Source organism: Blautia sp. DFI.1.216 (assembly GCF_020594215.1).
Classification (GTDB): domain Bacteria; phylum Bacillota; class Clostridia; order Lachnospirales; family Lachnospiraceae; genus Blautia_A; species Blautia_A wexlerae.
Map to the genome: position 1 here is coordinate 1 of NZ_JAJDML010000021.1, position 55,935 is coordinate 55,935.

Genomic DNA, 55,935 nt, shown 5'->3' on the forward strand with positions numbered 1-55,935 from the left:
CAGGCAATCTGGAATGAATTTTGGCTACGTTACTGAGAACGGAGTGAACAGTAACGAAAAAGCTGAAGAGCGGATTGTTGCGCGGATGCGTTTTGTGGTGTATAATTAAACGCAATAGGCTTGTGAACAGTAGCTCTGTAATTTAAGCAAGGATATAAGGTGAACAATTTTGAAAAAGACGATAGAAGAACTATTAAGTGGAAATTTCAGACATGAACATCCGCAGCTCCTTTTTTCGCAGGACAAAATAGAAGTGACTCTGAAAGCAGGTGATGTGTACAAAGGGGAACTGTATTTTGGAACAGAGGATAATCAGAAAATACGTGGATATATTACATCTTCCAACAGGCGCGTGGTACCGGGAACCGAGAAATTTTCGGGAACTACGGTGAGACTGCAGTATGGAATTGACGGTGCGGGGATGCACCCGGGTGAGAGACATGAGGGATGGCTTTGTTTCACCACAGACATTGGAGAATATAAGCTGCCATTTCTCATTCAGACAGAGAAAGCAGAACTGAAAAGTGCAGCCGGAGATGTGCCGGATATGGATACCTTTGTGAATATTGCAAAGGACGATTTTAAAGAAGCATATCGTGTTTTTACAGACCGCAGATTTGAACTTCTGTTAAGAAATGCCGGACAGAAAGAGAAAGCTCTTTATAAGGGACTCTCAAAACAGCCCGTGACATTTCAGCATGTAGAAGAGTTTCTGATCGGAACGGGAAAAAAGGATCCTGTAAAAATTGAACTGAAGGCAGATCAGAACAGCTTTTATGATATCAGTGAATCTGTCCGCGAAACTTTTGCAGTTCAGAGGAGCGGATGGGGACATCTCAGGCTGGAGGTAGAGGCGAAAGGCGATTTTCTGGAAGTTTCCAGGCATGTGGTCACAGATGAGGATTTTATAGGAAGCTATTATCAGGTGGAATATGTAATCCGTAAAGAAAAGCTGAAAAAAGGACGTCAGTTTGGTGAGATCACTGTGAAGAGTCCCTATCAGCAGCTGACTTATCAGATCACTGCATCCATGGAATCGAAAGTGCAGCTCAAAACAGAAATTCATGTGAAACGGCATAAGCTGGAACTGTTACGTGACCTTGCAGAATACTCCTGCAAAAGAATGGACAGTAAGACATGGATCGGCAGCAGCAGATTTGTCCTTAATCAGTTAAGGGAAGAAGGCTGTGATTATCCGGAATATCAGATGTATGAAGCATACATTCTTCATATGGAAGAAAAGGATGAGCAGGCAAGAGAAATTCTGAAGAAATTTAAACATCAGAACTTTGTCAGAGAGAATCTGGAACTGGCAGGTGCTTACCTTTATCTCTGCGTTCTTACAGGATTGCACAAAGACAGAGAACAGGCGATAAGACGTCTGTACAATTTCTTTCTGCAGAAGGAAGATAGTTTTCTGTTGTTTAAACTCTGGCTGGAGATGAATCCGGAGGATAAGGGTTCCCCTTCAAGGCTGGTATTTATGATGGAGGAACTTTTTGAGAAAGGCTGCAGGAGTCCGTTTCTGTATCTGGAAGCATGGAATTATATAAGCAGTGATACAACACTTCTTCACAGAATGAGCAGTTTCTGGACACAGGTATTTTTATTTGCGGGAGAGAAAGGTCTTCTGACAGAAGAGCTGGTGATGAGATTTGCCTATCTTACAGGGTATGAGAGAGAATTTTGTACCAGTATGTACAGAGCACTGGCAATGGGATACGATGCTTTTGAATCCGATGATACGCTGGAAGCAATCTGCAGATATATCATGCTTGGAAATCCGAGAAAACCGGAATATTTCAGATGGTTTTCCCTGGCAGTGGAGAAAGGAATCCGTCTGACAAGGATATATGAATATTATGTGGAAACAATGGATACATCTTATCAGAGAGAACTTCCAAAGCCCCTTCTGATGTATTTTACCTATAATAATACTTCTCTTGCAGATGATAAAAAGGCATTTATTTATGCAAGTATTGTGGGAAACAGAGGCCGTCAGCCACAGACATATGCGGATTACAGGGATCATATGAAGATTTTTGCCATGCGCAAGGCGAAAGAAGGACGGATGAATGAGAATTATGCGGTCCTTTATCAGGAATTTTTAAGCAATCCCAAAACAGAAGGACAGGCAAAACTGCTCGCGCAGAAGCTGTTTACACACAGACTGTACTGTGATGATAAGAAGATACGCTATGTGATCGTGCGCCATGAACAGCTCAGGGAAGAAGAAATTTACCCATGTATCCAGGGCGTAGCTTATCCAAGAATTTATACAGATGATGCGGTGATCCTGTTTCAGGATGGGAAGCAGAGAAGATATGTATCAACAGTAGATTATAATATCAAGAAATTATTTGATGAGCGTGAACTGACAGATAAGGTTCTTGGTTTTCATATTGAAGAGCCGGGGCTGGTACTTCACTGCAGTGAGCATACAGAACTGAAACCGGAGAATCTTCAGGCATTCCAGAGGATCCCGGAGTCAGAGGAATTTTCAGATGAATATCAGAAATGTATCAGAGAGAAGCTGCTTTCTTATTATTCCGAACACACCAGAGCAGAAGAAGCAGATAATTATCTGAGACAGATGGATTATAAGAAATATGCGGCTGTAGACAGAACAGCTCTTCTGGAAGTACTGATCTCCAGAGGAATGTATCAGCAGGCAATGTCCATTGTTTCCCAATTCGGATATGAAGGAATCCGCATAGAGAGCCAGCTGAAGCTGACCAGCAGAATGCTGACAAGATGTGAGATGGAGGAGGATGACGAATTGCTTGCCCTTGCATCGGATGTATACAGACGCGGAAAATATGATGAAGTGATCCTGAAGTATCTTATGGAATACAGATTTGGTCCTGTAGATGAACTGATATCTGTATGGAAAAGTGCGCAGGGCTTTGAGATGGATACTTATGAACTGGAAGAGAAGCTTCTTGGCCTTCTGATGTTTACTTCTGATTACAGGAAAGAGGGAGAGAAGATCCTGGAGGATTATGTTCATCACAGCGGAAAGGAACGTATTACAGGAGCATATCTTACGCAGACTGCATATGGTGCATTTGTAAAAGAATATCCGATGAGTGTTTTTGTAAGAAGTCTGCTGGAGCGGGCTTATGATGAGAAATGGCCGGTTGATTTTGTATGCAGTCTTGCTCTTCTGGAAGCGTATTCCAAAGAAAAAAAACTGGAGAAAAAACAGCTTTGCAATGCAGAGGAGATTCTTCAGAAATGTGTGAAACAGGGAATGTACTTTGCGTTCTTCGGGAAACTTCCGGTATCTGTCTTAAGTCCTTATCAGTTGGATGATAAAACCTTTGTGGAATACCATGCAGATCCGTCTGCAAAGGTGACACTCTATTATGCACTGGATGCAGGCCTCGGAAATCAGGTGAAATATCAGACAGAGCCTTTGCGTGATTTATATGAAGGTATTTTTGCAAAATCATTTACATTGTTCTACGGGGAGACATTGCGGTATTATTTTGAATCAGTAACAGGAGAGCGGGTAAATCGGACACAGGAGAGGGTACTTACAATGAATAAGATTGAGGGTACACCTGTAAGCAAATATCATATGATCAATCAGATGCTCTCTGCACGCAGACTGGATAAAAAGAAAGAAGTGTTTTCACAGGTGAAGAAGTATCTTCGCCAGGAACAGTATGTGAAGAAGATGTTTGTGATCGAGAAAGAAGAGCAGGAACAGATTGTCCTGAAACCGGGAGGAACAAATGAACGAAATTCGTGATTTGATCGTGGGAATTGATTTTGGCAAAGAGTATTCTCAGATATGTTATTATGACAGAAAAGGAGACGAGGCACGTTCTCTTTCTATGAAAGCGGGTGGAAATCAGTATGAGGCTCCCTGTATTCTGTGCTGGAGACCGGAGCAGAAAGACTATTGTGTAGGACTGGAAGCAGATTACTTTGTCCGGGAAAAGGGCGGAGTCATGATCGATGATGTCTATGGAATCTGTGAAAAAAGTGATTCTGTGCTGGTGGAAGGACAGGAACTTGCACCATGGGAGATCCTGGCTCAGTTTCTGCAGGGAATGCTTAAATTTCTGGGAGTGGCAGAACTGGTCAAAAATACTAAATGTGTGGCGGTGACACTGCCTGGGCTGACGGAAATTCAGGTTGAGAATTTCCAGAAAGCATTTGAGATAATTGGATTTCCACATGAGAAATATATGCTGCTGGATTATGGGGAAAGCTTCTATTATTATGTGCTCTCACAGAAAAGAGAAACCTGGAACCGCAGTGTGGGATGGTATGCCTTTACACCGGAGAACGTGTCTTTTCGCAAGATGACAATGAACGGTGCAACAAAGCCTGTCACTGTAAAACTGGAAGAAGCTGTGGAGACAGAACTTCCTGCTGAGGGACAGGAGAGAGATTCAGAATTCGGTAAGTTTGTCCAGAAAACACTTGGCAGAGATCTGTTTTCCAGCATTCAGATCACAGGAGATGGATTTTCACAGGACTGGGCAGAGCAGTCTGTAAGGTTACTCTGTTATCAGAAAAGAAAGGTTTTCTATGGAAATAATCTTTTTGCAAAGGGTGCCTGCGCTGCAGGAAAAGAGAAAACAGAGAACAAGGCATTAAAGGGATATCGCTTTTTAAGCGATTCTCTGGTTATGGCTGATGTGGGGATGGAAATGAGAGTGATGGGTTCTCCTACCTATTATCCGCTGATCGAGGCAGGAAATAACTGGTATGACAGTAAGGCATCCTGTGAATTTATTCTTGATGATACAGAGGAGCTTGTGTTTATTGTAAGCACGTACCACAGACCGGAGAAAAGAAGGGTAGGAATGATGCTGCCCGGTATTCCGTTGCGTCCGGACAAGACTACCAGATTACGGCTGGAATTACAGTATGTCTCATCTGCAGAATGTAAAGTGACGGTTACAGATCTGGGATTCGGAGAAATGTTCCCTTCCAGTGGGAAAACCTGGACAGAGACAGTAGAATGGTAAAGGAGATGGAGCAATGAGCGGATATATTTTATGTCAGACAAAAAAAGCACAGCGTCCTTATTTTATAGAGAATATCAGTATGAATATTTATTCTATAGAAGAACTCTGTTATTATCTGTACCACAATCTTTACCTTGCTGATCATACTGTTTTTAATGAAGAATTATGCAACTGGCTCAGAGATGAGCTTGAACTTGTGCATCTGGCTGCAAAGCTGAAACAGAATCTGGAGAGAAATGTAAGTGTGGAAGAGATGATCTATCCTGTTTTCAAGGAGATCAATTACCTTACCTATGAGGAGATGAAAGGCTTTAACAGCAGGATTGTGACTTATGGAAAAGAAAAAGCGGCAGTCCGTCAGAAGAGAAAGGGAGATGCACTGACAGAAAACGGAATGTATGTGAACGCCATCCGGGTATACCAGAAACTCCTGGAAAGAGAGGATCTGTCTGAGCAGAGAAAAGGATTCGCAGCTTCAGTGCGCTATAATCTTGGCTGTGCATACAGTTATCTTTTTCAGATGGAAAAAGCACAGGAATGTTTTCTGGAAGCATACAGAGAAGCACATTCAAAAGATGCCTTAAAAGCTTATATCATAGCATACAGCAGTGTTCATGATAAGACAGATTATGATAAGGTTATGGAAGAACTTGAAGTAGATGAAGAACTGAAGAAAGATATAAAAGAAGAAATCAGGCAGTCTCTGAAAGCTTTCGAGTCTGTACCGGAAGAGAAAACAGATGAAAAAAATCTGGATGCCCTTCTGGAGAGACTTATGAAAGATTATCACAGAAGTACAGGTTCATAACTTACTCTTGACAGAGGCGGAGGTGTGTGATAGGATTAACACATACTTTCACATGGTAGAGTGGCTGTGTGATAAATAACAAAACAGATAAAGAGGAGATATTTATCATGAAAAAGAGATCTTTAGCAGTACTCATGGCAGGAGTTATGGCAGCTTCTATGATGACGGGTGTTGTTTCTGTATATGCAGATGCTGACAGTAAGACATTAACTGTAGGATTTGATGCACAGTATCCTCCTTTCGGATATAAAGACGATAATGGAGAGTATGTTGGTTTTGACCTTGACCTTGCACAGGAAGTATGCGACAATCTCGGATGGGAACTTGTAAAGAAACCGATCAACTGGGATTCCAAGGATATGGAACTGAATTCCGGTTCTATTGACTGTATCTGGAACGGATTTACCATTAACGGACGTGAGGATGACTATACATGGTCAGATCCATATCTGAACAATGAGCAGGTGATGGTTGTTGCAGCCGATTCAGGGATTGAGAAGCTGGATGACCTGGCAGGCAAGAATGTAGTAGTTCAGGCCGCTTCCGCAGCACTGGATGCATTAAACAGCGATGATAATAAGGATCTTACAGCAAGCTTTGCATCACTGACAGAGAATCCTGATTACAATACAGCATTCATGAATCTGGATTCCGGCGCTGCAGATGCCATCGCAGTAGATATCGGTGTTGCCAAATATCAGCTTTCCCAGAGAGAAGAAGGCAAATATGTGATCCTCGACGAGCCAATCCAGAGCGAAGAGTATGGAATCGGCTTTAAGAAGGGTAACGATGAGCTGAAAGATACTGTATGGGAAGAAGTTCTGAAACTTTATGATGCAGGTGAAGTTGATAAACTTGCTGAGAAGTATGAAGTAGCAGATATGCTCTGCATTGGAGATGATGAGAAATCTGATGATAAAAAAGATGATGCAGCAGAGGATGATGCTTCCGATGCAGACACAGCAAAAGAAGATACAGCTGATACAGCGAAAGATGCTGAATAGTCAGCCGGAACAAAAACAGTTATGATACAAGAGGACAGATCTGTGCAGGCTGTCCGCATTATAAAGGAATGGAGGGTACATTTTGTGCACCCTCTTTTCTTACTGTACAGGAGAAATTTTTCAGGAGGAAAGCTTATGTCTTTAAGTGTAATGCTGCAGCAGCTTGCCAGTGGTATGGTAGTTTCTGTAGAGATTTTTGTAGTGACATTACTTTTTTCACTTCCGCTGGGACTTCTGATCTGCTTTGGCAGAATGTCCAAGAATCCGGCGATACGTGGAATTGTGTCTGCCTACATATCAGTTATGCGCGGAACCCCGTTAATGCTGCAATTGATGGTTGTGTATTTCGGACCATACTTTATTTTTGGAATCCGTATTTCCATGGGATACAGCCTGATCGCTGTGTTTATTGCATTCAGTATTAACTATGCTGCATATTTTGCGGAGATTTACAGAGGAGGAATCGAATCTATTTCAGCGGGACAGTATGAGGCTGCAAAGATTCTGGGATATAGCAAGGCCCAGACATTTTTCAGGATCATCCTGCCGCAGGTGATCAAGAGAATCCTTCCATCTGTGACAAATGAGGTTATCACACTGGTAAAGGATACGTCACTGGCATTTGTTGTTGCTGTTTCGGAGATGTTTACAATTGCAAAACAGATTGCAAGTGCACAGACGACTATGATGCCTTTTGTGATCGCTGCTGTTTTCTATTTTGTGTTCAATCTTCTTGTTGCGATTGTAATGGATAAGATTGAGAAAAAACTGAATTATTATCGCTGACAGGCGGCTGGGGTTATAAAATATTTTTTGACTCTGACATCATTTAATTTAAGAGGAATATTTGCTATGGTATTATTTGAAATGAAAAACATAAAGAAGAGCTTCGGCAGCCTTGAAGTATTAAAAGACATTTCACTTCAGGTAGAGGAGGGTGAGGTTCTTAGTATTATCGGACCTTCCGGTTCCGGTAAATCCACACTTCTCCGCTGTGCCACCGGTCTTGAGACACCGGACAGCGGTGAGATCATCAAGCAGGGGGATGTGGGACTGGTATTTCAGAACTTTAATCTTTTCCCCCATTTTTCCGTACTGAAAAATATCACAGATGCTCCGATCAGAGTGCAGAAGAGAAAGAAAGAGGAGGTTTATGCACAGGCAAGAACTCTGTTAAAGCAGATGGGACTTGCAGACAGAGAGAATGCATATCCGTTTCAGCTTTCCGGCGGTCAACAGCAGCGTGTCTCTATTGCCAGAGCATTATGTATGAATCCGAAGATCCTGTTTTTTGATGAGCCTACTTCCGCCCTTGATCCGGAGCTTACGAGTGAAATTCTTAAGGTAATCAAAGATCTGGCAGCAGAACACATCACTATGGTGATCGTTACTCATGAGATGACATTTGCAAGAGATATCTCTGATCATATTATTTTTATGGATAAGGGACTGATCGCAGTTGAGGGGAGTCCAAAAGAGGTATTTGAATCAGAACATGCGAGAATGAAAGAATTTCTTGGTAAATTCCATCAGGGATAAGGTTTTTGTGGTTGCTTTTAGAGGAATGATGTTATATAATTTCAACGTACGTGGTTGAGAAAAACGTACGTACAGAAGTGAAATAAAAGGATTAAAAATAATATCCTATAAAAAACAGGAGAGTGAAGATGAGTACAGACAGATATGTAAGTCCTTTATCAGAACGTTATGCCAGCAAAGAAATGCAGTATATTTTTTCCCCGGATATGAAATTCCGCACATGGAGAAGACTCTGGATCGCACTTGCTGAGACAGAGAAAGAGCTTGGCCTTAACATTACACAGGAGCAGATTGATGAACTGAAGGCACATGCAGAGGATATCAATTATGACGTTGCAAAGGAACGTGAACGTCAGGTGCGTCATGATGTTATGTCTCACGTATATGCGTATGGCGTACAGTGCCCGAAAGCAAAAGGAATCATCCATCTGGGAGCAACCTCCTGTTATGTAGGTGATAATACAGACATTATTGTAATGACAGAAGCATTAAAGCTTGTGAAGAAGAAACTGGTCAATGTTATTGCCGAGCTTTCTGCTTTCGCAGATAAATATAAAGATCAGCCTACTCTGGCATTTACACATTTTCAGCCTGCACAGCCTACTACAGTAGGTAAGCGTGCAACACTCTGGACACAGGAATTCCTGCTTGATCTGGAGGATCTGGAGTATGTTCTGGGAACAATGAAGCTTCTGGGATCCAAAGGTACAACCGGAACACAGGCAAGCTTTCTGGAACTGTTTGATGGAGATCAGGAGACTATCGACAAGATTGATCCGATGATTGCAGAGAAGATGGGATTTAAGGAATGCTATCCGGTATCCGGACAGACCTATTCCCGCAAGGTAGATACACGTGTTGCCAATATTCTTGCAGGAATTGCAGCAAGTGCACACAAGATGTCCAATGATATCCGCCTTCTTCAGCATCTGAAGGAAGTAGAAGAACCATTTGAGAAATCTCAGATCGGCTCTTCCGCAATGGCGTATAAGAGAAATCCTATGAGAAGTGAGCGTATTGCTTCCCTTTCCAGATATGTAATGGTAGATGCCCTTAACCCGGCGATCACATCTGCAACTCAGTGGTTTGAGAGAACTCTGGATGACTCTGCAAATAAGCGTCTGAGTATTCCGGAAGGTTTCCTTGCTATTGACGGAATCCTTGACCTCTGTCTTAATGTTGTAGATGGATTGGTTGTTTATCCGAAGGTTATCGAGAAACATATGATGGCAGAGCTTCCGTTCATGGCTACAGAGAATATCATGATGGATGCTGTAAAAGCAGGCGGTGACCGTCAGGAACTTCATGAGCGTATCCGTGAGCTTTCCATGGAAGCCGGAAAGACTGTCAAGGTAGAAGGCAAAGATAATAATCTGCTGGAACTGATCGCAGCAGATCCTGCATTCAACCTTTCTCTGGAAGATCTGCAGAGATCCATGGATCCGAAGAAATATATCGGACGTGCCAAAGAGCAGACAGAGAGATTTGTAAATACAGTAGTTCAGCCGATCCTCGATTCCCATAAGGAACTTCTGGGAGTGAAAGCTGAGATCAATGTCTGATCAGTAAATACTTAACATAACGGTTTGGAATATTACAGAATCTGATATAAAGATAATAAGCGTTGCTGTTTCCTGATGATATCCGGCAGGTCATTCTGCAAGGTCGGGTAAACAGTAATCGGTAAATACAGGAGGAATTATATAATGGTAAAAGCAGTTGTTGGTGCTAACTGGGGAGATGAAGGTAAAGGTAAGATTACCGATATGCTCGCTGAGAAGGCTGATATTATCGTAAGATTTCAGGGTGGTGCAAATGCAGGTCATACAATCGTAAATAACTATGGTAAATTTGCCCTTCATACTCTGCCGTCAGGTGTGTTTTATGATCATACTACAAGTGTGATCGGCAACGGTGTTGCACTGAATATCCCGGTATTTTTCAAAGAGTACAATGAAGTGGTAAGCAGAGGTGTTCCGGCTCCGAAGATCCTTATCTCCGAGAGAGCACAGATGGTTATGCCATACCATATTCTTTTTGACCAGTATGAGGAAGAACGTCTGGGCGGCAAATCTTTCGGATCTACCAAGTCAGGTATTGCTCCGTTCTACTCAGACAAATATGCAAAGATTGGTTTCCAGGTAAGTGAACTTTTTGATGAAGAACATCTGAAAGAAAAACTTGCAAGTGTATGTGCGACAAAGAATGTTCTTCTTGAACATTTATATCACAAACCGCTTCTTAATGTGGATGAATTATTTGCTGAACTTATGGAATATAAGAAAATGGTTGAACCATATGTATGTGACGTATCCCTGTATCTGTGGAACGCATTAAAAGAAGGTAAAGAAGTTCTTCTTGAGGGACAGCTTGGTTCTCTGAAAGACCCGGATCATGGAATTTATCCGATGGTTACATCTTCCTCTACCCTGGCAGGATATGGTGCAGTAGGAGCAGGTCTTCCACCATATGAGATCAAACAGATTGTTACTGTATGCAAGGCATACTCCAGTGCAGTAGGAGCAGGTGCATTTGTTTCTGAAATCTTTGGCGATGAAGCAGATGAACTGAGAAGACGTGGCGGTGACGGCGGTGAATTTGGTGCTACTACAGGCCGTCCAAGACGTATGGGATGGTTTGACTGTGTTGCTTCCAAATACGGATGCCGTCTTCAGGGAACTACAGATGTTGCTTTCACAGTTCTTGATGTTCTTGGATATCTGGATGAAATTCCGGTCTGCACAGGATATGAGATTGATGGAAAAGTAACAACAGAATTTCCGACAACTACACTGCTTGAGAAAGCAAAACCGGTTCTGGAGACTCTGCCGGGATGGAAATGCGACATCCGCGGAATCAAAAAATATGAAGATCTGCCGGAAAACTGCAGAAAGTATGTTGAGTTCGTTGAGAAACATATCGGATTCCCGATCACTATGATTTCCAATGGCCCGGGACGTGACGATATCATCTACAGAAATAAATAATAAGGATAAATTTACCTGTCTGATCGGCAGACGGTAAATAAGACTATACGCCGGGGAATTTCTCCGGCGTGTCTTTTATATAACTGGAGGCTTATGAAAAAAGATAATAATAAGATAAAAAAAATCGGGGCATGGATCGCAATCATAATCCTGCTTCTTGCATGTTGTATGCCGATGATTTTTGCATTCGGGAATGGAGAAGATTCGCAGGTCTATTTTAAAGCCTCGCTTGCAGTGGCGATCATGGTTCCCATCATGGCTTATGCAATATGGATTGTTTATAAATTACTGAACAGGAATAAAAAGGTGGTGGATTCGGATATGGAGAATATTATTTTTGACGTTGGACAGGTTCTTGTAAAATATGACTGGGAGACCTATCTGGACAGTTTTGGTTTTCCGAAGGAAGAGCGTGATAAAATTGCGGAAGTGGTATTTCAGAGCAATACCTGGAATGAGAGAGACAGAAGCAGCGAGACTGAGCAATATTATGTAGATCAGATGGTAAAAGCTGCACCGGAGTACGAAAAGGATATCCGGGAGGTAATGCGCCGTTCTGACGAGACAATTGAGAAAACAGATTATGCGGAAACCTGGGTGAGATATCTGAAAGATAAAGGATATCATGTTTATATTCTTTCCAATTATGCAACTGACACACTGGAGAGAACGGAGGATAAACTTACGTTTCTTAAATATGTAGACGGAGCAGTGTTCTCCTGTCAGGTGAAGCAGATCAAACCGGAACCGGAAATTTACAAAACCCTGCTCGGACGCTACCATCTTGACCCGGAGAAATCCGTATTTCTGGATGACAGAGCGGAGAACTGTGAGGCAGCCAGAAAACAGGGAATCCATGCAATTCAGTTTAAATCTTTTAAACAGGCAGCAGCAGAACTGGAGAAACTGGGCGTCAATTAAAATTGTGACTGTTCACTCCGTTCTCAGTAACATAGCCAAAATTCATTCTAGTACATCGTTTCGTAAATAACTATACCAATCGCGTAGGATGCGGATTCGAGTGTGCTGGTATAAAAACGCAGGCGTAGCGGGCTACGCTGAGGCTTTTAGACCTGTGCAATCGGATTCGCAGACAAGTGAGTGGTATAGTTATTTCGAAAACGATGTACTAGATTGCCTGCGGCAATGGAATTTTGGCTTGTATGTCTCGGGATTTTGGCATATTCATGCCAAAACACCTCGCGGGATAGTGGTGTGTGAACAGTAACTTAAAATTCACTAAAAATACAAAGAATATCATTTGTATTTTTAACTGAAAGATGATATAATAATAAAGCTTGTGGAAGGAATATTTTCCATATGTTTCCGCACAGGCATAATACCTATGAAATATTGGAAAAGAGGATTAAAGGAAATGAGCGATAAAACAATCTTAGAGCAGTGGCGTGCCATCGCCTATGACCAGCAGGCAGACCGTAATAAACTTCAGAGATTTTGGGCAAATTATTTTAATATTGAAAAAGGAATTTATGAGCAGCTTCTTAGCAACCCGGATGAGGTAGTAACCGGTACAGTTAAGGAACTGGCTGAGAAATACGGACAGGAAGTTCTGACAATGGTTGGTTTTCTTGATGGAATCAATGACAGTCTGAAGATTCCGAACCCGATTGAGACAATGGATGAGAACACAAAGGTTTCTCTGTGCTTCGATAAAGAACTTCTTTATAAGAACATGGTAGATGCAAGAGCTGACTGGCTGTATGAACTGCCACAGTGGGATGCGATCTTCACACCGGAGAAGAGAAAAGAACTTTATCTTGAGCAGAAGAAATCAGGAACAGTTGTCAAAGCAAAGAAAATCGGACGTAATGATCCTTGTCCTTGCGGAAGCGGCAAGAAATATAAATATTGCTGCGGTAAGAATGCGTAAGCATCCAAATCTGGAATATATTATCGTGCTTGGTGCCCATGTAGAAGGCACCCGGCTTACAAAAGCCCTTCTGGAACGTACCAGGAGGGCTTTACAGTATATGGAAGAGAATCCTGAGACTAAGGCTGTTCTGTCCGGAGGAAAAGGGGACGGAGAATCTATCACAGAAGCTCAGGCAATGTGCAATTATCTTGTGGAACATGGAATTGACAGAGAACGACTGATCCTGGAAGAGAAATCTACCAGCACAACAGAGAATCTGAAGTTCAGTCTGGGAATGATCGGACTGAATCATTCGGTGGGCATTGTCACCAATAATTTTCATGTTTTCCGGGGAACGGCCATAGGAAAGAAATGTGGATGCAGAGAAATTTATCCCATTCCTTCCAGATACCGTTCATGGAGACTTCTGATATATATTCCAAGAGAAATCCTGGCAATCATCAAAGATAAGCTGATGGGAAATATGTGACTGTTATGCGAATCACTATTTGACAGAGAAATATTTTTCCTTAATAACAGAAACCGGCATTTCCTGTCCGGTCCAGATCTGGAAAGCTTTAGCCCCCTGATGAAGAAGCATATACATGCCATTAAAGGTCTGGCATCCGGTTGCTTTAGCCTCTCTGAGCAGTCGGGTTTCCTGTGGCTCATAGACAACATCTGCCACTACAAGCTCAGGATGGAACAGAGATGTATCTTTGATGATGGTATCGTCGATATCCGGAACCATGCCTACAGAGGTTGCATTGATCAGCAGATAACTCTGTGCAATGGAATCTCGCAATGCAGTATGATCATCATTGTCGAAGAGGCAGACCTGACAACCTGTTTTAGCAGAGAGATTCTCAGCGAATTTCTGTGTGCGATTCCAGTATCTGCTGGTGCGGCGGGCAAAAATATGTACGGAAGCCGCACCGTCCAGGGCAGACTGTGCACAGATGGCCATCGAAGCTCCTCCTACTCCCATGACAGTTATATTTTTACCGGTAATATCATGTCCCGCATCACGTACAGATTGCATAAAACCGTACCCGTCTGTATTGTATCCGATTAACTTTCCGTTATCGTTCAGTACAGTATTGACAGCACCGATCAGTTGGGCTTCAGGGGAAAGCTCATCCAATAATTCTACAATTTTATTCTTATTCGGCATGGTAAGGTTGAAACCGCGAATGCCGCAAGTCTTTAATCCTGCAACTGCTGCAGGAAGAGTTTCTTCATTTACATCAAAACATAAATATACATAGTCAAGCCCGAGAAGGCGAAATGATTCATTATGCATCAAAGGGGAAATGCTGTGTGCCACCGGGCTTCCTAAAAGCGCGGTAAGACCTGTGTGTCCGGTAATATTATTCATGTTAAAATCCTCCAGTCTGTTTTGTAGCAGAGACATAAAATACTGTCTGAATTGTGACAGTATAGAAGATGCCCTTCTAAAACATAGAAATTATCTATCATTTTATTCTAACTTCAATTATATGTCAATACATGTTCATTTTGGTTTGTATGATAGTTACTGTCGATTTAGTGCGACAAATAATAAGACATAATTCCTCCGTTTTGACAAAATCCGCATACTTTATCACGTATAATGAATCTCACTTACCGAAGTGAAGGAGAAGTCAGAGGCAGTATCAGACGGAGGGAAGGAAATGCATTACGAAATATACATAGATGTAGTTTTTTTCACAAATCTCCTGATAGATTACATATTGATCAGATTTACAGGAATATTATTCCGATGTGGAAGAAGCAGAAAAAGAGCTCTTCTGGGAGCTGCTGCAGGTGCGGTGTTTTCCTGCTGGATCATTTATCTGCAATCTTTTCTGGAGTCTGGGATTTTTCTTCCGGCACTTGTCCTGCTGCATGGTGGCTGTGCTGCAGGAATGCTTGTGATCGGATGTAATCTGAAAAGGGGAAGTCTGCTGCTTAAAGCAATACTTACACTGTATTTTGCCGCATTTCTGTGTGGAGGGTTCTGGGAAGTGATCGTCAGTGATAAGTTGACAGTCAAAATGTTTCTGATCCTTGCAGCAGCAACGTGGTCCGGCATTACAGCGTTGTCATATCTGATGGATTCCATGAGAATACGGACAAAGAATATCTATCCGATAACCATATACTATAAAGGATGTGGATATCCTTTTCAAGGATTTTATGATTCCGGAAATCTGCTTATGGATTCTGTAAACGGAAAACCTGTATCTGTAGGGACAGAAAAAGTTTTATCTGAAATATGTTCAGAAGAAACCGTAAGCTGTTTAAAACACCTGAAAGAAAATCCCGGAGAGTCTGGGAAACCGGGAACTGCCGGGCTTCATCCACATTTTACTTTTTTTCACAGTATAGGAAAAGAACAGGGGATGATGCTGGCTGTTACTTTTGAGAGACTCTGCATTCAGACTCCAGCAGAGGTTGTCTGCATAGACAATCCGGTATTTGCATTTTCATTTGAAACATCCGCTTTTGGTAAGGAATACGAGGTACTTTTGAATTCCAGATTACTTTAACGGGAGGGGTTGTGACTATGAGCTGTTATCCATTACAGGTAGTGTCAAGAATGGTGATGAACCGTTCAGGAGAAGTTTTTTATATTGGTGGAAATGATGTGCTGCCGGCACCACTGGAGCCGAAGCGTGAGGCGTTTATACTGCAGAAGCTTGGAACAGGGCAGGAAGAAGAAGCGAAGTCTGTTCTGATCGAACATAATTTAAGGCTTGTGGTGTATATTGCAAAGAAGTTTGATAACACAGGAGTCGGGGTGGAGGATCTGATCTCAATCGGAACGATTGGGCTGATCAAGGCGATCAATACCTTTAATCCTGTAAAAAACATCAAGCTTGCCACTTATGCATCCAGATGTATAGAGAATGAGATCCTGATGTATCTTCGCCGAAACAGTAAGACAAAGATGGAAGTGTCCATAGACGAACCGCTGAACGTAGACTGGGATGGAAATGAACTCCTGCTTTCTGATATTCTGGGAACTGATGAGGATGTGATTTCAAGACGTCTGGAAGATGAAGTGGAGATTTCGTTGTTATCAAAGGCAATTAGAAAGCTTTCACCGCGTGAGCAGACGATCATCCGCCTTAGATTTGGTCTGGGAAAGGAGAATGCTGCAGAGAAAACACAGAAAGAGGTTGCAGACCTTCTGGGAATTTCTCAATCATATATTTCCAGGTTGGAAAAAAGGATCATGAAGAGATTGAAAAAGGAAATTGTGAAATATGAATAGACGTAATTGGGGAATGTAGTATAATGATATAAAGGATAGTAACTATTCAGCAATCCGCCTGTAACTGTGAAAGCACTGAACGGTTATGATATAAGCAAACTGTGGGAAATGTTTGCAGTGGGTGATTCACAGATATCAAGTCGGGGAAAGAAAAAAGGACAGAAGAGAAAAGTGAAGGTAAATAAAATACAGACAGAAGAAAACAAAGATAAAACTCTGAGGCATGATACAGAAAGCTGCATACTGGCAGATTGCAGTTTATGTCCGAGAAATTGCCATGTAGACAGAACAGCCGGAAAAACCGGATACTGTGGAATGGATCAGAAGGTTAAGATTGCAAGGGCAGCTTTGCATATGTGGGAAGAACCATGTATTTCGGGAACCAGAGGTTCCGGGGCAGTCTTTTTTACAGGATGCAATCTGAGATGCTGTTTCTGCCAGAACCGGGAAATTGCCATTGGTGACAGTGGCCTTGAGATCACTGAGGAAAGACTGGCAGAAATATTCCTGGAACTGCAGGAAAAGGATGCTGCAAATATCAATCTGGTAACCGGAACACATTATATTCCACAGATCATCGCAGCTTTGGACTGTGCAAAGAAGCATGGGCTTAATATTCCGGTTGTCTATAACTGTGGTGGATATGAGAACACAGAGACATTGAAACTTCTGGACGGATATGTGGACATTTATCTTCCGGATTACAAATATGCGGAGAGCGAATTGGCGGTGAAATTTTCACATGCAAATGATTATCCTGAAAGGGCTATGGAAGCAGTTAATGAGATGGTACGCCAGACAGGAATGCCACAGTTTGATGCAGAGGGATATATGAAACGTGGGACTATTGTGAGACATCTTATATTGCCGGGGCATACAAGAAATTCAAAGAAGGTTCTGAAACTTTTACATAAGACTTTTGGAAAGCAGATTTATATCAGTATCATGAATCAGTACACACCGGTTTTTGAGCAGAAAGAATATACAGAACTGAATCGTTGTGTAACCAGAAGAGAATATGAAAAAGTTCTGGACTATGCATTTGAGCTTGGGATTGAAAATGGATTTTTTCAAGATGGTGAAACTGCCAGAGAGAGTTTTATTCCTGCGTTTGATTATGAAGGCGTGAGAAAAATGCCATAAAATAAAAAACTCCCATAAATGGAAGGAGGCCGGTACTTTCGTACCGGCGCGTATGAAAAAGAAAAATATTTATAAGAAAGATTCATCATCTTTCTACAATTCATTATATCCAATAAATATGAATAAAATATGAATACAGTGTAAAAAAATAAAATTTGTTTTACCAAAATATTTTTAGAATTTTTTCCATGTATCCCTTACAAACAATATCAGTAACGGGAAAATCTCAAGACGTCCTGCCAGCATATCAAAAGTAAGGATAAGCTTTGAAAACCAGGAGAACATGCCGAAGTTTCCGGTAGGTCCTACCAGTTCCAGACCAGGTCCGATATTATTAAAGGTTGCCGCAACCGCCGTAAAATTCGTGATCAGATTGAAATCGTCAAAGGCAATCAGGAATATGGAGGATGCAAAAATCAGCATATATACAATGAAGAAAATATTTGTGGAACGAACAACTTCATGTGGGATGGCTTTGCCGTCCATTTTTATTTTCTTTACCGCATTTGGATGCAGAAAAATATGAAGCTCCTTGCGGACTGTTTTGCAGAGAATCAGGATCCTGGATACTTTAATGCCGCCGCCTGTACTTCCGGCACATGCACCGATAAACATCAGCAGCACCAGGATTGTCCGCGAAATTTCCGGCCAGGTATTAAAATCTGTTGTTGCATATCCGGTTGTTGTGATAATGGAACCAACTTGGAAAGCCGCCTGCTGAAAAGCTTTGGCTGCACTTCCGAAAATATGGTAAATATTGCAGGTGATGATAAGAATTGCAATACCGATGATTCCGAAATAATACCGCACTTCTTCCATCTTAAAAGCCTGAGCAAATTTTTTTGTGATAATGAAAAAGTAAGCATTAAAGTTAACGCCAAATAAAATCATAAATACAGTAATGACTACCTGCAGATATGTACTGTAACTGGCCATGCTGTCATTTTTAATACCAAATCCTCCGGTACCTGCAGTACCGAAAGCTGTACATATGGAGTCAAACAGCGGCATACCACCGACCAGAAGAAGCAGGATCTGGATCACTGTCATTACGAAATAAATAGAATACAGAATTTTGGCAGTTGACTGTACTTTTGGTGCAAGCTTGCTTACAGATGGTCCGGGACTCTCCGCTTTCATAAGATTCATATGATAACCGCCGGTAAGTGGCAGAAGGGAGAGGATGAAAACCAGAACACCCATTCCGCCGATCCAGTGCGTGAAGCTTCTCCACATCAGCATACAATGAGGAAGTGCCTCCACATCGCTGAGAATACTGGCTCCTGTTGTAGTAAAACCCGAAACTGTTTCAAATAATGCATCTACAGGATTTGGAATGCTTCGGCTGATCACAAAGGGGATTGCTCCTATGATACTCAGAACGATCCAGCTTAATGCTACAGTCACGAAACCTTCTTTTGTGTAGAAAGCCTTTCTTGTCGGCTTTTTCCTGGTGAGAGGAAGCCCGATGACCAGGCATAAAGCAATCGTGATCAGAAAAGCTACACCGGAAGTTTCCTGATAGATCAGTGCCGTAATTGCGGGCAGAGCCATAAATACAGCTTCAATTTCCAGAATCATTCCGATGATATAGATAATAATGGAATAGTTCATAATTCGGCTCCTTTATTTTTCCAGAATATCTGTGATATCGCGAAGGCCCTTCTGAGAAGTTACTATGATAACGGTATCTCCGACCTGAATGGTATCCTGGCCTCGGGGAATCTTGACCTGACCATTTCGGTTCAGGTAACCTACAAGAAGGTTTTTCTTCAGGTTCAGTTTAGATAATGGAATGCCTGTTACCGGTGAATTTTCGCGGATGGCAAATTCCAGAGCTTCTGCCTGATTATCCAGGATATGATAAAGGGTTTCAATATTGCTGCCGATGCTGTTCTGCATGGCACGTACATACTGCAGGATATAGTCGGCTGTGATATATTTCGGATAAATGACGCTTCCGATATCAAGGTTATCAATGACATCATCAAAGGCAAGGCGGTTTACCTTGGCAACCAGTTTGGCATTGGAAACTGTTTTGGCAAAGAGTGAAAGGAAAACATTTTCCTCATCCATGTTTGTGAGTGATACAAAAGCCTCTGTGCGTGAGAGTCCCTCTTCCATAAGGAGAGAACGATTGGTTCCGTCTCCGTTAATGATAGTTGCCTCCGGAAGCAGATCACTTAAGGTTTCACAGCGGGACTCATTCTGTTCAATGATCTTAACGGAGATGTTCATATCAAGCAGGGCTTTTGTAAGGTAATAGGAAATGGTTCCTCCGCCGACAATAATGGCGTTTTTTACCTGATTGGTTTTCAGGCCGATCTTTTTGAAAAAGGCTGCTGCATTCACCGGGGAAGCAAGAATGGAAACCATATCTCCGTCGTGGATCACCTGATTACCGCCGGGAATAGATACATGATCCCGACTTTCTACTGCGCAGAACAAGACATCGCATTTCAGGGCTTCCGTAATGCGTGAGATTGTCATGCCATCCAGATTAAATTCAGGAAGCACTTTAAATTTCAGCATTTCTACACGACCACGTGCGAAAGTATCGATCTTGATAGCTGAAGGGAAGCGTAAGAGACGGGAAATTTCCTGTGCAGCTGCAAGCTCCGGGTTAATGATCATAGTAACACCCAGACGCTTCTTGATGAAGCTGATCTCTTTGGCATAGATAGGATTGCGGACACGGGCAATCGTCTGGCAATGGCCGGTTTTCTGTGCGATCAGGCAGCAGAGAAGATTCATTTCATCAGAACCGGTTACGGCAATCAGGATATCTGCATTCTCAATACCTGCTTCCACCAGCGTGTTGATACTTGCACCGTTTCCCACGATACCCATGGCATCAATGTCATTCTGAAGGGAAGTGATCACATTAGAAGAAACGTCTATAAGAGTAATGTCGGATTCTTCTTCCTGAAGCTGTTCTGCCAGGGTACGTCCAACTTTACCGCACCCAACAATAATTATCTGCATAATTCCTCCAATAAGGGGGCTGTCACATAATATCTATGTGAGACAGCCCCTTTTATATCATATTTTTGTTTGTAATTGCTCAATATTTTTGGCAATTACTTTTGTGGCTATTAAGCTAAGAATACTATAGCACCACCAGATATATTTGTAAAGCAAATATGAAATTTCTGTGATTTTTAAGATGGAGCGTATTACTGTTCATTCCGTTCTCAGTAACACGCTTCGCGATGCTAATCGCATAAATTCGCGCAGTATGTCGCAGGTTTTGGCTGCGTACTTTATTTATTGCTGTTGCATGATGCAGTGCAGGGATTATCAAATCCCGGGGTAAAAGCATAGAAGTTTTTGGCATCAAGTTCTTCCTGAATGGACTGAAGAGCTTCCCCAAATCTCTGGAAATGAACAACTTCTCTGGCACGCAGGAATTTGATGGGATCCGCAATCTCAGGTATATTGCGGACTACTCTGAGAATATTGTCATAAGTAGAACGGGCTTTTTGCTCTGCAGCAAGATCCTCGAACAGATCAGTGATCGGATCACCTTTACTCTGAAATTCACATGCATTAAATGGTACGCCACCTGCTGCCTGTGGCCAGACTCCCACTGTGTGATCGATATAATACGGTCCGAATCCGGATTTCTCAATTTCCTCCATGGAAAGGTCCCGGGTAAGCTGATGTACAATAGTGGATACCATTTCCAGATGACTGAGTTCTTCTGTTCCTATGTCGTTGAGCAAAGCTGAAGTCGTTCGGTTCGGCATGGTAAAACGCTGGGAAAGATAACGCAGGGAAGCGCCGATCTCACCGTCCGGGCCACCGGAGTGCAGTACCCTATAATAGTCCCGCAACCACAGTGTTTATGCGGGTTTGCGGGATTTTCAATTCAGGAAATAATGATGTCAAAAGACATTTTTCCGGATTCCTTATCATATATGATCTGCTCTACAACACTTCTGATCAGATTTCCTTTTTCTTCGTAACCTACGTCTGGATTCTTCAGGACATCCGCAACAGAACGGATCTCTTTCAGGACTTCTTCTGTATTAGGTTGCTCTGACTGTTCTTCCTGTAATAGCTGTGAAAGGGCAGCAGTCAATTCTAATCGGTCTGATACCAGACGGTCCTTATTATTCTTGTATTCCGCCAGAGTATCTACTCCTGCCTCATAAGCCTCTTTGATTCTGCCTTCTCTCATGGCGAGCTTACTGATCTCTCTTTGCAACTGATCAATCTGCAGTGAATGATCAGTCTTTTTCTTTTTACATACATATGTAAATTCTGCTCCATCTAAGATCTGATCAAAATAACTTATCACAGCTTCTTCGGCCTTTTTGACTGATAAAGCAACAGAAGTCTTATGAAATCCCTTTGCGTACTTCCAGCACTGGAAATAAGGACACTTATTATTACCGGTGTAAGAAAGTGTGGCTCCGCAGACAGAGCACTTCAAAAGACCGGATAGCCAGTGCTTGCAGGCAGAGACATTCCGCGCCTTGACCGGACGTTTCCGGGAAGTGATCAGCTTCTGACGTTTTTCGTACCGTTCCCTGGAAAGACGTACCTCATGGTTTCCTTCAAATTCCACTCCGTTCCAGACAACAGTTCCGCAATAGAAGGGATTTCCAAGAATCCGGTCAACGCTACGCCGCTCGAAGAGTTTTCCACGTTTCGTCCGGTACCCGAGATCATTGCAACGCCTGGCAATAGCTGTCTCATCTAAGTTCTGATTATCATACAGGTCCATGATATAAGAGACAATGGCATATTCAGCCTCATTGATAACATAAGGCTTTCCATGTCCAACTGCAGTATAGCCAAGACAGGGAGATGTCTGATAGCCTTTTTGCAGGGCTTTTTCTTTCATGCCACGCAAGACCTCACCCGACAATCGAATGGAATAGTATTCATCCATCCATTCGATGATGCGCTCGATCAGGCTGCCAAAAGGTCCCTCGATCAATGGCTCAGACACACTGATCACATCTACATTGTCTTTTTTGAGCATACTCTTGTAAACAATGGACTCTTCCTGATTGCGGGCGAAACGACTGAATTTCCATACCAGGATCACATCAATAGGGTGAGAAGGCTGCTTCGCCAGGGCGATCATCTTCTGAAACTCCGGACGCTTCTGTGCGTGCCGGCCGGAAACACTCTCAGTAAAGATAAAGTCCCCGGAAACAATCATGTCATTCTTCTGGGCGTAATCCAGCAGAAGGCGTTTCTGTGCATCAGGAGATAACTCTGTTTGGTCCTCTGTCGAGACACGGATATAGAGAGCTGCTACTTTACTACTCATAAATATCACCTCGGTTTTATAAAATATGTAATTTTAAGTATAAAAATAACAGCCACACAAACGTTCTGATTGTGTAACTGCTCCGAAGATGATACAATATCTTTGCCAAAAGAAAGGGATCTCTTCGGAGATTCTTGAGCCGTCCCTGCTACCAACAGGGGCGGTTTTTATTATAATAATTCAGAGATCACAATTGATAAATCGGGATATATACATACTGGAATTTCATCGTCGAAAGAATACAATCCGGTACCCGATTCATTTTCAAAATCGTAGACATTTACGATACCTTTCAGGGGATTTATAATCCAATATTCTCTGACTCCGGCCATCCGGTATTTAAATAATTTTATTCCGTAATCTTTACTCTGGGTAACAGGAGAAACAACCTCAATTACCCAGTCAGGTGCACCATGACAACCTTTTTCATCTACTTTGTCCGGTGAGCAGACAATTGTTAAGTCTGGTTCGACATAGTTCTTGTTATCTTCATTCAGGAACACTGCAAATGGAGAAACATATGGTTTACAGAATCTGCCTTTACTTTTAATGTAATTGCGGATAGTAGCATACAGTTCACCGACGATTACCTGATGCCTGGTATTAGGTGGTGCCATCATATAGATCTGTCCATCAATCAGCTCTGCACGTTCGCCATCAGGAAGAGCGTAGATGTCATCTATTGTATAAATCCGTTCTTTGGGTAATGGCATAATGAAAACTCCTTTCGTTAATCCATTGATGTGATCACATATACACAAACGTTCTGATTGTGTAACTGCTCCGAAGATGATACAATATCTTTGCTAAAGCACAGAATCTCTTCGGAGATTCTTGAACCGTCCCTGTTACCAGCGGGGCGGTTTTATTTTATTTAATTGCTATTTCCTGCACCTGGTATGGTGAATTAGACATAAATCCATCATAAGCATACACAGTGATTGGACTTTCTGCATCCTGAAGCATAAAAGCAAATCCTGTTTCTATAGATGTATCTTTAAGTACAGTCTTATAAATGTTATCACATGCGGCATTTCCATTTCCCATATACCATGTTAACTCAACACCATTTTGATAGGCTTTAATATTGTAAAAGCTGGTTGCGGAATTGGGAGAATCTGTTTTATTAGTGAAATTAAATTTCACAATACCTAAAATATCTGATGATCCATCTTCATAAGGCATAGTCTCAAAGCCGGAGTATTCAAGACTGGAAGAATCGGAAGTTAATGAAATTTTGTCAACTTTTGTTTCGGAAGAGGATGTATTATTCACATCATCTGAGGAAGTACCGCCCATTGAGGCTTCGAAAGATTCCCAGTCGGACTTATTTTCTTCGTAAGTCTGAGTTGTTTCGGAACCATCTGAAGAATCCTTAACTGCAAGAGTATAGTCGACATCCTTTTCTGCAATTCCATTAACCTGCTGGTAAACTGGCGCTATAAACAACGGAAGAAATCCGATAAAATATTCTGACGGAGCCAGATCAGAAGATGCGAAACTGATTTCAAACTCAGTCATATCATCGTTATAGGTAATATCTTCAACATTTGGATAGTTCTCATCATCATCTAAAATTTCTTTGATAGAATCATCAAAACTACTTTTTAAGTATTTCTTCCATTTCTTTTGCTGCTTTTTATCAAGAGTGTAAGAAGTTGAACCATCAGAATTAGTAACAGTTTCTGCTGCTTCTGGTAAATTAGAGTTACCTTCATCGGAAGCATAGTTTGGAATAGTGACAGTAATATCTTTGGCGAATACTGTTGTTGTGGATGAGGTAACGAGTGTTGCTGATAATAATACAGCAAGTGTTTTCTTTTTCATATAGGTATCCTCCTATGTTTTATTAAAACGCCGAAGCGAATTAATTCGAAATGCGTAATTCAATCAGTTCCTGATGATACCCCGTCATTCGAGATATCTGTCCAATAGTAAAATCCTTATATTCTTCCAAAAGCGAATCTGGTAATAATAGCTCCATTCTTTAATCTGTTGATGAAATCATATGTATCACCGCAAATGGTTCGAAATAAATGACATAATTATCGACAACAGCGTATACACCGTATTTAGAATGGTAACACTGTATAGCCTCTTTTAAATATTCTTCCGTAGCGTTCAGATATTCAGCCATCTCATAAAGATTTCTGCATCCTGCTTCATAAGCACTGATCAGGCCGGCAAGCCCAATCTTTAGATTGTACCCATAAAGTCGAGCTCGATACTCCTGTTTTCGGCTTTCTACCTTATTCTGGTCTAAAATGTTTCCGGAGCTGGTGCGATAATGCCCGATTTCTTCGGCAAGCACACAAGATTTTTCTGCTTGTGTTTCTATATCCTTTCGGATTGCTATCCGACTGCCGCGGATCAGGCCGTCATGCCCAGTAAGTGGCTGCTCTTTGACAAGCAATCCTTCCTGATCGGCAGCAGTCAGTAATTGTTCGTAATTCAACTGGGATCACCCCTTTAGCAATTAAAATAAAACGGTTTTCTTTAAGCTGTTTGTTTGTAGTCAACAACTGCAATTTCAGTCAGCATACCTTTAACTTTTTGAATAATTTCTTCGATTCGTTCAAGTGTTTCACCATTTAAGTATTCTTCCCCACATTGAGAACACTTTTCGCAAGGAACGTTCTTGATAATGATATAGCATCCCTGATAATCAGTCATGTAAGTTGTTGTAGAAGATTCAATATTACCTTTGCAGTAAAAACAAGTCATTATGCGTTCTCCTTTCTGGTCTTGAAATCAGATTCCCATTTATCAAAACTTGGGAAATAAGCTGTTATAAGGAACAAATCCGATTCGTGATTTCCGATGACTACATGAAGATATTTATCTTCGATGCTCATCCCCAGAATTAAACAACTGGGATAAGGATAATCATCTGGATATTGTTCGATGATTTCTCCATTCATAATACAGGATATTACATCTTTTAAGAATATCCCGCGCTGTTCCAGCCTTTTAGCTGCATGGAGTGTAATACGAATGTTTTTAGGTATACATAGTTTACGCAATTCCAATATATCTAATGCCATATCATTCCTCCCATTTTGAATCATCATTCATAATATCCAGATCATGCTGAACGCCTTCAGGTGTCTGTTCTACATCCGTCCGGGCATGAGCTGCAAGAAGATCTTCTTCCATCTGCTGGGTGGAGAGAAGGTTCTTCGTATAAATAAACACCTTATCTTTATTAGATGAAGATAATTGAGTATATAAACTATAAAGCTTAGCATAACGAGAGAAGCGTTGGATTTGACTTTTAGAACTAGGTTCTTCACATTTTTCAATAATTACGTCAAGCGTTTTGGGTTTGTTTAAGTCAGGTACTGAGTTATGTTCGCAAGTAAGATCTACAGTTTGTTCATTTCCCATCATTTTCAAAAGTGTATCGAGTTCAATTCCCATTCCAGAAGCAACCTTGGATATTGATGGAAGAGTAGGAGAAATTGGTTTGTTATTTCTAGGGTTTATATTATTTTCTAACATAGAAATATAACCTTTGCTGAGTGAACAGTTGCTTGCAAATTCGCTCATGCTAATATTATTTTCTTTGCGATATTTTTTTATGATATCTCCCAGGGTCATTTATGCACCACCTTTTATTGTTTAGTATATTGTACAATAGCAAAAAATAAAAGTCAACAAAAATGTTCAACATACTTGACAAACAGTTCGACAAATGATACTATACAGCTAGTTCAACATGATGAACAGAAAGGGGGATAGTATAATGGGATTCAAAATAAGAGAATGTAGAAATGAAATAAATATGTCTCAAGAAGAGTTATCTAAAAAATCTGGTGTATCCAGAACAATCATTTCAGGTTTAGAGAACGGTACAATTACAGTAACAACTACAGAAACATTACTTAGAATTGCGCGTGCTATGAACAAAAGAGTTGTGGATATTTTTTTTGAGACATAGTTCAACATGTTGAAAAAAGACGTTAAGAAAGAGGTGGGATAAATGAAAAACAAAACAACTGTATTAGCTCAGGAAGAAAAAGTGGCAATTGACTGCGCAGTTCGCCATATCAGTGAATTATTCCATCAATGCGCAGAACACAGAGAAGCAGACTTTGGAGAAGCGTGCAGTCAATGTCAGTATATGCCGGAATGCAATTGCGATTTTCTTAATACATTAGAACCTTTGCTTCGACATACAACAGAAGATTTCATTCTTGCAGCGAAGAAAGAGCTAAACGATAAAACAGGGAGGTGAGAAAACAATGAAGCTATTCAAGAACGAAAAAGAGAAAACAACAGAGGAAAGAATCAGAAAAGCAAGAAGAGATACTCACCAGGCAATTTACATAGCACTGGCAAGTATCGGTATCTCACTTGCTCAGATTATTTCAGCATTTGTGAAAGCATATTTACAATTGAAGTAGCATACGCGGAAAGAAAAGGGGCGGCAAGAGCGACGATGATCGCAAGGATAGCTAAAATTTTTGAGAAAAGAGCATCTCGTCGTGCAATCTTTGCTTCAGCTTCTGCGTGTTCAGCAGCCGCTTGAGCCAGATCTGCCTGCTTTTTAGATGCGTCAGCTTGCTTTTCGACAGATGCAACCATGGACTTGAACATACTGATATTTTCTTCTTGAGTCTGCCTTACAGAGAGATAGCCGATTCCTTTTTCTGTAACGGAATACTCTGAAAAGACAGGGGTTGCTACATCGGTGGTTAAGTCATAGTCAATTACGTGGTTTTCTATTAAACCGTACTCAAGTAATTGATTGATACATGAATCAGAGAAAGCAGTGCTTGATGTATTTACTGAAGAATTGGCGAGTTTTTGTAAAGTTTCATAAGATTCATTGCTTAGAAAAATGTTATCCATAAAGACTCCTTTCAATTTTATTAACACGAGTTATACGACTACAGAATAGGAGAAAAACAAATGAAAGTCAATGATTGGATATCCAGAAAGAGGTGAGAGAAGGACACCAACCATTAATACAGTTATAAAAAAAAGAAGCATCGAAGACTTTGAAATATTTCCTTCAAAGTACATTGAAAAGGTGATGGCAGAAAATGCTCTTTTGGAAAGAGCTGTCAATTTGATTCTTCAGAATGAAAAGACAGAAAAAACTCTTGTTGAAAAAATTCTGGAGAGTGCTGGAACTGAATGCTTCACAAAATTTGACGATGGTACATATGCATGGAAAGGATTATGAAAGCGAGTGTGCCGCAAACACACTCGCCCCAAATCAAAGCGTTGCTTCCTGATATAAAGAACAACCACGCTTGCCATCGCAATACGGACAATCGTTCTTAAAAGAACAGTCAAAATTTTTTCGTTTGTATCCAGAAGCCAAAGATTTTGAAACTGGTACTTTGAAAAACTCTATCAAAATAGTTCTGTTCTCGCAGGAATACGGACAATATCCGGTATGTGACGCGATAATAGTATTAAACCTTTCACGTTCCTCCTTTCTGTAAAGTCAGGCACTACAATGGCTGTAATATCAGAATAGGAGAAAAACAAACAAAAGTCAATGATTGGATATCTAGAAAGAAAAGAGGTGAGAGAAGTGTCAAGTAATCCAGTTATGGAAGCAGCATGGTTTCCAAAATGGGAAAAACAAACCGAACCAGAATATAAAGATACATTATCGGACGCAATGTTCTTTGAACCTGAGTGGACAAAGAAAATAAAACAATGCGAAGCATTTCTTGATTTTATTAAAGAAATGGAAGGGAAGGACCTGGCTCCTTATCTTTCAGGCGTCTCTATATCGGTAGGAGATGCAGAGACACCTGCTTTGACTGTTAAGTTAGAGATTCCGCTGCAGACTCGCCTTTTGAAGTCAGATCATACTCATACTTCAAAGAAAGCGTAGAATCGAAAAAGTTATCAGAAATAGGCTTAATATAACCTTCGCCGGCTAATGAACGGAGAGCATTGATATACACGGCTAATTCAGAACTTTTCATCAAAAATGCGTTTCTGTGCGTGCCGTTTTCGGCGAGGTTTTTATAAGCCGATTTCAAGATATCTTTTTCATTTTTGGAAAAACGATACATGATACGATTTTCCTCCTTTCTGTATGTACTCGGGTATGCCAGTACCCTGTAATACAAGAATAGGAGAGAAACAAAGAGAAGTCAACAAAGGCCGTTCGACAAACTGCTTAAATTTTTATAAACAGTAACCCATACATATCATTTCCCATACCATAAAGAAGAGGTGAGGAAGATGTCAGAATTAAAACTGGTAACAAGAAATATCCGTATTAATGGAATTCAGCACAAAGCCAGTGATATGTCAGAAGAAGAAATCAAATGCCTGCTCATCCAGAGACAGGATGAACTTCTTCTGAGCATGAACTATGAAAGAAAAGCCGCCGGTTAAGGCGGAGAAAGAAGGACAAGCATGCATAAATGAAGGGAGGCGAGAAAATTGGAGCGCAAGATGATCATATCTCTGCTGATCGGATACATAACCGCCCTGCTCCCGATCTGGGACTGGAACACAAGATTGGAACTCTTTGCCGGAACAATAGTGCTAAGTATCACGTGTCTGGCGATCCTGATCTGGCTGCAGGAGAAGAGAAAAGTAATTAAAAAAGCCCTCACGTCTGCAAACATGAGAGGCTTATAAAAAAGAAAATAATTTGATTTACGAAAAGTATAAAACAAAACCAACGAAAAAGCAAGGAGAAAATGAAGATGCTGAGAAAAGATTTTGGAGACTATCTGGAATTTGTGCAGAAAATTCAGACAGCCGACGCAGAAGAAATGAAAAAACTCTGCGAAGAACGCACGCAGATGTATGCGGATAAGATTCAGGATGCCGTAGCGGTTATGCCGGGTGGAGATCTGATCTTTGCCATTGCAGCACTGAAGATGTTTACGGAAGCTATACAGAAAATTGATCCAAAAGCAACACATATGGCACAGAGACTGTTTGACGGAATGAGTTACTCAAGTAAATCAGGCACGTTCAACGCGAATATGACCGAGGCGGCTGCCAGAGCATACGCAGACACGCTGAAAAGAAAATAAAAAGCTCATGTACGGGAATACATGAGCCGGGCTTTCGCCACCTGAGACAATTGCAATACAACAAGTATAACACTCAGGCGGCGGAATGTCAATTCCGGCAGGAGTGAACCTGCCATATTTTTAACCTTTTTTCGAGACAATACGTCTCTTAAAAGCTCGATTAGGGGTATTAGACTTACGACAGGAGTACTTATATGAGGTGGGCATACATAAGGGAGATATGGGACTTTGGGAGTACCATGGAGATAGAGGAAAAGCATACCGGAAGGTATGGAGCCAGGGGACAGGAAAGAGAAGAGAAAAAGAAAGCCACCCCGGAAGAGATTGCCAAACAGAATCAGTGGAGACGAGAGAGGGATGTAAGAAGACTGATTAAGTGGAACTTCTCTTCGGGCGATTACTGGATGACTCTCACATACAAGAAGGGGGAACGCCCCGCGTGGGAACAGATGAAGAAAGATCTTGCGAAGCTGATCAGAAAAGTCCGACTGAAATATAAGAAAAAGGGATGGGAACTGAAATATATTTACCGCCTGGCAATTGGAAAGAAAGGCGGTCCCCATGTGCACCTTCTGGTAAACCGAGAAGCAGATCAGGAGACAGGAACAGACAGGATCATATCAGAACTGTGGGAGAACGGGCATGTATATTTCGCATCTCTCTATGATGCCGGAGGATATGTGAAACTTTCAGAGTATATCACAAAGCCTCTGGAAGAACATGAACCGGACGAAATTAAGAGATATAGTTGCTCCCGTAACCTGATCCGGAAAGAACCTAAGCAAAAAGAGATAAAAAGAAGAAATCTGGTGGACCGGCACAAACAGCCAATCTACCCGAAAGCTCCGAAAGGATATTACGTGGATCCGGAGTCTGTGAAAATGGGGATTAACCCCTACACAGGATATGCATACCGGCACTATACCCTTATAAGGATAGACGAGGGGGGGATGAAATGACACATGTAGATATATATCTTGAAACCAGCAGTATTTTCCAGGGAATTACAGACAGAAAATGTGGATATGTCCTCTCAGTACTGGTGCACAATGAGGAAAAGACCAGAGAGGGCTTCGGACATTACAAGGGAACCTATCACCAGACAGTTCTGCTCACACTGGCAGAAGCCCTGGAACGCATGACAGTACCTTCGGAGATCTGCGTACATACCCGGGATGTATATGTAAGCAGTAGGATCCCGAAGTTGGAAGAACTGGCCGGATCCGGATGGAAAGACACCAAAGGAGAACCGATCAGGAATGCAGAAGAATGGCAGCGGGTATATGCGGCCGTCCATGCCCTTCCTGATGCACACCAATTGTCAGAAAAGACTGAGAAACACAGTTACTCCGGGTGGCTGCAGGAGGAGATGGAAAAGAGAAAAGATGAATGCAGAAGAACTATGGGGCAAAGGCTGGAGCCTAAGACTGGAACAGGATCAAAGAACAATGGAATGCCTGGGTACCATTATTAGATCAGGTACCCGGTTTACATACTATAAAGACGAACAGGGAGGGATATGGTTTGAAGATGAACCAGTCAAAGGAAAACCGGAATGGATGCAAAGAGCAGACAGAGAAAGAAAAAAACGTCATGGAATCTATCATGAATGAATTTTCAGAGTATATCTGCGATCACCTCTGTAAATATCCGGAACAGATCAAGGACCAGGAAGAACTGGAAGAACACTGTGCAGAGCATTGCGAACACGGGAGATTTCACTGTGCAGTACTGAATGAGTACAACGAAATTAATAATTTTGGCCATAGCCAGGCAGCGAAACTTATAAACAAATATAAAAACATCGTGTTCTGCGAAGAATGCGAGGACAGATGGTACTCACAGTCGGATGAGGCAAGCTATTGTTGCAGCAGCAGGATATGCAGAGCCTTGAAACCCGGAGACGGCTGTAGCTGTGGAATAAGAAAAGAATAACAGGAAAAGGGGAACGATTATGAGAACAATTGCAATCATCAATTTAAAAGGCGGGGTGGCAAAGACCACCTCAAGCATCAATATTGCTTACATTCTTTCTGCAAAGGGCAAGAGAGTCCTTCTTGTAGATAACGACAAACAGGGAGACTGCTCGAGGGGGATGAACCGACGTACTCAGGAAGGAGCAGGAATAGACAAGATAATGGTTGACAAGAAACCGGATATGGCAAGCCTGATCCAGAAAACAGATTACGAGAATTTAGATGTGATCACTGCGAATCTGAACCTTCTGACAGCAAATATGGAAGTGACGATGGACCGTGTAAGACCTCAGCAGACCAGACTAAAAAATGCCCTGCAGCAGGTGAAAGATAATTACGATTTCTGTGTGATCGATAATGCTCCGGATATCAATGTATCCGTTATCAATGCGCTGACGGCAGCAGATGACGTCCTGATTCCGGTGGAAGTTGACGATAACACGACAGAAGGCATGGATGAGCTTCTGGATCAGATCGATGAGATTAAATGCGAATTAAATCCTGATCTGGAGAATGTAAAGTGCTTTATCAGCAAGTATAACAAATACAACGAAGCGCATAGCCAGGGAGCGGAGATTATAAGGGAATGGTATCCGACGATGGAGACGGTGATCAGAAATTCTCTGGCAGTTGCAAAGAGTACATATGCCAGAACGCCGGTTGTGTTATATAGCAAGCGATCGGCGGCAGCAGAAGACTATCAGACACTTGTAGAGGAATATCTGCAGATGATAGGGAGGTAACAATGGGAAGAGAGAAATTTAGTGCGCTGGACATGCTGTCAAAGCGGTCCTTGCCGGAAAGAAAAGAGAAGCAGGCAATCATATACAAGGATCCTAGAGAACTGGTGCCGACTCAGGAGAATTTCTACACGACAAAAAATATCAGCAAACTCAAGGCGTCGATAAAGATCACAGGGTACCTGATGCAGCCAATTCTGATAGAGAATGTAGATGGAGAAGATAAAGTACTTGCCGGACATCGTAGAAGATTATGTTGCATAGAACTGATCGAAGAAGGGGACACCAGATTCGAGAAGGTTCCGTGCATGTATGCTGCGGAAATCAATGTTTCAGAGGACAAAGAACTGACACCAGAGCAGAGAGAAGCAATCACGCCATTCTTGAGACAATTTAAGGTAATTCAGGCAAACAATTACAGAGATAAAAACGACTGGGAAAGAATGCAGGAAGCTCTGGAGATGGAGAAGATTGTTAAGGGGCTGAAAGAGAAGGTTGGAATCACTGGAACAGTCAGAGAGAATTTAAAAGAACTTCTTGGAGTGTCAAACGCTCAGTTCGGTCGTTACAAGAACATTAGCAATCATCTGTCAGAGGAACTGATGGAAGAGTTTCAGGATGGAGAGATTAACATTTCTGTGGCAGATGCTGCAGCGTCTCTGGAACCGGAACTGCAGAAGATAGCATACGAGATGTACATGAAGAACAAAATCCTGACCCTTCCAGATATTCAACTCCTGAAGGATCAGCAGGCATTAAATGCAGACATTCCGGGACAGATGACAATAGAGCAGGCAACCAGGCAGCAGAAGCCCACAGAAGACGAGACGCCAATTCCCGTAGAACTGCAGATAGAAAGATTCTTTGACAGTCTGAAAAAGAACACAACAGCTCGGATCCGCAATGGAGACAAGCTGATGGGAACAAAGATGATCAGTATGCTCTATTGCTATGTAAAGCACAGAAATGGATATCTAAACTATCAGGGACATCCGGATAGGATCACATTCAACCCAGACAGCCTGGAAGAGAAAGAAATGACCTGGCAGGAGCTGACCGAAGAACTGATCAGACGCTACTCCACAAAGAAACCGGTCAAAATGACCACAATTGATGCACCTGAGAAGCCGGAAAAGAAAGAAACCAATGTAGGAAAGTGTATTCATCGAGAAGGATTCACCTGTACTCTTGAAGAAGCTCAGAAAACGGCGGCAGGGGATGGAGAAAATTGTAATAGAAAATGCTGTTGGAGCTGTGAGAAACATGGAACTTGCGGATACGAATGCAATGCTTCAGTTCATCGACCAGCAGAGAATATTCCGGAAAAGAGCTGCCAGTCGGCAGCAGAAACACCGGACAAAAAGCAACAGGAAGACCATTCCGGCGATTCCACCGAGATGGTAAAACATCTGAGAAATGCAGATAAAATCCCAGATGCATGGCCGGAAGATTTAAAAGACATCCCGGTACCTACAGATGTAGAAATTATCGGATATCTGTACGATGAAGAAAGAAGACTCAAAGAATTTCTTAAAACAGAAAAAGAAGATCCTGGCTTACCGCACATGACAATCCTGAAACAGCAGCTGATTGTTGGAGGATTGAGAATTATTAAAAATCTTGTAGAAGACTGCAAGGAAGAACCAGAAGAATCAGAACAGCCGCCTCTTCCAATCATGAAAAACAATGATCAACGCAAGGAATGGCTAAGGAATTATAAGAGCTGGGGACTCTGGTACGAGGACAAGAACGTAGGAATCAAATACTACAAATACGATTTCGCGAACGGCGCCCGTCTGATCGTAGAAGAATTTGCTCCGGATCCATCAGAAAAAAGCCAGTGGTATACGCCAGGGGAACACCATTACATGCACCTTGTAGGAGGACCAAAGCCGGAATGCAAGAACGACAAAGGATGGAGCTACCATTCCAGATACAACAAATATCAAAACAGCGAAACAGAACTTGTGGAATTCTTGAAGGAGATTCAAAAATGAATTACAGAACAGAAAAAATAATAATTGACGACAACGGACAGAAATTCAAAGTGGGAGATACAGTAGGAGTAACTTTTAACAAAGCGTCTGGACATGAAGGCGGTGGATTTGGAAGTGCAACAATTGCAAAGATTACAGATACCGGATTTCAGTATAGCCAGGGAGGGAAAAGACCTAAGACAGTACAGCTCAAAAATATAAAAGAGATTTACAAATACAGATAAATGACCGATTCGGTCACTAAAAAAGGGTGCCCTAAAATTCACATAGATACATCCTTCCTGTGTGAGCCTGTCAGATCACAGGAAGGAGAAAGGAGAAACAAAATGCAGAAGAAGGAAAGGAAATTTAAAAGCATGAGCAGGAAGGAACAGATATGCGAAACCTGTAAAGAGAATGATAATGGTTTCTGCGATCGCATTGGACGCATGGTAGAAGATGACGACTGGTGCGCAAAATGGAAAACCAAAGAAGTTCCGGAATGGAAAGCAAGGATGATGAATACATTTCTGGCCGGACACTGAGAGGAGGGCGGAAATGATCCCATTTTTATACGATGTAACAGATAGATCAGGCAATCTGGTGATAGGCAATGCAACATTTGCAGAAATAGTGGAAGGTTTAAACTGCTCAAAAGCACAGGCGAACAATGCAAGGACCTCCGGAGATTTAATCTTCAGGAAGTACGAAATGCACAGAGTTGATCGGAAATTAAGCAGAGTGAAGGATATCGCATTGCTTCAGGAATTTGATACCGTCCGTCTCCACTTGCTGGGATATAAGAAAGGCGACAGAAAATGAATAAAAGACAGAAAAAGAAACTATTCCGAAAAACCATGGGATGGAATCCTCCGGACTGTTTAATCTACACCAGCCTGGACTACCATGTTTTTATCGGCAAGCCCTGGGGAGGTCTGGCAGCCCTAAAGAAGCAGGAAGCCACCAGAACAGTAGAAGACTTTAACCGGAATATTCAGAACAGGAATTATCTACTCAGAGAAGCAAGGAGGTATACCAGATGAAACAGGGAGAATTATTATTTCCTAAAGAATCCACCAGAAAAAAACGGAAGAAGCACCACAAAAGCATCATAGACAGAGACATGAAGAATCGGTGCTTCATTTGTGGCAAAACAGGCTATACAGAACGCCATCACATCTATGGCAGCGCAAACCGCAAATACTCCGAGCAATATGGCTTAACCGTATATCTTTGCCCGGAATGTCATAGAACTTCAGATATAGCCGTACATAGAAACAAAGAAGTCCGAATTACTTTGCAGCGGATTGGTCAGAGAGCATTTGAAGAGAAATGTGGCAGCAGGGAACAATTCGTAAAGACGTTTGGAAAAAACTATCTGGAGGAAGAATAAATGAACATAGGAAAAGCAAGTGCAATATTTAAAGACATTCATAACGAAGAAACAGAAGTAGAAGACAAGATCACAGCAATTCAGGAAGTGATTGATATGCCTACACATAACAGCATCACAAAGAAGAGTATGCTGGAGGTACTTCACTGGCTGATTGAAGAATATATTTAAGGAGGACATATGAACATAGCACAAAGAGCAGAAATATGTAAACATAGTACAGGACACATCGGAGCTGTAGCAGTATACACCCGTCCCACCTGTCCGAACATGCATATCATCAAAGGTAAATGAACGAACTGCAAGGACTGTAGATTCTATGAGGAGAGGAAATGAACCTATATGAAATAAAAAACATGGAGACAGGACAGATTGTTGCATCTACAGTTTTGCTTAAAGAAGCTGCAAAACTACTGGACTGTCCTGCATATGCAATATCGAATGCGTATCATAGTAATTATGCTATTTACGGCAAATATAAAATAAATCAAGTAGATACAACACTGACCAAAAAAAGTCCGCTATGGGCCGAATGGGATTTGTGGAGAATCTGGTTTTTGAAATTATGCAGAAGGTAATATTTGATAAGGTATTACTAAGAGAATAGGAGATTTACATATAATTAAACAAACAAGTGAAGCTTAAATATGACTGTACTTAGATATTTATCAGGGCATGTAGCATGTACGAAAAAAGACAGGCCTTCAATAAAGAAGGCCTAAAAGAATTATTGAATACATATATTACCGAATAGATTACCAAGGTCAGTAACAAACATCACCTTTTTGTCTTCTTCGTAAGATTCTCCTGATTTGAGATTATTTAAAATTATGTGTTTATTGGTAACGTAGAAAGATGTATTAGTTGCCAATTGATAATTTTCTGAATGCGTATAATATGAATCGGATATATTGATTAAATTTAATCGCTCTAAATTATCGAATGAAACCATGAGCTGTTTATAAGGATAAGTTAATATCCAAGATACATTTCTGAAAATAGTATTAGTACCACCACCTACACTTTTGGGAGATCTAATCTTCATATCAATTAATGGGCGCAAATCAGCATTGAGAATAATCTTAAATGTAGCTGCGTCTAAAGGAGACATTTGCCTGATGATTTCAACAAAAGAAGGATGGACTGAATTTTTAGTATCTATACACATGGATTTTGCAAGTAAATTTGCGTATAGTTCTCTTAATTCATCACTATTCATTGAATACGAAATAGCCTGAAGCGCAGGCACAGCTACATAAGGCTCAGGAGATACAATTTTTTCAGGTTCTATATTCTCTAGTTTTTTAGCCAGCAATTTTTCTGTTTCAGCAACATTGTATTCTCTCTGAGCTATCCATTGGCGTAGAGGGGATAATGCGGCATTTATGGCACGAGGAATTAGCGCTAGAGTTTTTCCTGATTCTTGAGCTGCTGGTTTTAATGCATCATCATAAATATCAGGAACAGTTTCAACAGCTTTTCCAACACCGCCAGCAAGTTTATCAAATCCTTCTGACATAAAATCACAACCTTTCGTTTTTATTATATTTTATCAGAAAATTAAGAAATATCAATAAGGTAGAAAAGGAGTCAAAAATGAAATTTATTTTTAGTGTTATACGTAAAAAAAAGGGAAAAGTATTTACAAACGGAAACATTTTAGAAATGTTGACATTATTAACGATTATCTTTGAGTGGGTTTCTGAAAAAATAGCTGAGGATAAGGATATAACATTGAACGAGGCAATGGATATCGTATTGAAAGGTATAAAAGACGGGAGTAAAAAGCTTTACTGATTAAAATGTGAGTACGGAATTAGAAACATAAAACTTGAAAAGGAATAGATGCTAAGAGATTTAAGGCGTTGCTGTTTACTCTGCCAAAAAGAGCTATAAAAAGAAGGAGGCCGGGAACTATCAAAAGCTCCCGGCTAAAAGTATGAAAAAGAAAAAGTTTTATTTGCAATTACTCTTTGCTCTGTACAAGTAATAATATATCCAGAAAATGTGAGCAATATGTGATACAGATTTGAAGAATTTGTGAAAGGGGAGCGATACCGATGGACAAGAATATCTTAAGTCAGTACATAGATGCCTGTGAGCTGATCAAAGAAACAGAAGAGGAAATCAAGAAGCTAAACAGAAAGAAAAAGACAGTGATACAGACAAATGTGTCCGGGAGCAACCCTGAGTTTCCTTATAACCCACAACATTTTAAAATCCAGGGAACAACATTTAACTATGCAGATGACAGCCAGCTTCGATATCAGAAGAAGATTTTGGAAGAAAGAAAATCCCAGGCAGAGCAGTTAAAGATAAACGTAGAAGGATGGCTAAACACAATCCCTCCCAGAATGCAGAGAATCATAAAGTACAAGGTCTTTGAAGAACTGACCTGGCAGCAGGTAGCTAGAAAGATGGGAAGAAGAGCAACTGAAGAAGGCGTTCGCAAAGAATTTAATAGATTTTTTGAAAAAAAGTAAAATTGTCCGTTTTGTCCGATATGTCCGATTTTAATATGTTATAGTATAAACTGAACTCAGTGGAAGATCATACAGAGTTCTCCTTCCCTTAGATGACTGCCAGTACCCACCTGGCAGATCACCAGAACATCTCACCGAGAGGGAGTGAGCGTGAGCCATGGAGCCGCAGGTTCGAATCCTGATGTTCTGCTCCGGTTTAACACCGGACTCATATGGATTTTCCTTGACATAGGAGCCATCTGTTCTTTATGAGCAGGTGGCTCCTACGCTACGGACATTTAGCTCAGCTGGTCAGAGCATCCGGCTCATAACCGGACGGTCCTGAGTTCAAATCTCAGAATGTCCATAATTACCGCGGGATAAAGTAACGGAAACTTACAGGCCTCCTTAGCCTGGAATGGCGGTTCGAATCCGTCTCCCGCTATCAGAGAACAGGAGGGATGGCATGATATACAAACGATGTAGCAGATGCGGGGGTAGGGTACCAGCAGGGACTACATGCCTATGCAGAAAGAATAACATCAGAGAGTATGCAAAGCCAACCGGAATAAAGAAAGAATACCACACACAACGGTGGAAGAACCTGAGGCAGGTTGTGCTTGACAAATATGACGGGCTGGATATCTACATGATGTACAAGCATAACAGAATAGTGACAGCAGATACGGTACACCATATTGAATTATCGCAAGATAGACCTGACCTGTTCTATTCAGATTCAAACTTGATTCCAGTCTCAAGAGCTGGACACAAAGAGGTACATGCACGGTACGAAAGAGAGGGGAAGACAGTGGTGCAGGAAGAACTGAGAGACTTTCAGATGCGTTTTAAAACCACCGGGGAATAGAAAAAAGTTTTGATTGGATTCTCCACGACCACGTATGCCCCTTTCTTTCTGCAAAATTCTAAAAACGAAAAAAAAGTTGGCAAATGAAAGGAGGGAGGTCAGAGGGCAAGACCGAGAGTGCCGGTAGAATTGCAAACCGGACATTTAAAAGTTATTGACGGACAGAAGAAAAGAGATGCAGAAGACCAGGTAAAAACAGAGAAAAACCAGCTTAAACGACCTCCTTCTTGGCTGATCGATGATGTTGCTAAAAAAGAATGGCGAAGAGTTGTAAAAGAGTTAAGCAAGCTAAATATAGTCGGAAATCTGGACTTAAACAATATAGGAGGTTATTGCAATGCGTTCGCAAACTACGTAAAAGCAACAGAAATATTGAGTCAGCAGACGTATTATGTTGATCGAGAAACCAGAACGGGAGTAATTGTTGTAAAAAATCCTATGGTTGATATTCAGAAAGGGTATGCAGAAGAAATGAGACGCTTCGCCGCCTTATGTGGTCTGACAATTGATTCGAGATTGAAGGCAGGATCGGCGAAAGTAAATAAGCAGCAGGAAGAAATTGAGAACCGGTTCGGTGCTATATGATTCTTGATGAACTTAAACAATACGCTTGTGACTGCATATCTGGAAAGATTATCAGTGGAAGAAAACATATATGGGCATGTGAGAGATTACTGAGAGATATCGACCGAATCGGTCAACCGGATTTTCCATACGTCTGGGATGAAGACCAGGCGGAGAACATTGTAGAATGGTTTGCACTCTTACGACATAGTAAAGGAGTTCTGGCAAAGCAACCGATCATTCTAACACCATGGCAGAGATTTAGAATTTGCCAGCTGTACGGATGGGTTCATAAAAATACCGGATATCGACGTTTCAAGAAATATTTCACAGAAGTGGCCAGAAAGAATGCGAAATCTCAGGAAGAAGCAGGTATTGCACTCTATGAGGCAGCAGTTACATCAACCAAGAACGGAGAAGTATACGAGATTTATACCGCCGGCACAAAACGCGATCAGTCCAAAATTGTATTCGGGGAAGCCGGATTAATGCTTCAAGGATCACCTTTGAGGATGAAATTTAAGGTAACCAGGGACTGTATAAAACATCTGAAAAGCAATAGCACAATCAAACCATTATCAAAAGACGATGGAAAGTCCGGGGATGGTACAAACCCTGCACTTCTGGTTTTAGATGAGTATCATCAGCACAAAACCACGGAGTTCTATGATTTAGGAATAGGATCAAACACAAAAGAGCCACTCTTGATGATTATAACAACAGCTGGAATGGATTTAACTTATCCTTGCTATGTGACTGAGTATCAGTATTGTTCCAAGGTGTTGGATCCAAACACGGACGTGGAGAATGATGAATATCTGATCGACATTTGTGAGATGGATCCGGAAGATTATGAAGACATTTCAAATCTGGATAACGAAGAGACTTGGAAGAAAGCTAATCCGATTAGAATGACATATCCGGAAGGTGTCGATAAGATTCGCGGTGAATATAAGATTGCCAGAGAACAGCCGGAACATATGACGGCCTTCCTCACAAAATGTCTGGATGTCTGGGTGCAGGCGAAAGAGAATGGGTATATGGACATGTCGAAATGGAAAGCCTGCCAGGTGAATGAATTACCATTTGATATAACGGGGCATCCGGTGTATGTAGGTTTCGATATGTCTGCAAAGACAGATCTTACATCAGTGGCGTTTATGATTCCGTTTTTATCCGGGGAATATGATGCGAATAGAAAAGAAATAGTAAAGTATATTCTTTGGTCGCACAGTTTTATCCCGACAAGGGAGAAGCTTCAGGAACATATTATAAAAGACAAGGTTGCCTATGACGCGTGGGAACGTATGGGATTTCTGGAGGTAACAAACACTCCGATCGTAGATCAGGGAGCGGTTATGAGATATGTTCTTGAGACCTGCGAAAAAATGAAATTAAAAATACAATGCCTGTGCTTTGACCCTGCGAATGCGAGTAAATTAATGATGGATCTGTCAGATGAAGGATACGATGTCGAAGAAGTATTTCAGAGCCACAAACACCTAAACGAAGCAACACAGGGATTCAAAGAGCAGGTATTTTGCAGAAATATTATATATACTTACAATCCTCTGCTGAATTATGCGATGAGTAATGCGGTAATCCGGCAGAACAATGGACTGATCAAAATTGATAAAGATGCAACAAAAAAGAGAATCGACCCAGTGGATGCAACACTATGTGCGTATAAGCTGGCAATGTTTCATACATTCGGAGACGATTACGGAGATTACATTAATAATTTTATTGAGGAGATATTGAAGGATTCTACAGAAAATTAAAGAAATGTGGAATTCCCTTGTTGGAGAGCCTGTATCAATAGATGATGAAAGGCTAATGGAGTGGCTTGGAATTGATCCAAAAACCCCACGAAATGCAATTGGAGAAGTAACGTATTTTACATGTTTAAAAATGCTTTCAGAAACAATGGGGAAAATGCCACTGAAATTTTATAAGCAGACCGATAAGGGGAAAATACGGGCAGATCCGACGAGAGCTTCATGGCTCCTTATGAATAGACCAAATCAGATCATGACTCCGGCGACGTTCTGGGGCACGATAGAATATAATTGTGAACATTATGGAAATGCGTATGTATGGATACAGACGAAATTCGAGAAAAAGGGAAGATATGGAGGAGAATACAACATTCTTTCATTCTGGCCTATGCAGAGCAATTATGTGGATGTGCTAATGGATGATGTGGGAGTGTTCGGAGACGCAGGAAGGCTGTATTATCGATACAGCGATCCTAAGACCGGAAAAACATACACTTTTTCACAGGATAATGTTATGCACTTTAAAACATGGTGCACACTTAATGGAATCATGGGAAAACCGGTAAGGCAGATCTTACAGGATTCAATTTCGGGCGCAGTGGAGTCACAGAAATACTTGAATCAGCTGTATGCTAGCGGATTAACCGCAAAGGCAGCGTTGCAGTATACAGGAGACCTTGATAAACCAAAGCGTATGGCCTTGCAAAAGGAATACAACGCATTACTTTCAGGCGCTAAAAACGCAGGTAAAGTGGTGGCGGTACCAGTTGGTATGACACTGCAGCCACTAAACGTAACTCTGGCAGATGCGCAGTATGCAGAGATAAAAAAATATACGGCATTGCAGATTGCAGCAGCATTCGGAATTAAACCAAATCAGCTAAACGATTATGATAAGTCAAGCTATTCAAATTCTGAAAGCCAGCAGTTGGCATTCCTGGTGGACACGATGAGCTATAGATTGTCACAGTACGAGCAGGAGATAAACTATAAATGTCTTTCTGATACTGAGAAAAAAGAAGGATATTATTTTAAATTCAACGAAAAAGCAATATTGAGAACGGATTCAAAGACACAGAAGGAAGTAATAACTGGATACGTGCAGAACGGAATCTATACGATCAATGAGGGGAGAGATCTCCTTGATCTTCCTTTCGTGGACGGAGGAGATGTCAACATGGTAAACGGAACGTATCAGCCGATAACACATATAGGCGCGGCTTACGGAATTAACACACAGGGAGGTGAAGGAGATGGAGATTGATGTAAGAGGGGATATCATCAGCAATGATGATAAATGGATTTACGACTGGCTGGACTGGGATTCCACATGTCCGGATGATATCAGGAATGCAATTGCATCTCTTCAACCAGGAGAAACACTCATGGTAAACATAAACTCAGGCGGCGGCTCTGTGATGGCAGGACAGGAAATCTATTCTATTCTTGCCGGAAGAAGTGACGTGGAAATCAACATTCAATCGCTTGCTGGTAGTGCAGCCAGTGTGATTGCAATGGCAAACACATGCAAAATGAGCCCTGTTGCGACTATAATGATCCACAATGTCTCAATGTCAGGAGCTTCCGGAGATTATCATGATATGCAGAAGAACGCAGAAATCCTGAAAACAATGAACAGTGCGCTTTCGGAAGCGTATGCAAGAAAAACAGGAAGATCAAAAGATGAAATCCTGAAAATGATGGATAAGGAAACATGGATCACAGCAGAGAAGGCTCTTGAACTTGGATTTATTGATAAGATCGAGAATTCAGGGCAGCAGTTCTTTAATTGTGTGTGCGGAGTCAGACTGACGGATGAAATACGCAATAAAGTAAAGCAGGAAAAAGAAGCCCAGGAAGCAGAAAAACAGCAGAAAAAAGAAATATTAGGAGACTTAGACCAGTATGGCGTCTGAGCGGAACGGAGGATATAAGGAATAAAAAATTATTAGAACTTTTAAACTCTATTAATGAGAAAAAAACAATGGTACAGTCCCTGGTAGAACAGGGAAAGCTGGAAGAAGCAAGAACAGCCAAGGAAGAACTTAAAAATATGCAGGAACAGTTTGACCTTCTGAAAGATATCATGGATCCGGACGGAAATGGAACAATTAAACCGCAACAGGATCCGAAACCGTTAGAAAATAACTCTATCAAAGAATTTGCTAATGCTGCAAGAAGAGGATTCCGAAATGCAACCATGGTAGAAGGCACACCTGCAGATGGAGGATATACAGTCCCGGAAGACATTCAGACACAGATTAATACCTACAGAGATGCAAAATTCTCTCTGATCAGCCTGGTTGATGTAGAAAATGTAACAACAAATAAAGGCCAGAGAACCTATAAGAAACGTGCGCAGCAGACTGGATTTGCGAAAGTGGGAGAAGGTGGAAAGATAACAGCTGGAACAACCCCGCAGTTCGAAAGAATCTCATACGAGATTGAGAAATATGCAGGATACTTCCCTTGCACAAATGAACTCCTTGCGGATACAGATGCAAATATCACAGGCGTTTTGACAACATGGATTGCGGATGAGTCAAGAGTCACAAGAAATAAAATGATTCTTGAGCAGATTGCGACAAAGGATGTAACAGCGATGAAAGATCTTGATGATATCAAGAAAGCATTGAATATCACGCTTGGACAGGCATTTAAACCTACTTCTGCAATTGTGACAAACGACGATGGGTTACAGTGGCTTGATACATTAAAGGATAACGAAGGAAGATATCTTCTCCAGCCGGATCCTGCAAATCCAATGCAGCTTAGACTTTGCGCTGGATCAACAATTGTTCCTGTCAAAGTTATTCCAAACTCCGATATGCCATCCGATACAAAGACAGCAGGAAGCAGAAAAATACCAGTTATTATTGGAGATTTGAAAGAGGGTATCAAATTCTGGGATAGAAATCAGATGACTCTTATGACATCTAACATCGCCCAGATCGGAGAGCTGAATGCATTTGAAGAAGATCTTACAATCTTCAGGGCAATTGAAAGGGAAGACTGCACGGTGAAAGACAAAGAAGCGTTCGTGAACGGACAGCTGACAATTAAAGATGCAACTGTTACAGGAGTATGAGATAAGGCGGTGAACTGTGGATATTGATGCAGTAAAAGAGTATCTACGAATCGACGATGATGCAGACGACATGACCATAGAACTGATGATGAACGCTGCAAAAGAATACATAAAAGATGCTGTCGGGAAATGTGATGAGAAGAATCCAAAAACGCAGATGCTATTCATGCTTATCATACAGGATCTCTACGAAAATCGTGTGCTGACAGTAAAGGAAGCAGACAAACAACGACTGACACATGTGGTCGGATCAATGGTTCTTCAGCTACAGGCGTCACAACTGGAGGAAGAAAATGGTTGATATCGGAAAACTAAACAGGCGGATCACATTTCTCCGCCTGAACACTTCAGAAGATGAAATGGGTCAGGACAAATCCGAGTGGAAAAAATATCGGACAGTATGGGCAACTGTAAAACCATACAAAGCATCAGAATACAATTTCATGAGCAAATTAAAGCCGGAGGTTACACACAGAATGTACATCCGCTTCCGAAAAGATATTACTGCAGATATGAGGATTTTGTATCAGGGACACATGTTTTCCATTGCAGGTCCGCCGCTTGATATGGACAATACGCACAGAATGTTGGAAATCCAATGTGAGGAGGTGTTCGAAAGTGCCAAGTATCAACTTTGATTTTGACGCTTCGGAACTGATCCAGGCAATGGAGAAGGCGACAAAACAATATCCTGCATCTGCAGAAAAAGTTTTAAAGAAAGAAGCGAAAAATATTGCTAAGGATTTACAAGGACGAGTAAATTCCGAAGCAAAAGGGCACCATTATGCAGGGCAGGGAGCAACACCTAAACCTCTGGCAAAAAGCTTCCGACAGGGGAAAGTAATGCGATCAGGAAGTAAGGTTACGGTTGCGGTTACAACGACAGCGCCGCATTATCACCTTTACGAAGAAGGACATGCGATGATAACACATAAAAGTAAAGACGGAACACATGGACTAAGACAGGTCGGAGAAGTTAAAGGCAAGAAAACTGTAGCTAAATATATGTCGCAGCGAGCGGATCATGCGGAGCTGATTGGACAAGAGCTCCTGCAGGAAATATTAAAGGAGGCAGGATTTGACTCTTAAAGAAATAAAAAAAGCGGTCAATTCCGCTCTGAAGGAGAAATATCCGGACGTAAAAATATACGGAGCAGATACAATAGAGGGGTATATGCGCCCTTCATTTTTTGTATATATAACACAGACTTTTTCGGAATCGACTAAAAATGCAGCTCACAAAAATGTGGAAATAGAGATTGATTTTATACAAAGAGCAGCGAATGAAGAGGAAGCAATGAAATTTTTCGCTAGGATGGAAGAATTATTTGGACAAAAAGTGACAGCAGGGAACAGAAACCTGAACACAAATAACATGGAACTGGATTTCCAGGGAGAAAATTTGAATATTCCTGTATGCCGGTTCGATGTAGAATTCTGGGATCAGATTCCGAGAAAAGAAAACTATGACACAATGAAAGAATTAATATTTGCACAGGAGGTAAGGAATTAGGGGTTTACCGGTGATGAATGTCGTATTTGTGGCGGCGGCGAGAAAATCAATTAGGCGATCTGAACGCGGAATAGTGGGAATGATCATAAAGGACGCGGTTGTCCCGGATGGAAATCCGATTACAATCTACAAAGAAAAAGACATACCCGAAACGTTGAGCGCAGAGAATAAAGAACAAATTAAACTGGCAATGAAAGGAAATGATACAACTCCGCGAAAGATAGTTGTATATGTTCTTGCGAAAACAGAAGAAGATTACAGAAAGGCTCTTGAATACTTTGAAATAAAAAAAGTAACATGGCTTTGTTGCCCAACAGTAAAAACAGATGGCCAGGAAGAAGAAATTGTAACATGGGTGAGAGATCAGCGAGAAGGAAATAGAAATAAAATAAAAGCGGTTCTTCCGGACAATACTGCGGACAGTGAAGGAATCGTGAATTATGCTACAAGCGAAGTAACAGTAAAAGGGAAGAAGTACGGCCCAGAAGAGTTTTGTTCCCGGATTGCAGGTCTGCTTGCAGGAACATCGTATAAAATATCATCGACCTACGCAGTTGTCGAAGAGGCGAGTGAGTGTGAAAAGCTGGACAGAGATGCCTTAGATGCTGCGGTAGATGCAGGGAAGCTTGTGCTTTTCTATGATGGGGAAAAAGTGAAAGTAGCCAGGGGAGTTAATTCTCTGACAACGGTTTCAAAAGGAAAAGCAGATCCATGGAAAAAAATACGTGTTGTAGAAACTATGGATATGATGCATGACGACCTGGTCCTGCTTGCAGAAGACAACTATGTTGGAAAATACCCAAATACATATAGCAATAAATGCTTGTTGATTTCTGCAATTGATTCATACATGAAAGAATTAGAAAGAAACGGTCTTATACAGGACTATGCAGTCGAACTTGATGTAGAGAAAATCAAAGAGTACATCATTGAAAACAAAGGCGTAACCAGAGACGAAGCGGAAGCAATGTCAGATGAAGAAATAAAAAAACAGTACACCGATGAAAAAGTGTTCATGAAGGCATCCGTAACTATTGTTGATGTCATGGAAGATATTAATCTGGAAATTGCTGTTTAAGGAGGAACCACAAGGAATAATTACACACCAGATCGTGTTATTAATGGAACGTTTGGAGAGTGCTGGATTGATAATGATTATATGGCGGAAGCAACGGCGCTCCAGGCAAAGATGAAACTTGATACAAGCGAAGTAAAAAGAACAGGGACATTGGAGAAAGGATACAAAATAACTGGAATCAGTGGATCTGGTACACTGAAATTAAATAAGGTTACATCCTATTTCTTGAAAAAAGTGTCTGAAAACCTGAAAAAAGGTAAAGCCACGAGGATGACAATTATCACGAATTTAGAGGATCCGGAAGCGTTTGGGGCAGAAAGGATTCGACTGGATGACTGCGTGATCACGGAATTGACAATTGCAGACTGGGAAGCCGGAAAACTGCTGGAGGAATCAATCCCATTTAATTTCAGTGGTTTTGAAGTCCTTGATACAATTGATGCATAAAGGAGAAAAAACATGAACTTAATTGACAAACTGCTTTGCGTAGACAAGGCGAAAGCGGAAGAAAAAGAAACAAAACAAATTAAATCAAAGAAGCTGGAAAGGTTAGTGGGAGAGGACGCAGAAATAACAATTAGAGAACTGTCCGGAAAACGTTATAACAGTCTGCAGGCAATGCTGTATGACAAGAATGGAAACAGGGATATGGCAGCTGTTTATGATTTTAATCTGATGTGCTGCGTGTATGGAATTGTAGAACCAGACCTGAAAAATGAGAAACTCATGGAACACTTTGGCGCTTCGACACCGAAGGATTTGGCAGCGGCTTTATTTGGAGTAGAATCGGGGTCTATTGCAAGCGAAATTGTTAAACTTTCCGGACTTGGAGAAGATGCTGAGGAAGAAGTAAAAAACTCATAAAGGTGGACGGCGAAGCAAGCGTGGCTTATGCACTGTTCCGCCTAAAGAAATGGAAACCATCGGAATATTACGATATGGGCGCAGGTGAACGTTTGATCACTCGCGCCTTTTTAAAACAAGAATTGCAGGACATAAAAGAGGAGATGAGAGACAAGGGCAGGTAAGACAGTTGCAGCAGTTGTAAAGCTGATTGACGATTTCAGCAATCCGTCGAGAGAAGTAGCGGCACAGGCGCGCGACCTAGAAAAACGATTTAATAGTGTTGCGGGCGTATTTTCTCACGCAGGAGAAGCATTTACTGCTGCAGGAGAAACATTGACCAAGTCGGTCACTGCACCATTGGTAGCGGTTGGAACTGCGGCGATTAAATTTTCCTCTGATTCACAGGATGCTTTCCAACAGTTCGCGGCGGCAACAGGAACCGCATCGAATGAAATGGGAAAATATAAAGATATGATCAATGATGTTTACAAGGACAATTTCGGAGAATCTATCAATGATGTGGCAGAAGCCATGGCGACTGTTAATCAGAACATGTCTTACTTGGACGACTCAGCTCTTCAGAGATGTACGGAGTATGCTTACACTCTATCGGATACATTTGGAGTAGACGTGGCAGAAAGTACAAGGGCGGCTGATTCACTCATAAAGAACTACGGTGTATCGGCAAGAGAGGCATTTAACCTTATGACACAGGGAATGCAGTCGGGTCTTAATTTTTCGGATGAACTTTTTGATAATATTGACGAATACTCCGTACAGTTCAAGAAGCTGGGACTGGACGCAGAGGATATGTTTTCTGTATTTGCAAACGGTGCACAGAATGGAGCTTTCAATTTGGACAAGATTGGAGATGCCGTAAAAGAATTCTCAATCAGGGCGATAGATGGATCAGACACAACGAAACAGGGATTCGAGGCCCTTGGAATGAATGCAGATGAAATGGCACAGAAGTTTGGGGCCGGAGGGAAAACTGCAAAAGAAGCATTCAATGAAGTAATAGAAGGACTTGCTTCTATGGACGATCCGGTAGCACAGAGTGCAGCCGGAGTAAACCTATTCGGAACCATGTGGGAAGATTTGGGACCTCAGGTTATAACATCTATGTCAACGGCGAGTGATGCTATAGATAAAAGCAGAGAATCTGTCGAAGGACTGGTAAATGTAAAATACGACACTTTATCAGGAGCTTTAGGAGGACTCTGGAGAACCATACAGGTGGATGTACTGCAACCAATTGGAAATCAATTAATTCCGTATGTTACGAAAGGAATTAATGTAATAGGAAAACTGACTGATAAATGGAATGCGATGAGTCCTGCTACGCAGAAAAGCATCGTTAAAATCGCGGGGGTTGCGGCAGCGGTCGGACCAGTTTTAGTAGGGATCGGAACACTTAATAAAGGGATTGGAAAAACTATTTCGAATGCAGGGGCGCTTGCAGGAGCAGTAACGAAAGCAGGAGGAGTGTTTAAAATGCTTGCAAGCCCGGCAAATATTGCTACAGTGGCAATTGTTGCGGTAGCGACAGCAGCAGTGCTTATCTATAAAAACTGGGATAAAATCAAACCTGTGATTGATAAAGCGAAAGATGGTCTGGTGAATTTCGGACAGGCAGCCGGAAAATGGATTGGATCAGTCATAGACTGGGCACAGGAAATGTGGAAGAATGTCAAAACAGCTTTTGAGAAATTTGCAGATGCAATCAAACCTGCAATTGATATAGCCGTAGAAGCGTTTAAGGGATGGTATGAGAATGCAGAGATTGTTATCGAGGGCATAAAAGATTTTCTTTCCGGAATTATTACTTTCCTTACAGGCGCTTTCCAGGGAGACTGGGAAAAGGCTTGGAACGGAATCGTAAAGGCAGTTGGAAGCATTTTTGGAACCCTGGAATCACTTGTAAAGACACCGCTTAATGCGGTAATCAACCTTGTGAATAAAGCAATTGGAGCGATTAATAAAATAAGTGTTGATCTCCCCAGTGCTGTTGGTGGAGGACATATCGGATTCAATATCCCGACAATTCCGACTTTGGCGAAAGGCACTGATTACTGGCAGGGCGGAATCGTGCAGATCAGCGAAAAGGGTGGAGAAATTGTTGATCTTCCATCCGGAAGTAGAGTATATCCACATGACAAGTCTGTACAGATGGCACGCCAGGATGGAAGGAAGAATTATTCTATTGCAATTGCAAAACTGGCAGATAGCATCGTGGTGAGAGAAGAGACGGATATTGACAAGATCGCCGAGGTGATTGTAAAGAGGATTGAACAGGCAATTGATAATATGCCGCAGACAGCATAGGAGGAGATATGGAATACTGGTTAAAGAATAAAGACAAATCAATACAACTTCCTATAAGACCGGCATCATTCAACGTGACCTTTGAAAATACACATCAGACTGTTAATGTGCAAACAAGAGGGGATGTAACAATACTTGGGAAAAAAGGACTTAAAGCGTATACGATTGAGTCTTTTTTTCCGGCACAGGACTACCCTTTTGCAGACTATGCAAAAGACAGAAATCCTTGGGAGTATGTAAAGGAAATCCTCGGATGGCAGGAAACCCCTATTCAATTCATTATTACAAAAACAAAGATTAATAAAAATGTAATAATAACATCTTTTCAGTTCGGGGAAGACGACGGAACGAGCGATATAACATATTCAATCACTATGAAAGATTATCGTCCGCCAAAATATACGAAACCGTTGAAGGCGGTCCTGGAACCTGTAAAAACGGAGAAAAAGAAGCCGGAAAAGGAGAACAGTCGCTCAGACAATAAACCAAAGAAAAAAATTCATACAGTAAAAGGAAATGACACCCTCAGGAGTATCGCAAAAAAATATTACGGTTCAGGATCCTATGCGAACAAAATCTACAATGCAAACAAGACTGTCATAGAAAAAGCCGCAAAAAAGCATGGACGTGTAAGCAGCGCACATAATGGTGTAAATGGCTGGTATATATATGACGGGACAAAGCTGGTGATACCATGAAAATAATGTGGAATGATGCGAAAATAACCGGTTATGTAACGAGCGTGACTTGGGCTGGGAGTGCTAAACAGGCAGCCAGAACAGTCGTGTTTAGTGTTGCATACAGCCCGAATGATAAGAATGTCAAGACTCTTGGCATAAAATTAGGAGACAAAATTGTATTCTACCCAGGATATCCGGATGATAAAAAAACGAAATTTGTCGGAATTATTACCCAAAGAGAAAGAAAATCTGAAATGGGTGAGCTACAGTATACAGCAACTGACGGCATGATGCATCTCTTACGATCTAGCGGTACATACCGTTTTGCAAACAAAACCCCTGAAAAAATCGCACAGATGGTCTGCAGAGACGTAAAAGTAAAGACCGGATCAATTGCAAAAACTAAGATGCCTATTGCGAAAATATTCTTTCAGGAACGCCCGTATTATGAAATTATCATGGCTGCATACACAAAAGCATACCGAAAAAACAAGAAAAAATACATCGCACAAATGAACGGAGATAAGCTAGAGGTCATACAGAAAGGGAAAGTTATCCCCAATTTCCACATACGGCAGGGGGAAAGAATTACAGAGTCCTCATATACAGAAGATTTAGACAGCATGGTAAATCGTGTATATATCTATGACTCAAACAATAATAAAATTGGAAGTGTGAGTAACTCAAACTGGATAAAGAAATACGGCATATTTCAAAACGCGATATCCGTAGATAGTGGAAACGGGAAAACGGAAGCTAAGGCAGAACTGCAAGGCATAAATAAAACCGCAAATTTGACTATGATTGGGGACTACAGATGCATTTCTGGATTAGGTGTGATTATAGAGGACTCCAGGACCGGACTGAAGGGAAAATTTTGGATAGAAAATGACAGCCATGAATGGAACGGTGGAGTTTATACGACAACTTTGGAACTTGCGTTCAAAAACGTGATGGATATTCAGGAGGAAGACGAGGAACAGATTGCGAATTCTGCAGGCGGCAGCAGTACAACGACCAGCAATGCACTGGATGATGTACTGAATCAGGCACGAGCATGGATCGGAATATCAGGAAGCACGAATGAAGCCACACAATACTACGGGTACAATGGAGTTGCATGGTGCTGCATCTTTCAATGGTCAATCTTCAATAAATCTGGACATGGAGACCTGTTTATAGGTGGAGGAAAGACTGCAAGCTGTTCTGAGGTGACACAATGGTACCAGGCAAGGGGAAAATTTGGAACAACGCCAAAAGTTGGCGCACTGGTAGTGTACGGACCGGGTGGAGGAAGCCATATAGGCTTGGTGGAAAGTGTTTCCGGATCGGGAATCAACGATTATGTGTCTATTGAGGGAAATACAAGCGGTGCAACAGGCGGGCTTGCAGCACGAAAGCAGTGTGGAAATCGAAGAAGTGACGTATATGGATTTTGTTACATTGACTATCCTGTTACAACAATATCAGTTGGAAGCGGCGCGACTATATCTGGTACATCCAAACCGGTACCAGCGGGATTGCAACAATCCGGCATATGCCCATGGGATTATACAATATATCCATATTGGTATAGTCGATGGAATGGTGATTCTATGCAAAGAAGGGTTGCAGATATATGGAATGCGAAAGGACGAGCAAGCGATCATGGCATAGCGACTATAGATGGTTATTATCTTGTTGCTGTGGGATCATATTTTGGATCTTGTGGTGACCTTATAAGTTTTACTCTGGAAGGAGGAATAAAACTGAATTGCCTTGTTGCTGATGAAAAAAACGCAGGAGACAGTAGCGGTAGTGTTTATGGGCATTGGCAGGACTACCCGGCTTCTGGATGGTCGATTATAGAATGGGAGAGTATGGGCGGAAGCGATTACTCAAACTCGGGAGCACTGTTAAATGTAAGTCAGTGGCAGGGGAAAAAAGTAACTGCAGCTATTAATGGAGGAAGATATCAAGGTCTATAAATACATATGAACGGTTCGTAGAGCAAATGAGAAAAGCTGGAAAATTCTATAACCCTCCGGTACCTCAGCTTGGAGTTATGATGGAGTCGGGAAAGGTTAGAGTAGACACGATGACGTTAAAAAAAGAAGATTATCTAATAGATTGCAATTTGCGCTTGGACCCGAACAAAAAAATATTCCTGCATACTTCAAAACCTGAATCGGCAGAATATATGACAGACTCCGACCATAATGTCACTATGGAAGAATATAGAAAAAACATCTTAAAAGAAGGAGATATCGTTCTTCTCTTGAAACTGCATAAACATGAGAAATACATTTTGATTGCAAAGGTGGTGGAAGCAGAATGATGTTTCCGTTTGAAGAAACTGAAGAAGAAACTCAGGAAGAAAATTTATATATTCCCAGGGAATATGGAATTGATTTTGAGACAGGGCAACTTTCCGGAAAGATGGTCGAAGGATACGATGCGCTTCTTGTGTGGGCGTGGTTGGCGTTAAGAACACCACGCTATCGGTATTATATCTATTCAGAAGATTATGGACAGGAATATGAGAATCTTGTAGGAAAGAGTTATTCTGAAGAACTGACAGATTCCGAACTGGAGAGGATGACGGAAGAATGTCTGACAGAAAATCCGTATATAACCGGAATTGAGAATTTTTCATGCATAAAGCAGGAAGAAAAGATTACGCTGACGTTCAGACTTATAACAGAACTCGGAGACGGGGAGGTGAACACAGATGTTTGAAGAAATGACTTATGAAACAATAATGCGCTCAATGATGGAAGATATGCCAGATGATATCGACACATCGGAAGGCAGCCTGATATTTAATGCATGTGCAAAACAGGCAGTAAGACTTGAGGAAGCTTATTTGATACTTTCAGGAATTGAGAAAAACATGTACGCGGACACTGCGGATCTGGAACACCTTATCAGGAATGGAAATGACAGGGGGTGCTACATCAATCAAGCGACATATTCGGAAATTACCGCTCAATTTAATTGTGAGGTGCCATTAGGATCGAGATGGAATCTTGATGAATATAACTACACTGTTTTTAATGTGATAAATGATGCGGAACATATATACAGGCTTGGATGTGACGAACCAGGAGCAGAACCGAACCATATTACAGGAGAACTTGACCCTATTGAATATGTAGAAAATTTTGAGTGGGGTAGAAGTATCAAGTGTATTCTGGAAGGCACTGATCAGGAAGAAACAGAAAGCTATCGTGCAAGACTGTTAGCAACTTATAATTACCGAGGGTTCGCCGGAAACCGAGAATATTACAAGAGCCGTGTTAAAGAGCTGAGAGGTGTCTATGGATGCAAGCTGGAACGGGTGAAAACGCCATCTGACAGAATTGCGATAACTATTATTGGACAGGACTATAGAACGCCACCACAAGATGTTATTACTGCAACACAGACGGCAGTAGATCCGGTCGTAAACAGTGGAGAAGGAGAAGGATTTGCGCCAATCGGACACAGGGTGTTCATTACTGGAGTAAAAGAAACAACCGTAAATATCACAACGACTATAACATGCGAATCCGGATACACTACAGAAGCTTTAACGAGCTATATTAATCAGGCTGTCGATGAATATCTGCTTAGTCTTCGAAAAGGATGGGAAGAAAACGACACGATTATTGTACGTATTTTGCAGATAGAAGCTGCGATTGTAAAAATTAAAGGAATAATAGATGTCACAGGAACACTGATCAATGGGACAGATGACAATCTACAGATAACAGATAAATCAGTCCCGGTAAAAGGGGAGATTACATGCACATAAAAGTGGAATATCCGGAAGCTGTAATAAATATCCGGGAAATAAAAGCGTGCATCGACGCAGGAGACACTATTGGTGAAATTCTTGAAAGACATTTGGAAGAAATAGATCAGGATATTACAATTAAGACATCTGCAGAGTCAGGTATAAAGCACAGAGAAAAGATCCTTGGAATCCAGCCTCTTGATACGGCGAGCCTGGAAGACCGGAGACTGGAAGTTCTTTTGAGGTGGTGGTCCAGCCCTGTATACACAGAAACAACGCTGCGCCAGAAACTGGACGCAGTACTCGGAAGAGAAAACTATATACTGGACATTGAACTGGATAAAAAACAGGTATCATGCCAGGTTGAGGTGACGAGAAAGTATATGATTAAGGGAGTAGAAGATCTGTTTGAACAGATGGTTCCGCTCGATTATTTGCTAGAAATAATTCTTAGATACAATCAATACAAAAAATACAAACCTTATACATATAAGCAGCTAAAAGAAAAGACATATTACCAGCTGCGGAATGAGGAGGTAACATTTGCAGAAAACAACTAATTATGGATTTCCAAAACCGGAGGATGATGATTTCTTTAACGTGAAAGATTTCGCAGACATGATGGACAAGGTCGATGAAACTCTTGCAAAAGTAGAAAATGCTGGAGGAATTTATGTCGGAGGGACAAATCTTTCGACGGAAGCTACGATTAACGATGAAGAAGCAGAATACTCTGTTCTGAGCAAAAATGCAAGCTCTATATCAGAAATAACGTTGTTCTCAAAAAGTCTTGCACTGAAAATAGGAACATATTCAGTTATGATTCGCATGAAGGTTTCGGATATATCGAAAACGGATTCTGTTATATCTGTAAAAATCAGAAAAGGATCATCTGCCGGAGAAATCGTTAAAGAAATCCGCATTTCACCAAGCATGCTTGACGTAAACAATAAATATAAGATTTTGGGAACTATCGTAGAC

General features: G+C 41.4%; 70 protein-coding genes, 2 tRNA genes and 1 pseudogene (1 of these 73 only partly in view). 60 read left to right on the forward strand and 13 right to left on the reverse strand.

Annotated elements, in window-relative coordinates; translation table 11 throughout:
• Positions 1-169: 169 nt before the first annotated feature.
• From LJE11_RS09755 to LJE11_RS09805, 11 genes are all read left to right on the forward strand, one after another.
• A complete protein-coding gene (locus LJE11_RS09755) occupies positions 170-3,757 on the forward strand; it encodes a DUF5717 family protein (protein WP_055149366.1) in 3,588 nt (1,195 codons plus the stop codon).
• Positions 3,741-4,988 carry a DUF5716 family protein gene (locus LJE11_RS09760; RefSeq protein ID WP_020994089.1) on the forward strand — a complete coding sequence of 416 codons (1,248 nt, stop codon included), beginning with the start codon at positions 3,741-3,743 and terminating at the stop codon, positions 4,986-4,988. The genes LJE11_RS09755 and LJE11_RS09760 overlap by 17 nt, the downstream gene beginning before the upstream one ends.
• A 13-nt stretch (positions 4,989-5,001) precedes the next feature.
• Complete coding sequence (locus tag LJE11_RS09765) at positions 5,002-5,796, forward strand: hypothetical protein (RefSeq protein ID WP_062807882.1); 795 nt, start codon at positions 5,002-5,004, stop codon at positions 5,794-5,796.
• 107 nt (positions 5,797-5,903) lie between these two features.
• Positions 5,904-6,800, forward strand: coding sequence for an amino acid ABC transporter substrate-binding protein (locus tag LJE11_RS09770; protein WP_022380908.1), 897 nt, complete (start codon positions 5,904-5,906; stop codon positions 6,798-6,800).
• Positions 6,801-6,935: 135 nt separating this feature from the next.
• A complete protein-coding gene (locus tag LJE11_RS09775) occupies positions 6,936-7,586 on the forward strand; it encodes an amino acid ABC transporter permease (RefSeq protein WP_020994087.1) in 651 nt (216 codons plus the stop codon).
• 66 nt (positions 7,587-7,652) lie between these two features.
• Entirely contained in the window at positions 7,653-8,339 is a 687-nt protein-coding gene (locus tag LJE11_RS09780; protein ID WP_008704195.1) for an amino acid ABC transporter ATP-binding protein, read from the forward strand.
• 128 nt (positions 8,340-8,467) lie between these two features.
• The gene (purB, locus tag LJE11_RS09785; protein ID WP_020994086.1) at positions 8,468-9,901 is read left to right on the forward strand and encodes an adenylosuccinate lyase; all 1,434 of its coding nucleotides are present in this window, start codon (positions 8,468-8,470) and stop codon (positions 9,899-9,901) included.
• A 144-nt stretch (positions 9,902-10,045) separates the two neighbouring features.
• The gene (locus tag LJE11_RS09790) at positions 10,046-11,326 is read left to right on the forward strand and encodes an adenylosuccinate synthase (RefSeq protein WP_008704193.1); all 1,281 of its coding nucleotides are present in this window, start codon (positions 10,046-10,048) and stop codon (positions 11,324-11,326) included.
• A gap of 93 nt (positions 11,327-11,419) precedes the next feature.
• Positions 11,420-12,247, forward strand: coding sequence for an HAD family hydrolase (locus LJE11_RS09795; protein ID WP_020994085.1), 828 nt, complete (start codon positions 11,420-11,422; stop codon positions 12,245-12,247).
• A 454-nt stretch (positions 12,248-12,701) separates the two neighbouring features.
• Entirely contained in the window at positions 12,702-13,217 is a 516-nt protein-coding gene (locus LJE11_RS09800; protein WP_020994084.1) for an SEC-C metal-binding domain-containing protein, read from the forward strand.
• Positions 13,129-13,689, forward strand: a complete 561-nt coding sequence (locus LJE11_RS09805) for a YdcF family protein (RefSeq protein WP_227226941.1) — start codon at positions 13,129-13,131, stop codon at positions 13,687-13,689. The genes LJE11_RS09800 and LJE11_RS09805 overlap by 89 nt, the downstream gene beginning before the upstream one ends.
• A 15-nt stretch (positions 13,690-13,704) precedes the next feature.
• Here the strand turns inward: LJE11_RS09805 and LJE11_RS09810 are convergent, their stop codons facing one another.
• Positions 13,705-14,577, reverse strand: a complete 873-nt coding sequence (locus tag LJE11_RS09810) for a shikimate dehydrogenase (protein WP_008704186.1) — start codon at positions 14,575-14,577, stop codon at positions 13,705-13,707.
• Between the two features lie 295 nt (positions 14,578-14,872).
• On the opposite strand from LJE11_RS09810, the gene LJE11_RS09815 reads away from it, so the two are divergent.
• The 3 genes from LJE11_RS09815 to LJE11_RS09825 all read left to right on the forward strand — a co-directional run bounded on the left by LJE11_RS09815 (position 14,873) and on the right by LJE11_RS09825 (position 17,601).
• Positions 14,873-15,730 carry a sigma-E processing peptidase SpoIIGA gene (locus tag LJE11_RS09815; protein WP_008704184.1) on the forward strand — a complete coding sequence of 286 codons (858 nt, stop codon included), beginning with the start codon at positions 14,873-14,875 and terminating at the stop codon, positions 15,728-15,730.
• 17 nt (positions 15,731-15,747) lie between these two features.
• Positions 15,748-16,458, forward strand: coding sequence for an RNA polymerase sporulation sigma factor SigE (gene sigE, locus LJE11_RS09820; protein ID WP_020994083.1), 711 nt, complete (start codon positions 15,748-15,750; stop codon positions 16,456-16,458).
• Between the two features lie 216 nt (positions 16,459-16,674).
• Positions 16,675-17,601 (forward strand): radical SAM protein, encoded by a 927-nt coding sequence (locus LJE11_RS09825; RefSeq protein WP_008704180.1) that lies wholly within the window; start codon positions 16,675-16,677, stop codon positions 17,599-17,601.
• Between the two features lie 174 nt (positions 17,602-17,775).
• Here LJE11_RS09825 and LJE11_RS09830 read toward each other — a convergent pair whose 3' ends face one another.
• The 10 genes from LJE11_RS09830 to LJE11_RS09875 form a co-directional block, all read right to left on the reverse strand.
• Complete coding sequence (locus LJE11_RS09830) at positions 17,776-19,215, reverse strand: TrkH family potassium uptake protein (protein ID WP_008704179.1); 1,440 nt, start codon at positions 19,213-19,215, stop codon at positions 17,776-17,778.
• A 12-nt stretch (positions 19,216-19,227) separates the two neighbouring features.
• A complete protein-coding gene (trkA, locus tag LJE11_RS09835) occupies positions 19,228-20,586 on the reverse strand; it encodes a Trk system potassium transporter TrkA (protein WP_008704178.1) in 1,359 nt (452 codons plus the stop codon).
• A gap of 278 nt (positions 20,587-20,864) precedes the next feature.
• A complete protein-coding gene (locus LJE11_RS09840) occupies positions 20,865-21,437 on the reverse strand; it encodes a manganese catalase family protein (RefSeq protein ID WP_119245752.1) in 573 nt (190 codons plus the stop codon).
• A gap of 35 nt (positions 21,438-21,472) precedes the next feature.
• The gene (locus tag LJE11_RS09845; RefSeq protein WP_227218030.1) at positions 21,473-22,888 is read right to left on the reverse strand and encodes a recombinase family protein; all 1,416 of its coding nucleotides are present in this window, start codon (positions 22,886-22,888) and stop codon (positions 21,473-21,475) included.
• A gap of 170 nt (positions 22,889-23,058) precedes the next feature.
• Positions 23,059-23,601 carry a Uma2 family endonuclease gene (locus LJE11_RS09850; protein ID WP_227218029.1) on the reverse strand — a complete coding sequence of 181 codons (543 nt, stop codon included), beginning with the start codon at positions 23,599-23,601 and terminating at the stop codon, positions 23,059-23,061.
• A gap of 157 nt (positions 23,602-23,758) precedes the next feature.
• The gene (locus tag LJE11_RS09855) at positions 23,759-24,715 is read right to left on the reverse strand and encodes a DUF5067 domain-containing protein (protein ID WP_055052501.1); all 957 of its coding nucleotides are present in this window, start codon (positions 24,713-24,715) and stop codon (positions 23,759-23,761) included.
• A 160-nt stretch (positions 24,716-24,875) separates the two neighbouring features.
• Positions 24,876-25,343 (reverse strand): hypothetical protein, encoded by a 468-nt coding sequence (locus LJE11_RS09860; RefSeq protein WP_173697129.1) that lies wholly within the window; start codon positions 25,341-25,343, stop codon positions 24,876-24,878.
• 41 nt (positions 25,344-25,384) lie between these two features.
• Positions 25,385-25,612 (reverse strand): type II toxin-antitoxin system MqsA family antitoxin, encoded by a 228-nt coding sequence (locus LJE11_RS09865; protein WP_008704146.1) that lies wholly within the window; start codon positions 25,610-25,612, stop codon positions 25,385-25,387.
• The gene (locus LJE11_RS09870) at positions 25,612-25,932 is read right to left on the reverse strand and encodes a DUF4258 domain-containing protein (protein ID WP_173697130.1); all 321 of its coding nucleotides are present in this window, start codon (positions 25,930-25,932) and stop codon (positions 25,612-25,614) included. The genes LJE11_RS09865 and LJE11_RS09870 overlap by 1 nt, the downstream gene beginning before the upstream one ends.
• A 1-nt stretch (position 25,933) precedes the next feature.
• Positions 25,934-26,488 (reverse strand): helix-turn-helix domain-containing protein, encoded by a 555-nt coding sequence (locus tag LJE11_RS09875; protein WP_119243507.1) that lies wholly within the window; start codon positions 26,486-26,488, stop codon positions 25,934-25,936.
• Positions 26,489-26,633: 145 nt separating this feature from the next.
• Here LJE11_RS09875 and LJE11_RS09880 point away from each other — a divergent pair, with 145 nt between their 5' ends.
• From LJE11_RS09880 to LJE11_RS09890, 3 genes are read left to right on the forward strand one after another with little or no spacing between them, the layout of a single operon-like run.
• Positions 26,634-26,828, forward strand: a complete 195-nt coding sequence (locus tag LJE11_RS09880; RefSeq protein WP_119243506.1) for a helix-turn-helix transcriptional regulator — start codon at positions 26,634-26,636, stop codon at positions 26,826-26,828.
• A 42-nt stretch (positions 26,829-26,870) separates the two neighbouring features.
• Positions 26,871-27,125 (forward strand): hypothetical protein, encoded by a 255-nt coding sequence (locus tag LJE11_RS09885; RefSeq protein ID WP_227218028.1) that lies wholly within the window; start codon positions 26,871-26,873, stop codon positions 27,123-27,125.
• 7 nt (positions 27,126-27,132) lie between these two features.
• Positions 27,133-27,294, forward strand: coding sequence for a hypothetical protein (locus tag LJE11_RS09890; RefSeq protein ID WP_182437398.1), 162 nt, complete (start codon positions 27,133-27,135; stop codon positions 27,292-27,294).
• On the opposite strand, the gene LJE11_RS09895 is transcribed toward LJE11_RS09890, so the two are convergent.
• Entirely contained in the window at positions 27,254-27,742 is a 489-nt protein-coding gene (locus LJE11_RS09895; protein WP_227218027.1) for a hypothetical protein, read from the reverse strand. The genes LJE11_RS09890 and LJE11_RS09895 overlap by 41 nt on opposite strands.
• A 70-nt stretch (positions 27,743-27,812) precedes the next feature.
• Between LJE11_RS09895 and LJE11_RS09900 the strand changes: the two genes are divergently transcribed.
• The 17 genes from LJE11_RS09900 (at position 27,813) to LJE11_RS09980 (ending at position 36,573) form a co-directional block, all read left to right on the forward strand.
• On the forward strand, positions 27,813-28,079 hold the full coding sequence (locus LJE11_RS09900) for a hypothetical protein (protein ID WP_227218026.1): 267 nt from the start codon (positions 27,813-27,815) through the stop codon (positions 28,077-28,079).
• A 357-nt stretch (positions 28,080-28,436) separates the two neighbouring features.
• Entirely contained in the window at positions 28,437-28,745 is a 309-nt protein-coding gene (locus LJE11_RS09905) for a hypothetical protein (protein ID WP_119243501.1), read from the forward strand.
• 356 nt (positions 28,746-29,101) lie between these two features.
• Positions 29,102-29,257 (forward strand): hypothetical protein, encoded by a 156-nt coding sequence (locus LJE11_RS09910; RefSeq protein ID WP_173697640.1) that lies wholly within the window; start codon positions 29,102-29,104, stop codon positions 29,255-29,257.
• 48 nt (positions 29,258-29,305) lie between these two features.
• A complete protein-coding gene (locus tag LJE11_RS09915; RefSeq protein WP_227218025.1) occupies positions 29,306-29,506 on the forward strand; it encodes a hypothetical protein in 201 nt (66 codons plus the stop codon).
• 68 nt (positions 29,507-29,574) lie between these two features.
• Positions 29,575-29,910 carry a hypothetical protein gene (locus tag LJE11_RS09920; RefSeq protein WP_227218024.1) on the forward strand — a complete coding sequence of 112 codons (336 nt, stop codon included), beginning with the start codon at positions 29,575-29,577 and terminating at the stop codon, positions 29,908-29,910.
• Positions 29,911-30,104: 194 nt separating this feature from the next.
• Positions 30,105-30,869: a rolling circle replication-associated protein gene (locus tag LJE11_RS09925; protein ID WP_227218023.1), complete on the forward strand. Its 765-nt coding sequence runs from the start codon at positions 30,105-30,107 to the stop codon at positions 30,867-30,869.
• Positions 30,866-31,384, forward strand: coding sequence for a hypothetical protein (locus LJE11_RS09930; RefSeq protein WP_227218022.1), 519 nt, complete (start codon positions 30,866-30,868; stop codon positions 31,382-31,384). The genes LJE11_RS09925 and LJE11_RS09930 overlap by 4 nt, the downstream gene beginning before the upstream one ends.
• Positions 31,385-31,434: 50 nt before the next feature.
• Complete coding sequence (locus LJE11_RS09935; protein WP_227218021.1) at positions 31,435-31,845, forward strand: hypothetical protein; 411 nt, start codon at positions 31,435-31,437, stop codon at positions 31,843-31,845.
• Between the two features lie 19 nt (positions 31,846-31,864).
• Positions 31,865-32,629 (forward strand): ParA family protein, encoded by a 765-nt coding sequence (locus LJE11_RS09940; protein ID WP_227218020.1) that lies wholly within the window; start codon positions 31,865-31,867, stop codon positions 32,627-32,629.
• A gap of 2 nt (positions 32,630-32,631) precedes the next feature.
• Complete coding sequence (locus LJE11_RS09945) at positions 32,632-34,623, forward strand: ParB/RepB/Spo0J family partition protein (RefSeq protein ID WP_227218019.1); 1,992 nt, start codon at positions 32,632-32,634, stop codon at positions 34,621-34,623.
• Entirely contained in the window at positions 34,620-34,847 is a 228-nt protein-coding gene (locus LJE11_RS09950; protein WP_227218018.1) for a hypothetical protein, read from the forward strand. The genes LJE11_RS09945 and LJE11_RS09950 overlap by 4 nt, the downstream gene beginning before the upstream one ends.
• A 102-nt stretch (positions 34,848-34,949) precedes the next feature.
• Positions 34,950-35,147, forward strand: coding sequence for a hypothetical protein (locus tag LJE11_RS09955; RefSeq protein ID WP_227218017.1), 198 nt, complete (start codon positions 34,950-34,952; stop codon positions 35,145-35,147).
• A gap of 13 nt (positions 35,148-35,160) precedes the next feature.
• The gene (locus LJE11_RS09960; protein WP_119243493.1) at positions 35,161-35,424 is read left to right on the forward strand and encodes a hypothetical protein; all 264 of its coding nucleotides are present in this window, start codon (positions 35,161-35,163) and stop codon (positions 35,422-35,424) included.
• On the forward strand, positions 35,421-35,645 hold the full coding sequence (locus LJE11_RS09965; RefSeq protein WP_227218016.1) for a hypothetical protein: 225 nt from the start codon (positions 35,421-35,423) through the stop codon (positions 35,643-35,645). The genes LJE11_RS09960 and LJE11_RS09965 overlap by 4 nt, the downstream gene beginning before the upstream one ends.
• Positions 35,642-35,995, forward strand: coding sequence for a hypothetical protein (locus LJE11_RS09970; RefSeq protein WP_227218015.1), 354 nt, complete (start codon positions 35,642-35,644; stop codon positions 35,993-35,995). The genes LJE11_RS09965 and LJE11_RS09970 overlap by 4 nt, the downstream gene beginning before the upstream one ends.
• Positions 35,996-36,166 (forward strand): hypothetical protein, encoded by a 171-nt coding sequence (locus LJE11_RS09975; protein WP_227218014.1) that lies wholly within the window; start codon positions 35,996-35,998, stop codon positions 36,164-36,166. It begins immediately after the preceding gene.
• 161 nt (positions 36,167-36,327) lie between these two features.
• Positions 36,328-36,573: a hypothetical protein gene (locus LJE11_RS09980; RefSeq protein ID WP_119243490.1), complete on the forward strand. Its 246-nt coding sequence runs from the start codon at positions 36,328-36,330 to the stop codon at positions 36,571-36,573.
• Between the two features lie 149 nt (positions 36,574-36,722).
• Here the strand turns inward: LJE11_RS09980 and LJE11_RS09985 are convergent, their stop codons facing one another.
• Positions 36,723-37,514 (reverse strand): DUF4393 domain-containing protein, encoded by a 792-nt coding sequence (locus LJE11_RS09985; protein WP_119243489.1) that lies wholly within the window; start codon positions 37,512-37,514, stop codon positions 36,723-36,725.
• Positions 37,515-37,591: 77 nt separating this feature from the next.
• On the opposite strand from LJE11_RS09985, the gene LJE11_RS09990 reads away from it, so the two are divergent.
• The 26 genes and pseudogenes from LJE11_RS09990 to LJE11_RS10115 all read left to right on the forward strand — a co-directional run.
• Entirely contained in the window at positions 37,592-37,792 is a 201-nt protein-coding gene (locus tag LJE11_RS09990) for a hypothetical protein (protein ID WP_119243488.1), read from the forward strand.
• A gap of 263 nt (positions 37,793-38,055) precedes the next feature.
• Complete coding sequence (locus LJE11_RS09995) at positions 38,056-38,478, forward strand: RNA polymerase subunit sigma-70 (RefSeq protein WP_227218013.1); 423 nt, start codon at positions 38,056-38,058, stop codon at positions 38,476-38,478.
• Positions 38,479-38,750: 272 nt separating this feature from the next.
• Positions 38,751-38,824, forward strand: a tRNA-Ile gene (locus LJE11_RS10000).
• A 7-nt stretch (positions 38,825-38,831) separates the two neighbouring features.
• Positions 38,832-38,902 (forward strand) — tRNA-Arg (locus LJE11_RS10005).
• 21 nt (positions 38,903-38,923) lie between these two features.
• A complete protein-coding gene (locus LJE11_RS10010; protein WP_227218012.1) occupies positions 38,924-39,325 on the forward strand; it encodes a hypothetical protein in 402 nt (133 codons plus the stop codon).
• Positions 39,326-39,442: 117 nt separating this feature from the next.
• On the forward strand, positions 39,443-39,910 hold the full coding sequence (locus LJE11_RS10015) for a phage terminase small subunit P27 family (RefSeq protein ID WP_227218011.1): 468 nt from the start codon (positions 39,443-39,445) through the stop codon (positions 39,908-39,910).
• Complete coding sequence (locus tag LJE11_RS10020) at positions 39,907-41,670, forward strand: terminase large subunit (protein ID WP_227218010.1); 1,764 nt, start codon at positions 39,907-39,909, stop codon at positions 41,668-41,670. Before LJE11_RS10015 ends, LJE11_RS10020 begins: the two co-directional genes overlap by 4 nt.
• A 4-nt stretch (positions 41,671-41,674) precedes the next feature.
• Positions 41,675-42,931, forward strand: coding sequence for a phage portal protein (locus tag LJE11_RS10025; RefSeq protein ID WP_227218009.1), 1,257 nt, complete (start codon positions 41,675-41,677; stop codon positions 42,929-42,931).
• A complete protein-coding gene (locus LJE11_RS10030) occupies positions 42,921-43,583 on the forward strand; it encodes a head maturation protease, ClpP-related (RefSeq protein WP_227218008.1) in 663 nt (220 codons plus the stop codon). The genes LJE11_RS10025 and LJE11_RS10030 overlap by 11 nt, the downstream gene beginning before the upstream one ends.
• 14 nt (positions 43,584-43,597) lie before the next feature.
• Positions 43,598-44,755, forward strand: a complete 1,158-nt coding sequence (locus LJE11_RS10035; protein WP_227218039.1) for a phage major capsid protein — start codon at positions 43,598-43,600, stop codon at positions 44,753-44,755.
• 16 nt (positions 44,756-44,771) lie between these two features.
• Complete coding sequence (locus LJE11_RS10040) at positions 44,772-45,056, forward strand: head-tail connector protein (RefSeq protein WP_227218007.1); 285 nt, start codon at positions 44,772-44,774, stop codon at positions 45,054-45,056.
• The gene (locus tag LJE11_RS10045; protein ID WP_227218006.1) at positions 45,049-45,393 is read left to right on the forward strand and encodes a phage head closure protein; all 345 of its coding nucleotides are present in this window, start codon (positions 45,049-45,051) and stop codon (positions 45,391-45,393) included. Before LJE11_RS10040 ends, LJE11_RS10045 begins: the two co-directional genes overlap by 8 nt.
• Positions 45,374-45,844 (forward strand): HK97 gp10 family phage protein, encoded by a 471-nt coding sequence (locus LJE11_RS10050; RefSeq protein ID WP_227218005.1) that lies wholly within the window; start codon positions 45,374-45,376, stop codon positions 45,842-45,844. Before LJE11_RS10045 ends, LJE11_RS10050 begins: the two co-directional genes overlap by 20 nt.
• On the forward strand, positions 45,834-46,268 hold the full coding sequence (locus LJE11_RS10055) for a phage tail terminator family protein (protein ID WP_227218004.1): 435 nt from the start codon (positions 45,834-45,836) through the stop codon (positions 46,266-46,268). The genes LJE11_RS10050 and LJE11_RS10055 overlap by 11 nt, the downstream gene beginning before the upstream one ends.
• A 13-nt stretch (positions 46,269-46,281) precedes the next feature.
• On the forward strand, positions 46,282-47,346 hold the full coding sequence (locus tag LJE11_RS10060) for a phage tail sheath C-terminal domain-containing protein (protein ID WP_227218003.1): 1,065 nt from the start codon (positions 46,282-46,284) through the stop codon (positions 47,344-47,346).
• A 36-nt stretch (positions 47,347-47,382) separates the two neighbouring features.
• A pseudogene (locus tag LJE11_RS10065) lies at positions 47,383-47,793 on the forward strand (phage tail tube protein); the annotation flags it as partial.
• Positions 47,794-47,805: 12 nt separating this feature from the next.
• Positions 47,806-48,210: a phage tail assembly chaperone gene (locus LJE11_RS10070; RefSeq protein WP_119243470.1), complete on the forward strand. Its 405-nt coding sequence runs from the start codon at positions 47,806-47,808 to the stop codon at positions 48,208-48,210.
• 20 nt (positions 48,211-48,230) lie between these two features.
• Entirely contained in the window at positions 48,231-48,374 is a 144-nt protein-coding gene (locus LJE11_RS10075; protein ID WP_182437390.1) for a hypothetical protein, read from the forward strand.
• A gap of 151 nt (positions 48,375-48,525) precedes the next feature.
• Positions 48,526-50,517, forward strand: a complete 1,992-nt coding sequence (locus LJE11_RS10080) for a phage tail tape measure protein (RefSeq protein ID WP_227218002.1) — start codon at positions 48,526-48,528, stop codon at positions 50,515-50,517.
• Between the two features lie 8 nt (positions 50,518-50,525).
• Positions 50,526-51,215: a LysM peptidoglycan-binding domain-containing protein gene (locus LJE11_RS10085; protein WP_227218001.1), complete on the forward strand. Its 690-nt coding sequence runs from the start codon at positions 50,526-50,528 to the stop codon at positions 51,213-51,215.
• Positions 51,212-53,164, forward strand: coding sequence for a CHAP domain-containing protein (locus LJE11_RS10090; protein ID WP_227295907.1), 1,953 nt, complete (start codon positions 51,212-51,214; stop codon positions 53,162-53,164). Before LJE11_RS10085 ends, LJE11_RS10090 begins: the two co-directional genes overlap by 4 nt.
• 26 nt (positions 53,165-53,190) lie before the next feature.
• Positions 53,191-53,514, forward strand: coding sequence for a DUF2577 family protein (locus LJE11_RS10095; RefSeq protein ID WP_119243467.1), 324 nt, complete (start codon positions 53,191-53,193; stop codon positions 53,512-53,514).
• Positions 53,511-53,915, forward strand: a complete 405-nt coding sequence (locus tag LJE11_RS10100) for a DUF2634 domain-containing protein (protein WP_119243466.1) — start codon at positions 53,511-53,513, stop codon at positions 53,913-53,915. Before LJE11_RS10095 ends, LJE11_RS10100 begins: the two co-directional genes overlap by 4 nt.
• Entirely contained in the window at positions 53,908-54,972 is a 1,065-nt protein-coding gene (locus LJE11_RS10105) for a baseplate J/gp47 family protein (protein WP_119243465.1), read from the forward strand. The genes LJE11_RS10100 and LJE11_RS10105 overlap by 8 nt, the downstream gene beginning before the upstream one ends.
• Positions 54,963-55,514 carry a putative phage tail protein gene (locus LJE11_RS10110; RefSeq protein ID WP_119243464.1) on the forward strand — a complete coding sequence of 184 codons (552 nt, stop codon included), beginning with the start codon at positions 54,963-54,965 and terminating at the stop codon, positions 55,512-55,514. Before LJE11_RS10105 ends, LJE11_RS10110 begins: the two co-directional genes overlap by 10 nt.
• Positions 55,498-55,935, forward strand: partial view of a hypothetical protein gene (locus LJE11_RS10115; protein ID WP_119243463.1) — the 5' portion only. 129 nt of this gene lie beyond the right edge of the window; the window shows 438 of its 567 coding nt (coding positions 1-438); it begins with the start codon at positions 55,498-55,500; its stop codon lies beyond the right edge, outside the window. Before LJE11_RS10110 ends, LJE11_RS10115 begins: the two co-directional genes overlap by 17 nt.

What these genes read in the sequence shown, in the direction of transcription:
- LJE11_RS09760 (WP_020994089.1), top strand. Translation starts at nt 3,741, where the DNA reads ATGAACGAAATTCGTGATTTGATCGTGGGAATTGATTTTGGCAAAGAG.
- LJE11_RS09765 (WP_062807882.1), top strand. Translation starts at nt 5,002, where the DNA reads ATGAGCGGATATATTTTATGTCAGACAAAAAAAGCACAGCGTCCTTAT.
- LJE11_RS09770 (WP_022380908.1), top strand. Translation starts at nt 5,904, where the DNA reads ATGAAAAAGAGATCTTTAGCAGTACTCATGGCAGGAGTTATGGCAGCT.
- LJE11_RS09775 (WP_020994087.1), top strand. Translation starts at nt 6,936, where the DNA reads ATGTCTTTAAGTGTAATGCTGCAGCAGCTTGCCAGTGGTATGGTAGTT.
- LJE11_RS09780 (WP_008704195.1), top strand. Translation starts at nt 7,653, where the DNA reads ATGGTATTATTTGAAATGAAAAACATAAAGAAGAGCTTCGGCAGCCTT.
- purB (WP_020994086.1), top strand. Translation starts at nt 8,468, where the DNA reads ATGAGTACAGACAGATATGTAAGTCCTTTATCAGAACGTTATGCCAGC.
- LJE11_RS09790 (WP_008704193.1), top strand. Translation starts at nt 10,046, where the DNA reads ATGGTAAAAGCAGTTGTTGGTGCTAACTGGGGAGATGAAGGTAAAGGT.
- LJE11_RS09795 (WP_020994085.1), top strand. Translation starts at nt 11,420, where the DNA reads ATGAAAAAAGATAATAATAAGATAAAAAAAATCGGGGCATGGATCGCA.
- LJE11_RS09800 (WP_020994084.1), top strand. Translation starts at nt 12,702, where the DNA reads ATGAGCGATAAAACAATCTTAGAGCAGTGGCGTGCCATCGCCTATGAC.
- LJE11_RS09810 (WP_008704186.1), bottom strand. Translation starts at nt 14,577, where the DNA reads ATGAATAATATTACCGGACACACAGGTCTTACCGCGCTTTTAGGAAGC.
- LJE11_RS09815 (WP_008704184.1), top strand. Translation starts at nt 14,873, where the DNA reads ATGCATTACGAAATATACATAGATGTAGTTTTTTTCACAAATCTCCTG.
- sigE (WP_020994083.1), top strand. Translation starts at nt 15,748, where the DNA reads ATGAGCTGTTATCCATTACAGGTAGTGTCAAGAATGGTGATGAACCGT.
- LJE11_RS09830 (WP_008704179.1), bottom strand. Translation starts at nt 19,215, where the DNA reads ATGAACTATTCCATTATTATCTATATCATCGGAATGATTCTGGAAATT.
- trkA (WP_008704178.1), bottom strand. Translation starts at nt 20,586, where the DNA reads ATGCAGATAATTATTGTTGGGTGCGGTAAAGTTGGACGTACCCTGGCA.
- LJE11_RS09845 (WP_227218030.1), bottom strand. Translation starts at nt 22,888, where the DNA reads ATGAGTAGTAAAGTAGCAGCTCTCTATATCCGTGTCTCGACAGAGGAC.
- LJE11_RS09850 (WP_227218029.1), bottom strand. Translation starts at nt 23,601, where the DNA reads ATGCCATTACCCAAAGAACGGATTTATACAATAGATGACATCTACGCT.
- LJE11_RS09855 (WP_055052501.1), bottom strand. Translation starts at nt 24,715, where the DNA reads ATGAAAAAGAAAACACTTGCTGTATTATTATCAGCAACACTCGTTACC.
- LJE11_RS09865 (WP_008704146.1), bottom strand. Translation starts at nt 25,612, where the DNA reads ATGACTTGTTTTTACTGCAAAGGTAATATTGAATCTTCTACAACAACT.
- LJE11_RS09870 (WP_173697130.1), bottom strand. Translation starts at nt 25,932, where the DNA reads ATGGCATTAGATATATTGGAATTGCGTAAACTATGTATACCTAAAAAC.
- LJE11_RS09875 (WP_119243507.1), bottom strand. Translation starts at nt 26,488, where the DNA reads ATGACCCTGGGAGATATCATAAAAAAATATCGCAAAGAAAATAATATT.
- LJE11_RS09880 (WP_119243506.1), top strand. Translation starts at nt 26,634, where the DNA reads ATGGGATTCAAAATAAGAGAATGTAGAAATGAAATAAATATGTCTCAA.
- LJE11_RS09885 (WP_227218028.1), top strand. Translation starts at nt 26,871, where the DNA reads ATGAAAAACAAAACAACTGTATTAGCTCAGGAAGAAAAAGTGGCAATT.
- LJE11_RS09890 (WP_182437398.1), top strand. Translation starts at nt 27,133, where the DNA reads ATGAAGCTATTCAAGAACGAAAAAGAGAAAACAACAGAGGAAAGAATC.
- LJE11_RS09895 (WP_227218027.1), bottom strand. Translation starts at nt 27,742, where the DNA reads ATGGATAACATTTTTCTAAGCAATGAATCTTATGAAACTTTACAAAAA.
- LJE11_RS09900 (WP_227218026.1), top strand. Translation starts at nt 27,813, where the DNA reads ATGATTGGATATCCAGAAAGAGGTGAGAGAAGGACACCAACCATTAAT.
- LJE11_RS09910 (WP_173697640.1), top strand. Translation starts at nt 29,102, where the DNA reads ATGTCAGAATTAAAACTGGTAACAAGAAATATCCGTATTAATGGAATT.
- LJE11_RS09920 (WP_227218024.1), top strand. Translation starts at nt 29,575, where the DNA reads ATGCTGAGAAAAGATTTTGGAGACTATCTGGAATTTGTGCAGAAAATT.
- LJE11_RS09925 (WP_227218023.1), top strand. Translation starts at nt 30,105, where the DNA reads ATGAGGTGGGCATACATAAGGGAGATATGGGACTTTGGGAGTACCATG.
- LJE11_RS09930 (WP_227218022.1), top strand. Translation starts at nt 30,866, where the DNA reads ATGACACATGTAGATATATATCTTGAAACCAGCAGTATTTTCCAGGGA.
- LJE11_RS09940 (WP_227218020.1), top strand. Translation starts at nt 31,865, where the DNA reads ATGAGAACAATTGCAATCATCAATTTAAAAGGCGGGGTGGCAAAGACC.
- LJE11_RS09945 (WP_227218019.1), top strand. Translation starts at nt 32,632, where the DNA reads ATGGGAAGAGAGAAATTTAGTGCGCTGGACATGCTGTCAAAGCGGTCC.
- LJE11_RS09950 (WP_227218018.1), top strand. Translation starts at nt 34,620, where the DNA reads ATGAATTACAGAACAGAAAAAATAATAATTGACGACAACGGACAGAAA.
- LJE11_RS09955 (WP_227218017.1), top strand. Translation starts at nt 34,950, where the DNA reads ATGCAGAAGAAGGAAAGGAAATTTAAAAGCATGAGCAGGAAGGAACAG.
- LJE11_RS09960 (WP_119243493.1), top strand. Translation starts at nt 35,161, where the DNA reads ATGATCCCATTTTTATACGATGTAACAGATAGATCAGGCAATCTGGTG.
- LJE11_RS09965 (WP_227218016.1), top strand. Translation starts at nt 35,421, where the DNA reads ATGAATAAAAGACAGAAAAAGAAACTATTCCGAAAAACCATGGGATGG.
- LJE11_RS09970 (WP_227218015.1), top strand. Translation starts at nt 35,642, where the DNA reads ATGAAACAGGGAGAATTATTATTTCCTAAAGAATCCACCAGAAAAAAA.
- LJE11_RS09975 (WP_227218014.1), top strand. Translation starts at nt 35,996, where the DNA reads ATGAACATAGGAAAAGCAAGTGCAATATTTAAAGACATTCATAACGAA.
- LJE11_RS09980 (WP_119243490.1), top strand. Translation starts at nt 36,328, where the DNA reads ATGAACCTATATGAAATAAAAAACATGGAGACAGGACAGATTGTTGCA.
- LJE11_RS09985 (WP_119243489.1), bottom strand. Translation starts at nt 37,514, where the DNA reads ATGTCAGAAGGATTTGATAAACTTGCTGGCGGTGTTGGAAAAGCTGTT.
- LJE11_RS09990 (WP_119243488.1), top strand. Translation starts at nt 37,592, where the DNA reads ATGAAATTTATTTTTAGTGTTATACGTAAAAAAAAGGGAAAAGTATTT.
- LJE11_RS09995 (WP_227218013.1), top strand. Translation starts at nt 38,056, where the DNA reads ATGGACAAGAATATCTTAAGTCAGTACATAGATGCCTGTGAGCTGATC.
- LJE11_RS10010 (WP_227218012.1), top strand. Translation starts at nt 38,924, where the DNA reads ATGATATACAAACGATGTAGCAGATGCGGGGGTAGGGTACCAGCAGGG.
- LJE11_RS10020 (WP_227218010.1), top strand. Translation starts at nt 39,907, where the DNA reads ATGATTCTTGATGAACTTAAACAATACGCTTGTGACTGCATATCTGGA.
- LJE11_RS10025 (WP_227218009.1), top strand. Translation starts at nt 41,675, where the DNA reads ATGTGGAATTCCCTTGTTGGAGAGCCTGTATCAATAGATGATGAAAGG.
- LJE11_RS10030 (WP_227218008.1), top strand. Translation starts at nt 42,921, where the DNA reads ATGGAGATTGATGTAAGAGGGGATATCATCAGCAATGATGATAAATGG.
- LJE11_RS10045 (WP_227218006.1), top strand. Translation starts at nt 45,049, where the DNA reads ATGGTTGATATCGGAAAACTAAACAGGCGGATCACATTTCTCCGCCTG.
- LJE11_RS10060 (WP_227218003.1), top strand. Translation starts at nt 46,282, where the DNA reads ATGAATGTCGTATTTGTGGCGGCGGCGAGAAAATCAATTAGGCGATCT.
- LJE11_RS10070 (WP_119243470.1), top strand. Translation starts at nt 47,806, where the DNA reads ATGAACTTAATTGACAAACTGCTTTGCGTAGACAAGGCGAAAGCGGAA.
- LJE11_RS10085 (WP_227218001.1), top strand. Translation starts at nt 50,526, where the DNA reads ATGGAATACTGGTTAAAGAATAAAGACAAATCAATACAACTTCCTATA.
- LJE11_RS10090 (WP_227295907.1), top strand. Translation starts at nt 51,212, where the DNA reads ATGAAAATAATGTGGAATGATGCGAAAATAACCGGTTATGTAACGAGC.
- LJE11_RS10095 (WP_119243467.1), top strand. Translation starts at nt 53,191, where the DNA reads ATGAGAAAAGCTGGAAAATTCTATAACCCTCCGGTACCTCAGCTTGGA.
- LJE11_RS10100 (WP_119243466.1), top strand. Translation starts at nt 53,511, where the DNA reads ATGATGTTTCCGTTTGAAGAAACTGAAGAAGAAACTCAGGAAGAAAAT.
- LJE11_RS10105 (WP_119243465.1), top strand. Translation starts at nt 53,908, where the DNA reads ATGTTTGAAGAAATGACTTATGAAACAATAATGCGCTCAATGATGGAA.
- LJE11_RS10110 (WP_119243464.1), top strand. Translation starts at nt 54,963, where the DNA reads ATGCACATAAAAGTGGAATATCCGGAAGCTGTAATAAATATCCGGGAA.